Raw genomic sequence first — 57,671 nt, 5'->3', positions numbered from 1 at the left:
TGTTGCCAGAAATCTTATCTACAAATTTACTATTTATTATGAAGGATTTATGCACTTGAATAAATTGATTTTCAGGGAGCTTAGTAACCCAATTTTTAAGTGAATCAATATATGCCAGCCTCTGTGAGTTTGTAATAACCGTGACATAATTTCTATCCGATTCTAGAATTAAAATATCATTTAAAACTATTTTATGAAGTGTTTTATCTACGTTTAAAAATATAGTTTCCTCATCTTCGTCGGCAGTATGTTCATGAGGCTTTAATCGGTCTTTAGTTTTGTTAATTGCTTTTAAAAATCTATCAAACGAAAAAGGTTTAACCAAGTAATCTACAATCGTATCAAGTTCAAAACTATTAACAGCGTATTCAGGATAAGCGGTTGTCATGATAATGGCTGGTGGATTTTTAATCGTTCTTATAAAATCCAACCCCGACATATCGGGTAAATTAATATCTAGAAACACTAAATCGATCTTACTAGTATTCAAAAACGAATTCGCCTCAATAGCCGCTTTAAAGGTTCCAACTAAATTTAAAGCAGGAATTTTTTCAATAAAATTCTTTAAAATTTTTTGAGCTGGAATTTCGTCTTCAATTATGATGCAATTCATTGTTATTTAGTTTAGTTACTTCGTGTGATTTTCATCAGAAAATAGTATCGAGAATTTACATGTTCTCGATACAAAATTCTTTTCAAGAATTTCACTCGAACTGACTTTTCATTATAAATCTAAATTTAACGTTACTCTAAACTTATCATTTTTTTCAACGCTAAATGTGTAAGCGTCTTTATAAATAAGCTCTAATCGCTTTTCTAAGTTTTGTAAACCAATTTTAAAATCGTTTGTTGTCACTTTTTGTATATCAAAATCGTTCTCACAAACGAGCTTCAATCTATTATTTTCAACCTCAATATTCACTAAAATATCGCTATGTAATGTACTATGTTTAAATGCATTTTCAATAACCGTAATTAACAACAATGGTGCTATTTGGTGTTGCGATGAATCTATTTTTTTATTATAAATAATCTGCTTAACCCCTTCGGTTCTTATGGTTTGAAATTTTATATAGTTGTCAATAAACTGAATTTCCTTTTCCAACGAAATGGTCTTTTCATTACTTTCATAAAGCACATGCTTTAAGTTATCTGAAAGCATTAAAATTAATTCTGGCGTTTCGTTTGGTTTTTCTAACGAATACGAATAAATGGTGTTCAAATTATTAAACAACACATGCGGATTTATTTGAGACTTTAAAAACTTAAGCTCCATTTCAGCATGTTCTTTTTTCACCTTTACGACTTCCTCTTGCTCGTCAATAAACCGATATAAAATCCATATAAAGGAGAAAAAAATAAGTGGCACCAATGTTTGCCATAAATAATCACTTAAACATTTTTGAAGGCTACATCCACATTGGGCGAATGCATAACAATATAATTGAGTAGCAAAAAAAGAAATGGTAGCAAACACGAAAATGTAAAGTGCGTAAAACTTCTTTTTAACAAAAAAAGGTAATAGAAAAAAGTGATTGATATACACAATAACCACCAAAAGTGAAACATATTGCAAAAACGGATTCTCGCGCCAATAATAATCAGAAAACAAAAACAGTGATACAAATACAAACAACATCCAAAACAAGATATGTACTAATATTTGCGAAATATGTTTATTAATCAATGTCATGTTTTAAATGTAGTTATAAAAGCGAAAAGCATCAAAAAATGTGTATAAAAGTGCATTTTGGAATTGCAAACAACCAAAATTGCTGTTTGTTAATTTAAGTATGCTGTTTGCAAATTTAATTGGGTTTACTCACAAAACTGGAATATGTTTGATATTATCATCAATCAAAAATCATGCAACGAACAGTTTTCTTTTCTATTCTATTACTTGGCCTACAGTTATGTTTTTCCCAATCTTTAAATCATATTGAAACCGATGTCAAAGGCAACGAAGTGCTACTCGGAAAAATCAATAAAACGGCATTAACCAACAACTCTTTTAACGAGTGGTTTTCTAAAAACTATGGCGATTATTTAGTAAATAAAAGTGTCATAAAGCAACTAAAAGACTCATTAAAACAATACGAAATTAAAGTGTTTTTAGGTACCTGGTGCGGTGATAGTAAACGAGAAATCCCTAGGTTTTACAAAGTAATTGAAACTGCAAAATTTCCAGAAAGCCAATTGCAAGTTATTGCGGTAAATAGAACAGAAGATGCATACAAACAAAGTCCAAATCACGAAGAAAAAGGCTTGAATATACACCGTGTACCCACATTCATTTTTTATAAAAACGGAAATGAGGTTAATAGAATTGTAGAATATCCAAAAGAAACTTTAGAGCGCGATATGCTATCTATTGTAACCGATAATAAGTACACGCCAAATTATATGGCGGCAAATTATTTCGATTATTTACTCAATTCTAAAACATTAGACGCATTAAAAAATGAGGAGCCCGAGTTAGTTTCAAGACTTGCTGAGTTTGTAAAAGGCAGCAGAGAGCTAAATACTTATGGGTATTCGCTTTTGCGCTCTAATCAAACCGAAAAAGCACTCTATGTGTTTGATTTGAATACCAAAATATTTCCCTACAAATACAATGTTTATGATAGCTTAGGGGAAGCCTATTATGTAACTAAAATATATTCTGAAGCTTTAAAAAATTATTATAAAGTTTTAAGTTTAAACCCCGATGATAAAAATGCTTTGGAAATGGTTGAGAAGGTTAAGTTAAAAACAGGTAACTAGACTTCTCGATACAAATTTGTTTCACAAATTCACTCGATGTGACGGTTGGAATGTGTTTGTCAGTTCGAGTGAATTTGATTTTATCAAAATCGTATCGAGAACTAAACAATACCCATCTTCTTTAATAAAAAAGAAGCATTCATATTCTGGCAAACACCTTGTTTGAGTTTATAATCAAAGTAGAGTTCGTCATTGACTATCTCAGCATCAAAATAATAGTTCTTTACATCCTCTAACTCTTGTTCAATTTCGCATAAACTTAAATCGTGCGTCGCAATAATCCCAGTTGCGTTTGAAGCTACTAATTTCTCAACAAACTTTCTGGATCCAATAGCCTTATCGGTACTATTTGTGCCTTTTAGTATTTCATCCAACACGATAAAATAAGGCTCTTTTTGAATAGCATCCACAATGTATTTTAAGCGTGTTAATTCTGAAAAGAAATATGAACTTTCATCAGTCAAAGAGTCTGAAGTTCGCATACTTGTAATCAGTTTTACCGGTGAATATTCACTTGATTTTGCACAAACGGGCAAACCAACATTTGCCATAACAATGTGAAGCGAAACGGTTCTTAAAAAGGTGCTTTTTCCTGCCATATTTGCACCAGTTAGAATAAAAAACTGTTCGTTTGTTATGATAACATCACTGTCTACGCGCTTTTCTTTATGGATTAAGGGATGTCCTAACTGTTCTGCTTTTATAACTGCTTCGTTATTTTTTATTTCGGGAAACACAAAATCTGGATGGTTAAACGTGTAATTTCCTAATGAATTATAGGCATCAAAAAAAGTAACTACATCAAACCAATCAGCCACTTTATTAGCATGTTGTTTAATCCATTGCTCAATTCTATAGCTGTTTTTTAAATCGGTTAAAAAGTAACCATTTCCAAAAATGGCTCCAATCATATTGTTTCGATTATCTAAAGCATCCAAAGACTTTGAAAATTCTTTGAAAATAAGTGACGCTTTCTTATCGTTTGATTGAATTTGTTGTTGCTTCTGTTTTAATAATTCAGATGAGAATGTTTCATTTTCAATTAAATCTAATAGTAAAGCGTACTGCCTAAAGGTGTCTCTTACTTTGTCGGTGTTTGAAGCTAAAACATTGATTTTTTTAAGATATCGTCCAGTAATTGCGAGCCCGAGCAACAACCAATAGCCTATAAATTCAGGGGTTGGAATAAGTTTTAAAACGGTACCTCCAATAATTACCAAGGTTAGTATTGAAAACACTAAAGGCATCCATGTCATTGCTTTTGGCAAAAATGGTTTATGGTTTTGTAACCAATGAATAATTTGCTTTTCGGGTGTTTCAACATGCACCAAACTGGACGTTGCAGCATACTGTTGACGCCACTCTATTTTATCTCCTAATTCTTTTATGGCCTCTTGCCTTAAAGTAATATCTTTAATATCATTTGATTTTAAAGCATCCGCAAGTTTTTGTGAGCCTTCTTTTAAAGTGGTTCTGTTTATAAACTGAAAAAAAGACCCGCGTCCAAATAAATCAATATCGAAGCTGTAAAAATGATTGGGGTCTTGGAATTCCAGTCCCTTATCTCTATTATGAAAATCGCCCGATGCTACTTTTATTTCATCCTCATTAATAGTAACAAGTGCTTTATGCAAGGCTTTCTTTGTCTTAAAATCGGTATATTTTGATAGCAATAAGGTAAAAACTACAATCCCAATAACAGCGATGGAAAGTACTACTTGCCATTGCGAAAAAGCCATATAAACACCAAAAACAGTTAGCAAAAAAACTGCTAATCTATACATACTAAAAAGTGTCATGGTATTTGTCAATTTACGGACTTCTTCTCCATAAATTTTTGAATGCTTTTTATAGTATTTTAAGGGTGATTTCATTTTAATTATTTGATTGCTGGGTAAAAAAACAAAAAAGCTCTGAAAATTTCAGAGCTTTTTAGTATTCTTTTTTTATTGTTAATCTCTTCCTCCAAACACTTGAATTGCCCAGTACAACAGTGATGCTAAGGCGCCAATGGCAGCAACTAAATACGTTCTAGCAGCCCATTTTAGCGCATCTTCAGAACCAGCGTACTCTTCTTGAGAAACCATGTTTTTATTCTTCAACCAAGCTAAGGCTCTGTTACTTGCATCGTATTCTACCGGCAAGGTAATAAAGCTAAATAAGGTTGCAAACCCCATAAATGCTACACCAGCAGCAGCAACCCACCAACCTAATCCAAGGCCTGCAGCACCACCAAGCACTAAACCACCTATGATTAACCATTGAGACATCCCAGAGGTTACACTAACCACAGGTACTAAACTTGATCGCATCTGCAACCAGCTATACGCTTGTGCATGTTGTACGGCGTGTCCGCACTCATGTGCCGCAACTGCTGCCGCAGCTGCATTACGTTGATTGTACACGGCTTCACTTAAGTTAACAGTTTTATTTTTTGGGTTATAGTGGTCTGTTAAACGACCTGGTGTAGAAATAACTTCTACGTCATAAATACCATGGTCCGCTAGCATTTTTTCGGCTATTTCAGCGCCACTCATCCCATTACGCAATTGTGTTTTGGAGTATTTATCAAACTTACGCTTAAGTGTGTTGCTTACTAACCAACTCACTAAGGCAATGGCCCCAATTAATATATAATATCCTAACATTTTTTAATTTTTTTTAAATTATGATTTGTAGAATAAAGATAGCAAAAATAACGCCAAATTTTCATTATGAAAGTTTGTCAGTATAAAAAATTACAAATCGAAAGTTTCTGCTATTTCCTTATAAACAACTTCCCCTTTCACAATATTTAATCCTTTTGATAATGGAGCACTGTTTTTGCATGCTACCTCCCAACCTTCATTTGCCAATTTTAAAACGTAAGGCAACGTCACATTTGTTAATGCTACAGTTGAAGTATAAGGAACTGCTCCTGGCATATTGGCAACACAATAATGCACTACATCATCTATAATATAAGTAGGGTCTTCGTGTGTGGTTGCTCTAGTGGTTTCAAAACAACCTCCTTGATCTACTGCCACATCAACTATTACAGTACCAGGGCGCATATCTTTAGTTATCAATTTAGGTGCTTTAGCTCCTTTAATTAATACACCACCAACAATTAAGTCAGATTCTTTAATGCGGTTTCTAATATTATATTCGCTAGAAAACTCAGTTACCACATGGTTTGGCATCACATCGTTTACATAACGCAACTGCTTCATGTTTATGTCCATTATCGTAACATGTGCACCTAATCCAGCGGCCATTTTAGCCGCTTGAATACCTACAACTCCTGCGCCTAAAACTAAAACTTTTCCGGGTGGAACTCCCGGTACACCGCCTAGTAAAACACCACGACCTTTAATAGGCTTTTCTAAATATTTTGCGCCCTGTTGTATGGACATTCTTCCAGCGACTTCGGACATTGGAACCAATAATGGCAAAGTCCCATCTGCATCTTCCACTGTTTCATAAGCAATGCAAATTGAGCCACTTTTTATCATGGCATTAGTTAGAGTTTCACTAGATGCAAAATGAAAATAGGTGAATATTACTTGACCATGTTGAATTAACTCATATTCCATTTCAATAGGTTCTTTAACTTTTACAATCATATCACTTGATGTGTAAACCTCTTGAATAGAATTTAAAATAGTAGCCCCTACTTCTTCATAATCCTCATCAAAAAAACCACTTCCAAATCCAGCATTTGCTTGTACATAAACCTTATGTTTTCTTTTTATAAGCTCATAAACCCCGGCAGGAGTCATTCCCACTCTGTTTTCATTATTTTTAATTTCCTTTGGAACACCAATTTTCATAATATTATTTTAGGTTAATTTCTAAGGACAAATTACAACCAATTAATAATATTTTATAATATTGAATGCTGGTTTGCTCATTTTTATGAATTTAAAGAAAATGAAATAACTATTTTATGAAATAGAAAATTTTATAGGACTATTGAACCCTCAAATTATGAAGTTAACTTATTTTTTACCGTATTTATTCTTGAAATAGATTAACAAAAAAGAAGAAACAACCGTTATGGCATTTGCAAAAATCATAGAAGGGCTATGTATAAGGATTCCGTAAATTAACCAACCCGTAATCCCAATAAAAAACATAATGAGCATTGGCATTGATAAACCAGATACATCTTTCGATTTCCAAGTTTTGTAAACCTGTGGAAGAAATGCCGCTGTTGTTAAAATAGCCGCAGTAAAGCCTATTATTTCGGTGAAATTATCCAAGTATTAATCTAAAAGATTTACAGAACTTACTTTAAAGCGGTTCTCAATTAATTCACCTTCAACCTCAGCTTTTCTTATAACTTCGCAAAAGCCCGTTTCTAAATCGTGTGCATCCCCAAAATCGTCGATGTTGGCACCATCAACAAAGTAAGCTTTATCATCTATTCGAACGGCTAAATCACAACCGTCTTGCGTTGTTAGCCCAAATTGACATTGTCCGCACGAGAGTTCAACAATCTTTGTTTCTGCTTTTTTGTTACATGCTAAGCTTAAAAGCACGATTAAAATGATGGCTACTTTTTTCATGATTTTTAAATTTTAAAAAGCGTTGCGACTATCTGTTATATGGATTCCACATCAAGTGTGGAATGACAAAAATAGCTGACTTCGTTATCACTTCGAGTGAAATTCTTGAAAAGAATTTAGTATCGAGAACTTAATCGACTTCTCGATACAATTTTTCTTCGAAAAATCACTCGAAGTGACGTTAGCCTACAATATTTACAATTTTACCAGGAACCACAATCACTTTTTTAGGTGTTCTTCCAGCTAACTGTTCTTGTGTTTTTTCATGTTCCAGCACGGTTTTTTCAATCTCATCTTTACTCATATCTAAAGGCAATTCCATAGTAAAACGCATTTTACCATTGAATGAAATTGGGTAGTTTTTACTGCTTTCTACCAAATGGCTTGCATCAAATTTTGGAAACGGCGCGGTTGAAATACTTTTGTTATGCCCTAATTGACTCCAAAGTTCCTCAGCTATATGCGGTGCATAAGGTGAAATTAAAACCAACAACGGTTCAAGAACAGCTTTACTTGTACATTTTTGAGCAGTAAGCTCGTTAACCGCAATCATAAAGGTAGATACCGAGGTATTAAAAGAGAAATTCTCAATATCTTCTTGTACTTTTTTAATGGTTTTATGAAGCGTCTTTAAGTTGTCTTTTGAAGGTTCAGCATCATTTACAAGCAATCCGTTTTCACCAACATACAATCTCCACATTTTTTTAAGGAACGAATGCACGCCTGTAATTCCAGAAGTATTCCAAGGTTTGTATTGCTCTAAGGGCCCTAAAAACATTTCGTACATACGTAAACTGTCAGCACCATAATCCAAACAGATTTGGTCTGGATTCACAACGTTGTATTTGGATTTGGACATTTTTTCGACGTCACGACCAACTATATACTTTTCATTATTATTTTTAAGTATTAATCTTGAATTATCACTTATAAAAATTGCATTTTCAAAATCTTCACCAAATTCCGCATCCTTCTTTAAACCATCAATATCAAGTTCATCTGAAGTATTTATATATTTTACTTTAACATGAAGTGGTTGAATTTCATTAGTTTTAATATCTACTCTCACCAACTTCCCGTGAAAAACTCCATTAAGTATTGATTTCAAATCTTCATTAAATCCTTTTACACTTTCAGGGGATTTATTTAATTCATCGAATAGGATTCTTGAAATAAAAATTGGATGTCTTTTAATAAGTTCAATTATTTCTTCTCCCTTTGAATCAAATCCAAAAGAATTAGGTGAAACTCTATATACAAAAGCACTCGTCCCCAAAATCATCCCTTGATTAATCAGTTTTTTAGCATATTCGTCATGAGGTACCAGACCTTTATCGAACATAAATTTTTGCCAAAAACGTGAGTACAATAAATGGCCTGTGGCATGCTCGCTTCCACCAATGTATAAATCTACTTGTTGCCAATAATTAATGGCCTCTTTAGAGAAAATTTCTTGGTCGTTATGCGGGTCCATATAACGATTAAAATACTGCGAACTGCCTGCCCACCCTGGCATGGTATTTAACTCTAATGGGAAAACGGTTTTGTTATCAATCTTTTCGTTTTCCACCACATCATTCTTAACAGTATCCCACGCCCATTTTGTAGCATTACCCAATGGTGGTTCGCCGGTTTCGGTTGGCAAATATTTTTCAACCTCTGGCAACTCAATAGGCAAATGCTTAGCATCTATCATTTGTGGCATCCCATCAACATAATACACTGGGAAAGGTTCGCCCCAATAACGCTGACGACTAAATACAGCATCGCGCAAACGGTAATTGGTTTTTCCTTGTCCCTGACCAATTTTTTCTAATTCGAAAATAGCCCGTTTGGTTGCCTTTTTATAGTTTAAACCATTCAAGAAATCGCTGTTCGCAATGATAGTTTTTTCTTTATCAGCAAAGGCTTCTTCACTAATATCCACCCCTTCAAAAATGTTAGGAATTGGGATATTAAAATGTTTGGCGAAATCATAATCACGTTGATCGCCACATGGTACACTCATTACGGCTCCAGTACCATAGCCTGCCAAAACGTAATCGCCAATCCAAATCGGAATTAATTTCTCCGTAAAAGGATGTATAGCATAAGCACCCGTAAAAGCGCCCGTAATGGTTTTTACATCTGCCATTCTATCGCGTTCGCTACGTTTTGCCGTGGCTTCAATATAAGCTTCAACCTCGTCTTTTTGTTCTGGGGTTGTAATTTGAGACACCAATTCGTGCTCTGGTGCTAAAGTCATAAAACTAACGCCGAAAATGGTATCAGGACGCGTCGTAAAAACATCGATGACTTTATCGTGGTCTATAACATTAAACGTTACTGTAGCACCAACCGATTTTCCAATCCAGTTACGTTGGCTTTCTTTTAAAGAATCAGTCCAATCAATAGTATCCAACCCTTGACGCAAGCGTTCAGCATATGCCGAAATTCGCATACTCCATTGGGTCATTTTTTTACGAATAACCGGATGGCCACCACGCTCGGATACACCATTTACTATTTCATCATTCGCCAACACCGTTCCTAGTGCAGGACACCAGTTTACTTCGGTTTCAGCTAAGTAGGTTAATCTATATTGCAGTAATATTTCTTGTTGTTTAACGCTATCATAATTATTCCAATCTGCAGCCGTAAAAAACTCTACGTCAGCATCACAAACCGCATTTACCTTAGCATTTCCTTCAACTTCAAAAATCTTTATTAAATCTGATATATCTTCCGCTCTATTACTGTCGTTATTATACCAAGAATTAAAGAGTTGAATAAAAATCCACTGCGTCCATTTGTAATAACTTGGGTCACTGGTACGAACTTCGCGCGACCAATCGAACGAAAAGCCTATTTGGTCTAGCTGACGACGATAGGTTTTAATATTTTCAGCAGTTGTTATAGCAGGATGTTGCCCCGTTTGAATAGCATATTGTTCTGCCGGCAATCCAAAGCTATCATAACCTTGTGGATGCAGTACATTAAACCCTTGATGGCGCTTGTAACGCGCATAAATATCTGAAGCGATATACCCTAATGGATGCCCTACATGCAAACCCGCGCCACTAGGGTAAGGGAACATATCCAATACATAATACTTTGGTTTATCTGAATTGTTTTCGGCTTTAAACGTTTGGCTTTCTGCCCAATATTTTTGCCATTTGGCTTCAATTTCGTTGAAATTGTACTTCATTACATCTCTTTATAAGGCTGCAAATTTACGTTTTAAATAGAAAACGATAAAGCGTTTACTTTATTAAAACATTTGTTTATGACGCTAATTTTACATTTATCTTATAAATAAAATTACATTTGAACTCTAATTTGTTTAAAAAAGCAAAAATTGCCTGTTAATAACACGTATAAAGCACATTTAGCCTTATTGGGCGCCAACCTTATTTATGGTGTAAATTACATTATTGCCAAAGGCATTATGCCTGATAAAATTGGACCATCGGCTTTTGTTTTTATACGATTACTTTGTGCAACACCTTTGTTTTGGTTTTTAAAATCCATTCTTATAAAAGAAAAAATAAGTAAATCGGACATACTACGATTGATGCTCTGTGGCTTGTTAGGTGCCGCTGCGAACCAAATGTTGTTTTTTCACGGAATTAACTTAACCTCTCCAATTGATGCCTCCATCATTATGACGGTTGTTCCCGTTATCGTTTTGGTTTTTAGTGCTATTATTTTGAAAGAAGCCATCACTAAAAATATGGTGATAGGAATTATAATAGGCGGGCTAGGAGCCATTACCTTAATTCTATATGGTAATAAAGTATCGGGAACTAGCTCCTTACTAGGAAACCTGTTTATATTTTTGAATGCTTGTAGTTATGGATTGTATTTGGTATTTGTAAAACCCTTAATGAAGAAATACAATGCTATAACTGTAGTAAGTTGGGTGTTTTTATTTGGTTTTATTTTTACATTTCCTTTTGGGATAGGCGATTTTATTCAAACGGATTACGCTTCATTTACATTAAACACCTATTTAGTCATTGGATTTGTTGTATTATTCACCACCTTTTTTGCTTACTTATTTAATATTTACTCATTAAATTATGTGTCGCCATCGGTCACCAGTAGCTATATTTATCTACAACCGCTTATAAGTTTTATCATGGTTACTATTTATGCTGAATTTTTATCACAGAAACAGTATGTACAGGACATAAATATGATAAAAATAGTAAGTTGCCTTTTAGTAGTTATTGGCGTTTATTTGGTTAGTAAAAAACAAAAAACTTAACTTCTTGCTTTCAGTTCTTGTGGTAACAAGCAATGGTATATAAAGGCATTCGTTGGGGTTTCTATATTCAATAATTTTCCTTGTTGTACAACGTATCCATTAAAGTTTTCAAGCTCGCTTGGTTTTCCTTCCATCATATCACGTTGCATAGATGCCGTAGTATTATAATCTAAACTATCAATAACTTTTACGATCATGTCAATATCTTTCGATGTTAACCCAACACCTTTGGCATTGGCAATACGCACCATTTCATGCGCTGTATCATAAATAATTTTTCTAATACCCTCTTGTGTTCTCATGTCGCCAAAAACAGCTCTTGTAATAGCACCAATACCACTTATGGTACCAATAAATAAAAACTTCCTCCAAATATCTAAATGAATATCATCAGACCAAGTGTTATTAAATCCTGCTTTATCAAAAACAATTTTTAAATGTTTGCATCGATTGGATTTCGTGTTGTCATATTCTCCAAAAACAATTTCAGGCTCAAAAGTAAAATGATTTATAACTCCTGGAGACTCAACTTTACTCACTATTTTACATAAACCAGCTAATACATTTTGTTTTGGTAATACAGACAATAATTTATCGGCATTGTCTGCACCATTTTGAAGTGGTAATACCATCGTGGTTTCGTTAATGACTGGTTTTAATTGTTTTGCAATGTCTAAAACTTGCCACGATTTTACTCCAAGAATAACTAAATCTGGATTTTTTATGTTATTAATATCTTCGATTGCTTCAGGATATACTGTAAAATCTCCTAATATACTTTTTACTTGTAATCCCTTATTTTTAATAGCTTCAAGATGTTTCCCACGTGCAATAAAAGTAACGTTAAACCCAGCCTTTGCTAATTTTCCACCAAAATATCCACCAACACCACCAGCACCTATTACAACAATGTTCATATGTTTTAGTTTATATAAATACAGATTAAATATACTTTATTATTTTTACACCGTTAATCCATATTTTATGAGTTCATCTTTTGAAAAAGACCAAAAACGAAGACTTATCTCTTCCTATTTTTCGGTAGTGTTAAGTATTGCTTTGGTATTGTTTTTATTAGGATTGTTAGGAATGCTAGTATTGAACGCAAAAAAAGTATCCGACCATTTTAAAGAGCAAGTCGTGGTTACTATTTATTTGAAAGATACTGCCAAAGAAGTTGAAACAAAACAACTTGAAAAAAGTTTGGCCATGGCTGATTATGTGAAATCTACCGAATATGTTTCAAAAGAACAGGCTGCCGAATTTATGAAAGCTGAAAATGGCGAGGATTTTATGGACTTTGTGGGGTATAACCCGCTTCAAAACTCGATTGATGTGCATTTAAAAGCTGATTTTGTCACTTCTGAACATCTAGAAAAAATTTCAGCCGAAGCCCTAAATAAAGACTTTGTTGACGAAGTAACTTATGATAATGATTTAGTGAATTTAATGAACGATAACGTTAAAAAAATAAGTTTTTGGGTATTGGTAATCAGCGGTATTTTTACTTTAATTGCGGTGTTATTGATTAATAGTTCTATACGATTAGCCGTATATTCAAAACGATTTACCATTAAAACGATGCAAATGGTTGGTGCCACCAAACAGTTTATTCGTCGTCCGTTTGTTTGGAAAAGTGTGCGTTTAGGAATGATTGGAGCAGTTTTAGCACTTATAGGAATGGCAATTGTTTTGTATTACTTAAACAAAACATTCTCAGACTTACAATTGTTAAGTAACCCGGTATTAATAGGTTTATTATTTGTTGTTATTTTTGCCTTAGGTGTTGTTATTACTTGGATTAGCACACATTTTGCAACACAGCGTTTTTTAAATTTAAAAACCGACGACTTATATTATTAAATAATTTAAGTTAGCCTTAACGCAATAGTTTTTAATAAATGCTTTAATTTGTAGCACTTTATAGTAATTATGGGAGAAAAAAAACGAAAAGAAGATTCAAAACCTGTTTTTGTATTTGGAAAGAAAAACTATAAATTTATGTTTATAGGTTTAGCAATCATCGCCTTAGGTTTTATTTTAATGTCAGGAGGCGGTAGTGACGACCCTAACGTTTTTAATCCTGAAATTTTTAGTTGGAGACGTATTCGGTTAGCTCCTATGCTTATTTTAATCGGGTTTGGAATTCAGGTGTATGCTATTTTATTAAATCCTGATAAAAAATAATTACTCTTTTATTCTTTCTGCAAACTTAATTGCCATTTTTGAAAGATACTTGCTAGAATTTTCCATAGCATCGTCTAGATTTTTTGCTTTATCTATTACGGCATCGGTATAAGAAATTCCTAATTTTTCAGCTTCTTCTTGTGAAAGTGATACGCTACCACACATAGCTGCCACAGGAATATTATATTTTTTAGCCGACTTTAAAACACCTTGAATCGTCTTTCCTGAAAGCGTTTGATTATCTAATTGACCTTCGCCCGATATTATCCAATCGGCATCTTTAATTTTTTTATCAAAACCAATTAAATCCTTTACCAAGTCAATTCCAGATGTAAGTTTCCCATTTAAAAAAATAGCTGTCCCAGCTCCCATTCCACCAGCAGCACCTGCTCCTTTTATATCCTGAACATCTTTATAAAATTCCTTTTTAAAAATCCGTGCAATGTTTTTTAAACCCTCATCTAGTTGTCTAACTTCTTCTTTTGAAGCTCCTTTTTGTGGACCATAAATATACGCTGCTCCATTTTCTCCGTGTAAGGGATTGGTAACATCACAAGCTATTTTAAAATCAACTTTACTTAGATTCTCTAAAACTCCGTTTGTATGTATTCGATAAATTTTGGATAAGTTTTTACCTATAGGAGTTAATTCTATGCCATTTTCGTCTTCGAATTTATAACCCAAAGCGGTTGCCATTCCTATTCCGCAATCGTTTGTAGCGCTCCCTCCAATTCCTAAAATTATGGTTTTAGCCCCTTTTTTAATAGCATCTGCAATCAGTTCGCCAGTACCTAAAGTAGTCGTGTGAAAACAATTTTGCTCTTCCTTTTTTAACAGATACATCCCAGAAGCTACAGCCATTTCAATAAAGGCGGTTTCGATGTCATCCATATACAAATACGAAGCGTCAATGAGCCTAAATAAAGGATCGTTCACTTTTACTTTTATGAGTTTTCCGTTTAAGTGATGTTCCAATATTTCGATGGTTCCATCACCACCATCCGAAAGGGGTAAGCTGATTATTTCAGCATTAGGTAGTACTTTTTTTAAGCTCTCTTCAACTACCATACAGAATTGTATACCCGTTAAAGAGCCCTTAAATTTGTCTGGTGCTAGCGCAATCTTCATCTGATAAAATTTATTAGTACTTTTATTTCTTTCAAATGTAAGCATTATGGAGATTTTAATCGCATTAGTTATTGTTGTTGTATTAATGGTTATAGCAGCCTCAAAATACAAATTTCACCCATTTTTATCTTTATTAATGGCTGGCATTGTTATGGGGTTTGTGGGTGGACTAAGTGAGAACGAAATTACTACAGCGCTTACCGCAGGCTTTGGAAAAACACTGGGAAGCATTGGAATAATTATTGCTTTTGGAACCATTATTGGTGCTTATTTAGAGAAAAGTGGTGGTGCCAAAACTATGGCTAATTGGGCGTTAAAAACTATTGGAAAAAGTCGCTCGGTATTAGCTATGAACATTACTGGTTTTATTGTTTCCATTCCCGTGTATTGCGATTCTGGGTTTATCATCCTTTCTTCATTAAACAAAGCTATTAGCAAGCAAACCAAAATTTCTATGACGGTTTTGGCGGTTTCGTTGGCTGCGGGTTTGTATACGGCTCATGTTTTTGTGCCCCCAACTCCTGGTCCATTGGCAGCAACTGCTGCATTAAATGCTGATTTAGGATTGGTTATTCTATTAGGACTTGCGGTTGCTTTTCCTGTTTCATTAATCGGTTATTTTTGGGCGAAATATATACAACATCGGTATAAAAGTCTTCCAAACAATAACAATATGGATACCCCTGAAACAGTATCTAAAATTGAAGCCATACCAAAAACTTCAATCGCTTTTATGCCTATTATCATTCCTATCATTTTAATTGCACTAAAATCCATTTCAGATTATCCAACCCAACCATTTGGAGAGGGTGTTTTATCTAAAACCATTAATTTTATAGGAAACCCTGTAATAGCCTTATTAGTCGGTGTTTTTTTAGCTTTTAAATTGAAGAAAAATGTAAATGATGCTACACATTTTAATTGGGTAACTAGCGGTCTTAAAGAAGCTGGAATTATTATTTTAATTACCGGTGCTGGTGGTGCTTTTGGTTCGGTTTTACAAGCCACAGGTATTGGCGATATTATTGGAAGTAAGTTTTCTCATTTAAACCTCGGTTTGTTTTTGCCTTTTACTATTGCAGCTATTTTAAAAACTGCTCAAGGTTCTTCAACAGTATCAATAATTACTACAGCCGCTATTATGGCGCCTATTTTAGAATCTTTTGGGTTAGACTCTTCATTAGGGCGCGCTTTAACGGTTCTAGCAATTGGGGCAGGGTCAATGACAGTATCCCATTTAAATGATAGTTTCTTTTGGGTAGTCGCTCAGTTTTCTGGAATGGATACAACAACTGCCCTTAAAACCCAAACTGTTTCCACATTAATTCAAGGAACATTTGGTATTATTATAATTATGATAATTGGTTGGATTTTTATTTAAAATGATTTTTATAACAACACGTTATGTTTACTTTATCATATTAGCTATTTTTACCCCATGAATATAATAGACGCAATTATTCTTGGAATAATTCAAGGACTTACCGAGTTTTTACCTGTTTCATCCAGTGGTCATTTAGAACTTGGAAAAGCTATATTGGGTGATCATCCTGTTCCTGAAGAAAGCCTTTTGTTTACGGTAGTATTGCATTTTGCAACCGCTTTAAGTACTATGGTTGTTTTTAGAAAAGATATTTTTAGTCTTGTTAAAGGTGCATTAAAATTTAAATGGAACGACGATTTAAAATTTATTGCTAAAATTGCGGTTTCAATGTTACCCGCAGCCATTATAGGTTATTCTTTTGAATCGCAGTTTGCTGAACTTTTTGGTGGTAATGTTAAGCTAGTTGGCTTTATGCTTATAATCACCGCCTTATTACTTTACCTTGCTGATAAATCAAAAAACACCAATAAAGAAGTAACGTTTATTGACGCATTAGTTATTGGTATATCGCAAGCCATAGCTATGTTACCAGGAATTTCGCGTTCTGGAGCTACTATTTCCACTTCGGTTTTATTAGGTAACGACAAAACAAAAGCTGCACGATTTTCTTTTTTAATGGTAGTCCCTTTAATTTTTGGAAAAATTGCTAAAGACCTTTTAACGGGCGATTTAAATTATAACACTCAAAATATTACAGCGCTCTCAGTTGGATTTATTGCTGCTTTTGTTGCAGGTTTATTTGCCTGTACATGGATGATTGCTTTAGTTAAAAAAAGTAAACTGTCCTACTTTGCGATTTACTGTGCTGTTGTGGGTGTAATTGCTATAATTATTTCATTAAACTCATAATATGGTTTCGAAAGACGATTATCTTTCTGGGCAAGTGCTATTGATAGATAAACCTTTAAACTGGACGTCTTTTCAAGTCGTTAACAAACTACGTTGGGAGCTTAGGCAAGCCTTCAAATTAAAAAAAATAAAAGTAGGACATGCAGGTACCTTAGACCCATTGGCAACAGGTCTGTTAGTGATTTGTACGGGCAAAATGACTAAACAAATTGATACCTTTCAAGGGCAAGAAAAGGAATATACCGGTACAATCGTTTTAGGAAGCACGACGCCTTCTTTTGACTTAGAAACCGAAATAAACGAAACCTTTCCAACCGAACATATTTCTAAAGACCTAATAAAGGAAACGACCCATCAATTTATTGGAGAGATTCAGCAATTTCCGCCAGTTTTTTCAGCTTTAAAAAAAGATGGTAAGCGTTTGTATGAATTTGCTAGAGCAGGTGAAGCTGTAGATATTAAACCAAGAACCGTTAATATTTCGGAGTTTGAAATCACTAAAATAGAAGGTTTAAACATAGAATTTAGAGTAGTTTGTAGTAAGGGCACTTATATCCGTTCGTTAGCCAACGATTTTGGTAAAGCTTTAGGGTCTGGAGCACATTTATCTGTCTTAAGACGCACAAAAATTGGCGACTTTTACGTTGGTAATGCAAGCTCTATTGATGACTTTATTAGAGGCCTAAACAACTAAATTCCTTTATTTTACGTATATTTCACAAACCTATTTATCTAATTATTAAGATTTGAACCTAACAAATCAACATAAAGCCCTACTTATTACCTTATTCCTTTCAGGAACTATAGTGCTATCTGTTTTTAATTTAAGCCTTAAAAAACAGAGTGAATTTATATCTGAAAGTTACTATGAAATTGAACCTGAAAAAGAACTTACAGAAGAAGAAATAAAAATCATAGAAGCTTTAGAGAAGCTTGCAAATGCCAAGGCTGAAACCAATCAAGCCTTTGACCAATCACAAGAAAGCAAGCAATTTGCACAAGCATACAAAACTATTGCACCGCCTGAAGACTATGTACCACAAACTAATCCAACTCCAGATGGTCCTAATACGGCACATCGTAAGTATGAGGATATTGAAGATTCAAAGCTTAACGAGGAAGAATTATCTAAATTTAGTAAAGTAAACGAGTTGCTTAAAAAACAACAATCAGAAGGTAATAACTCAAAAAGCACCATTAGTTTTTCTTTAAAAAACAGAAAAAAAGTTTTCATTCCTATCCCGGTTTACCTTTGTGAAGAAGATGGAAAAATAGTAGTAAATATTACCGTTAATGCACAAGGTAATGTTATTGATACTTATGTAAACAATTCTTCAACGTCTGATAATGAGTGTTTGATTGGGCATGCTCTAGATTATGCGCAACAATCTCAGTTTAGCGCCGATGCTTCCAAAAAAACACAAATTGGTTCTATTACTTTTTACTTTATTGGCAAACAATAGGCTCTAATTCGCATAATATTTTTGTAATATCTTCAATTACATTTTCCCCTTTGTTATTATTGTACCAATACTGTAAATCTTCTTTAAACTCTGGTGTTAATTTTCCTTGTTTTTCCTTAAATCTATTAACATAACTTGTTGCTTCGCTTGGTCGTGGCCCGTAAGTGTTTATAACTTCTTTTGTTTCGTTATCAATCATAATAACTTTGGGTATCGCCTGATTACCATCGGTTAAAAACGCATTCATAAGTTCCAAATTTTCATCACGAAGCACTAGTTTTAAATCTATATGAGAGTTTAATTCTGCTATTTTATTAAGCACGGGTATAACATGAGCTGCATCACCACACCAACTTTCAGTAATCACTAACCACGTTATATTTTGATTAAATTCTGATATTTTATGTTTAACGTCTTCAGGTATTTTTATGGTTTTATCCCAACGTTTCATCCGTCTATCATTAAGCTTCGTATAATTTACCAAAGCTTCCGTTTTTTCTTTTCCAGTAGTTGAGCCCGCTTGAGCTAGCTGCTGAACTAAACTACGGTAAGTATCATAAGTTATACTTTTTTCTAAACTAGATTGTATTATAGAGTTCATTCTAAATTCTTTTATTTGATGATACAAAATTAGTATCTTGTTTTATCATATATAATGACTTTTGTCATGTATTAATTAAACACCTTACAAATAATTATGAGTACTAAACACAGATGCGGTTGGTGTGTTGGCGATGATTTATTTGAAGCTTACCACGATACAGAATGGGGTGTGCCTGTTTATGATGACGACACTCTTTTTGAGTTTTTAATTTTAGAAACCTTTCAGGCTGGTTTAAGTTGGATTACCATATTGCGAAAACGTGAAAACTTCAGAAAAGCGTTTGATAATTTTAATTACAAAAAAATAGCAAATTATAAACAAAGTAAGATAAATGCTTTATTACAAGATGCTGGTATTATTAGAAACAAACTAAAAATAAACGCAACGGTTACCAATGCGCAAGCTTTTATAAAAACGCAACAAGAATTTGGCAGTTTTAGTAAATACATTTGGGGGTTTATTGATGGCAAACCCATTAAAAATAAATTGAAAAACTATAAAGATGCTCCGGCGAACACGTCATTAAGTGATGCTATTAGTAAAGATTTAAAAAAGCGAGGTTTTAAATTTGTTGGCTCAACAGTAATTTATGCACATATGCAAGCCACAGGCATGGTAAATGACCATGAAGTTGAATGTTTTAGGTATAATGACGTTTAGGTGGTTCGTTTAACGGTTTTGTATATGAAAAGTAGCGGATTTTACTCACGGACTTTTCGGTTTGGTACTGACCTTAAATTTATAAAATTCATTTTCGATTAGGCGCTTAAACCGCTATTTTTTATATACGTTGTTGTACGCTGGCTTTTTTCCATTTTCCATTATTCTACATTGTTCAAAGTCCATTTCGGGATAAGCTTCATTTGCCCAATCACTTAACAACTTTAAAACGGGTAAAAGTCCAACTGCTTTTTCGGTTAATGAATATTCAACTCTTGGTGGAATTTCAGCAAAGGACTGTCTTAAAAGTAATCCATCATTTTCCAATTCTTTCAATTGATTAGTCATCACCTTTTTTGAGATTGTTGGTATTAGAGTATTCAGCATTCCAAATCGCATAGAACCATTTGATAATAAATATAAAATAATCGGTTTCCATTTATTGCCAATTATGTTCATTGTATGAACAAGAGAACAAGCATTCGGGTTGTCTATATATTTTCTAGCCATTAGTTACTTTTTGGTTACCACTATTTGTTCAAATGAAAGCATAATAGTTTCTATTTTAAACTAATATTAGTTTCTTTGTGAAACAAATATAATTAAAATTTTAAAATGAAAAATATTTTTATTATCAACGGTCATCAGAAATATCCATTTTCTGAAGGAAAATTAAACGCAAGTTTAACTGAAAAAGCTGAAGGTTACTTTAAAAGTAATGGCTATAACATCAAGAAAACTACTATGGAAGATAATTATGATGTCAATGAAGAAATTGAAAAATTTAAATGGGCAGATGTTGTCTTTTTTCAAACACCTTTAAATTGGATGGGTGTAAGCTGGTCATTTAAAAAATACATTGATGAAGTATTTTCGATGGGTATGATGGGCGAAATGTCTGATGGTGATGGTAGAAGTAAGGAAGCCCCAAAGAAGAATTATGGTTTAGGCGGAAAATTAAACGGAAAGTATATGATGTCAGTAACGGCTAATGCACCAAAAGAAGCTTTTAATAATCCAGAGGAAACTTTTTTTAATGGTATGAGTGAAGATGACTTACTAAAACCTATGCATCTTAATTTTAAATGGTTTGGTTTTGAACCATTACCAACTTTTGTGGCATATGATGTAATGAAAAACCCTGAAATAGAGAATGATTTTAATCGTTTTGAAAATCATTTAAAAGCAAACTTTTAAAGTATTAATTATGAATAGACCAACACCAAAACATACAGCACCAGATTTACAATTCCCATTATTAGTTGGAAATCAATGGAATTTAGCAGACCAAAAACCAGGCAACTTTACTTTGGTTGTTTTTTACCGAGGATTACATTGTCCATTATGTAAAAAGTACTTACAACAATTACAAGAATTGTTACCCGAATTTGAGCAAAGAGGCGTTAATGTTGTAGCTGTAAGTATGGATACCGAAAAGAGAGCTAGACTTTCTCGTCAAAAGTGGGAATTGTCTAATCTTACTTTGGGCTATGGTTTATCTGAAAAATCAGCCAGAGATTGGGCTTTGTATTTAAGTGCAGGTGTAAAAGAGGGTGAACCAAGTGAGTTTAGTGAACCAGGATTATTTTTAATTGACAATAATAACCAAGTTTATTATTCAGCTATAAACAGTAATCCTTGGGGAAGACCATATTTACCATCTTTTGTAAAAGCGGTTGATTATATTATTACGGCACATTATCCAGCTCGTGGAGAAATGTTATAATTTTGTATATGTTAAAATATAGTTTCTGTTGAAGAAAACATTCAAATATTTAGTTCAAAATAGGCATGCCACATGGTTGGAGCTTTTTTTTGATTTGGTTTTTGTGTCCAGTATAGGTATTGTTACGCATCAACTTGCACATACTCATCATAATCATATAGATCCTAAACAAATTTGGATGTTTCCTCTTCAATTCCTATCTATTTGGTGGATTTGGACGCTGCACACCTTATTTGCTAATCGTTTTGACACAGATAGTAGGTACCATAGAATTTCAAGTTTGGCTATCATGTTTTTAATGATAACAATGACTGCCTTTTTAGGTAGTGATTTATTTGAAAACTATGGGTTGTTTATTGGCTTTTATGCAGTTATTCAAATCATTATAGCAGGCCTGTATATTAATTCTACTAAAGCACTTAATGAGTCAAAAGAGTATGCTAGTAAATGCGGTATAATTATAATTATTGGAACAATTATTATTGGTACTTCATTTCTCTTCCCTGATCCTTACAGAGAAATTACTTTAGTTTTAGGAATCGTCTTTGAAATGATAGCTTTTATTCTTGTAAGCAAAAACAAGAATGTACCTCCAGTACATAAAGAGCATTTAGTTGAAAGAATTGGTCTTCTTTCCATTATACTTTTAGGTGAATCTATTATTAGTTTAACAACAGCCTTAAGAGATATTAATTGGGATGCATTGAGTGTCATTGCTGCCGTAACTGGATTTATAATGATAGGATTAATCTGGTGGATTTATTATGATAGCTTTCATGTAATGGAAAGATTAAAAGCAATGAAGAATGGTTTTACTCTTATTTATTCTCACTTCTTTCTTGCTATGGGATTTGTAATATTAGCTAATGTCATCAGACATGCTATTTTGAATGATTTAAACCAAAACGATTTTAGGGTACTGGCAATAGTAGGAATGTGTTTCTTTTATGTAGGAAAACAAACCATATATTTTAAATTTTTACCACCTTTTAGAAAACCTATAGTTATCAATACACTTATTTGTGTTTTTATAACAGTGGGTTCAACGTTTCTTCCAAAAATTGAATATGCACTTATAGGTATAACAATTGGAATGTTATACTACACAATAGGGAATTTTAAGTTTACATTGACAAAGGACGTGTCGAGGTTTTTGGATTAATAAAGATTTGAAACAGTCTTTCAGCTTGCGTACAATGCCATGATATGGACTTTTTTAATTGTTTATATCAGCAGTTAAACGAAGATAGCCGAAATTTTTTACAAAATCAAGTTTAAAAATACTCTAAAAATGCATCTCTAGAAACCTCCTCAGCACCTAAACTTGCTAAATGATTGGTATAAACTTGACAGTCTATAAGTTTATAATGAGTGTTTTGTATAAACGTTATAAAACCCACTTTACTAGCGTTGCTTTGTTTGGCAAACATACTTTCGCCACAAAATACGCCGTTGCCAACATCTACACCATATAGTCCGCCAATTAAAACATCATTGTTCCAAACTTCAACAGATTTTGCATACCCGAGTTCATGAAGCTTTATATAAGCATCCATCATACTTTTTGTAATCCAAGTGCCAGCTTGTCTATCTCGCTTCACTTTAGAGCATTCGTTAATTACCGCTTCAAAATCTTTATTCACTGTAACTATATAATCCTTACTTTTTAAAACTTGTTTCATGCTTTTTGAAACTTTTAGCTTTTCAGGAAATAATACAAATCGCGGATTTGGCGACCACCACAGTATAGGCTCATCATTTGCAAACCAAGGAAAAATACCCGATTTATAAGCTAGTAATAAACGCTCAACCGATAAATCACCTCCAATAGCCAGTAAACCATCTTCGGTTGCTTCGTTTACATTAGGAAACCATATTTTATTAGTTAAATACTGCATCGTAAAAAGTAAAAAACCTCAATGCTAAGTTAAACATTGAGGTTTATTTTATGAGATCCTGAAACAAAATCAGGAATGACAAAATTCTTAAAATGGCAAATCGTCGTGATCATCTGCATTTAAATCGCCAGCAGGTTCAAACGCATCCATAGGTGGTACTGGTGGTAAGTTCTCGCCAGAAGTATCATTTTGTAAGGCTTCAATTCTCCATCCTTGAATCGAATTGAAATACTTGGTTTCTCCCTGCGGATTTACCCATTCTCTACCTCGTAAATTAATGTTGATTTTTACTTGCTGTCCAACTTGGTAGTTGTTTAACAAATCTGTTTTATCCTGTACAAACTCCACCATAATATGTTGTGGATATTGCTCTTCAGTCGTTACAACTATTTCTCTTTTTCTAAACCCATTATTTCCAAAAGTTTGAGTTTCTCCTAACATTTTAATTCTTCCTTGAACTTCCATTTAATCTATTATTTATTCTTATTATTTATTAGTTTTATTATGATAACAATATTTTCCAAGCACTTTCAATATCGCCAAAACTTAAGTAATTACGCGCCAGTTTATGCTTTTGTCTGTGTGTTAATTTTTTTATGTTGGGATGACGCTCTGAAATATCAGTTACAAAATCTTCTACCATTTTTTGTGTTGGTAATGCTTCAATATTCGCAAGCATTCCTAAATCGTTTCCTGTTAAAACCATACTATTTTTAACAAAATCTGGAAAATTATCAACCCCTATACCTAAGGTAGAAATTGGCTTTGGAATCTCAAAAAACCCTTTCTTTGCTCGACTATAAAAACTGCCTCCAGCTCTAGCTACTAAATCTAATTTTTTCTGATCAATCGTCCCGTTTTCATCTAAAACATCATCATCTATATGAAGTTTTACTACTTCGCATATAATTAAGTTTCCCGCACCACCTTCAGTTCCTAATTTTATAATGTCGTTTACCCTACATTCAAATTGTACGGGTGATTCAGCAACCCGAAACGGCTTTACAATATCCGACTTTAACATGGTTAAGCCCGATTTTTCAAACTCGTTAACCTTTTCAGGGTACTCAGTACTGCTTAACGACATTTGATGCACCATATCATAGTTCACTACATTAATCACTACTTCTTTTGTCGCCTCAACATTTTGCAATGTATGTTTTGTAGTGTTATCTCGCACCCTTCTGGAAGGTGAAAAAATCATGATTGGTGGGTTAGAACTAAATACATTAAAAAAGCTAAATGGCGACAAATTTGGGTTCCCATCAGCATCCATAGTACTTGCAAAAGCTATAGGCCTAGGCGCTACCGCACTTAACAAATAACTATGTAAATTATTGGTTGCTAATGTTTTTGGATCAAATGACGGCATTAAACTTTTTTAGGTGATACAAATGTAACTAAACTATAACGCATCAAAAAATAGATTTACTAACAACTTGCGCAATAATATTAACAGATTTGCATTATATTACAAATTAAAATTATAATTGTTAATGATTTTTGAAAAACATAGCAATGCATTCCGTTGGGTTATTATTGTAGCATCGTTCGCCATTGTATCACTTATTTTATGGAAAACTTATGAGTTTTTTCAGCATTTTAAGGATGAAGAACGCACAAAAATGGAAGTTTGGTCGTTTGCACAAACCGATTTAATTAATTCTGATAACAACACCAATTTAGATCTTACTCTTAAAATATTAAATAGCAATACCAGTACACCCGTATTAGAAATTAATAAAGATGGTAGCGTTGGAAGCCATATAAATATTGACGAAAATCAATTAAATGATTCTGTTTATATAAATAAATTAGTTGAAAAATTTAAAAACGAAAATAACCCTATTGAAGTAAAATTTGACGGCAAACTTAATAGCATTATTTACTACGGAAATTCTCCTTTATTAAATAAATTAAAGTACTACCCGCTTGCCTTATTGCTAATTGTTTTTCTTTTTGGAGCCGTTATTTTCTTCTTCTATAGCAGTAATAAAAACGCAACTCAAAACAAGTTGTGGTCTGGTATGGCAAAAGAAACCGCTCACCAAATTGGCACGCCTTTATCTTCTTTAATTGGTTGGACCGAAATACTTAAAAGCGAAAACGTAAACCCCGAATATATAACTGAGATTGAAAAAGATGTTGACCGATTAAAAACGATAACCGAACGTTTTAGTAAAATTGGTTCGCTTCCAACTTTAGAGATTGCTGATATTGTTGAGGAGACCACAAACTCATATGATTACTTAAAAGCACGCTCTTCGAACCTCATTGATTTTGAAATAAAAATCCCAAATGATAAAATTCTCGTAAATCTAAATAAACAACTTTATAGTTGGACTATTGAAAATCTTGTAAAAAATGCTATCGACGCTATGAAAGGCAGAGGTAAACTAACCATTGAGATTTCTCAATTGGAAAACCAAGTGAAAGTGCGTGTTACAGATACCGGAAAGGGTATTCCTAAAAAGGATTATAATAGAATATTTGAACCTGGGTTCACAACAAAAAAGCGAGGTTGGGGACTTGGTTTATCACTCACAAGACGCATTATTGAAGATTTTAATAATGGTAAAATAAAAGTTTTGCACTCTGAAATAGGAAAAGGAAGTACTATACAAATAAGTTTAAAACGCGCCCAATAATTATGCCTGAAAAACAAATTTTTGTAAAAGAAGTAGCTTTAAAAAACAACTGTCCTGTATGTTACACTACGGAAGGTTTGTACTTAACTTTTAGTCAAAAAATTGTTGAGACAAAACTTTATAAATCAATTACTTCTGAAATTATCCACGAATTAGCTTGTAAAAAATGTAACTCTCCTATTTACCCAGTGCAATGGACGGATGAAATTGACTTAGTAGTAGAGTATCAAAAAAAAGCTTTTACACCTAAAAAGCCTTCAACGTATATTAAAAAGTTAGCTTGGTTTGTTATTATCCTTGTAGCTATTGCAGTGGCAGCAATAGTATTTTTAGGGCTTTATAATCAGCTATAAGTTTGACTTAATAGCACTAGCAATTTCTTCAAATTCTTCTTTAGACAATTTTACCTTTTGAATAAACCGAGCATCTTCCATAGAGTTTAATGGAATTAAATGCACATGCGTGTGTGGTACTTCTAAACCAATCACACTTACACCAACTCGTAAACAAGGAACAGCTTTTTTTATAGCGATGGCCACTTTTTTAGAAAAGCTCATTAAACCTGAATAGGTAGCGTCATCTAAATCAAAAATTCTATCGACCTCTTTCTTTGTAATACATAAAGTATGCCCTTTCGCATTGGGGTTTACATCTAAAAAAGCTAAAAAATCATCGGTTTCGGCAATTTTATAACAAGGTATTTCGCCATTAACTATTTTAGTGAAAATTGAAGCCATAATTCTTTTGAGAGTTTTGAATATATGTAAATATAAAAAGATTCCTAATTAGTTTAATTAGAAATCTTTTTAATCGTTCGTTTTAGACTATTTCTAACGAGAAATCTCTATAATATCAAATTTCATAACGCCGTTTGGTACTTGAATTTCAGCAACTTCTCCAACTGATTTTCCTAACAACCCTTTTCCTATAGGAGAGTTAACAGAAATTTTTCCAGAAGCTAAATCTGCTTCTCCATCTGCCACTAAAGTATAAACCATTTCCATACCATTGGTTTGGTTTTTTATTTTCACCTTCGACAAAACTAATGCCTTGGAAGTATCTAACTGAGATTCATCAATAATACGTGCCCCCGCCAAAGCTTCTTCTAATTTAGAAATTCTCATTTCCAACATTCCTTGTGCTTCTTTAGCTGCATCGTATTCTGCATTCTCACTTAAATCTCCTTTATCTCTAGCTTCAGCTATAGCTTTTGAAGCCTTTACACGCTCAACGTCTTTTAGTTGTTTAAGTTCTTCTCTTAATTTTTTTAATCCTTCAGGTGTATAGTATGATACTTTACTCATAACTTCATCGTTTTACTTAATAAAAGATGCTGAACAGGGTTCAGCAACAAAAAAATCTCGCATACACGAGATTGTACCACAAATATACAAAATATTTAAATCAATTTACTTTTTGTTGTAAATTGCCCATTAATTAGAGACGTGCTATGAGGTCTATTTTATGTTGTTTATCCTTTGTTATTTTTACCGCTTGTAGTAGTAATTCTGAAGATAATAATAACTGTAACTTTTTGTTAAATATTGGCGTAAATCTTACTATAGATCTGAGTTTACCCCAATATAGTCAGTTAACTTTTGCTGGAAATTCTGTGTACATTGCTAATGCAGGAAATGCAGGTATTATTGTTGCCAGTACTGGTGCCGATTTTTATGCATGGGATGCTGCAGACCCTAATCATACTCCAAATGCATGTTCCGCACTAACTCCTAATGGATTGTTTGGAACTTGTGGTTGTGATGATGATAACACATATAATTTTGTAACTGGAACGCCTGAAGGTAATAGCGGATTAAGATGTGCTTTAAAAAATTATCGCGTTGAGAAAAACGGTAATATACTTTTGATTTTTAACTAAAAAACCTCAGCGAATTACTGAGGTCTTTTAAGATTTTTTATTTCTTTTCTTAGAATTTTAAAGTAGCACCTACTAAAAAGTTTGTAGTGGCTTGTGGATAATACCCTGAATAATACCCAGTAGTAGTCCCCGTTGGACTTGATGTATCGTCATAATCAAACGACCCAAAATACCCGTTTGAAACATATTCTTTGTTAAATATGTTATTAACCAATCCTGACAACACAATCGACTTAAATATTCCGTTAGGTTTTATTTCATAGTTAATATTTAAATCGTTTAAAAAATAACGCTCCAATTTTGAAGCTTCATTATCTATATTTCCCATATATTGCTCGCCAACATATTTACTTAAGAACGACACTTGTAAATTTTCCAAAGGATTAAAATTAAGGGAATTACCAATAACTAAATTTGGCGAAAAAGAAATGTTAGTATTTCCTAAATCAACCACTTCTCCATTAATTGTAGCATTGAAGTCTTGATTTTTATTACTACTTAAAGCTACATTTGTGGAGGTATTAAAGACTTTACTAAACTGAATATTTGCATCAATCTCTAAACCTAATCTATAACTTTTACCGCTAGTAGCTCTAATTGGGCTTCCAACATCATCTAACTCACCTGTTAACACTAATTGGTTTTGATAAAACATATAATACAAATTCGTATTTACACTAACCTTGTTTTTGTAAAAGCGCCAACCTAATTCAATATCATTTAAAGTTTCGTTTTCGGTTACACCAGCTTTAAAATCATCACGGTTTGGCTCTCTGTTTGCTCTTGCATAAGACAAATAATAATTGTTACTACTTGAAGGTTTATATGTAAATCCAACTTTAGGGTTGAAAAAATTGAAATTAGCATCTGTTACAAAATCAACTAAATCTGAATTTACACCATTAGTTTTATACTCAACAAAACGTCCTTGTATATCAACAAAACCAGTTACTTTTTCTAGCAATTTAAAGGTTGCTTTTGAAAAGACACTAAAATCATTTTTAGTAGCATCTCCTTCATAATACCTATCTCTTATATTGGTGTTAGGAGCTAAATCGCTTCCCCAAATAACTTCTCCAAAATGATCTCCGGAGTAGGTATTATAAGATATTCCTGAAATAACTTCTAATGTATTTTTCTTGTATACGACGTTGGCATTGATTACATAAAAATTATTATCTAACCACCTGCGAACTATAACATCGGAATCTTCTTCAATTAAATTAGCAAAATCTGCCGCTGATTCTTCTGGCTTATACTGCTCAAAATAGCCTTTCCCTTTGGTATAATTTAGTCCTAAATTAGTTGACCAATTGCTATTTAAACGTTCATTCCAATGCAATTGATAATGGTCTTGCCAATAATTATCGGTTTCATTTTCATATGTATATGGGTTTTGACGACGGTTTTCCTGTAATTCTTCCGCTGTCAAGCCAAACCAAGCTTGATAAGTACGTTCATAGTTCCCAAATGTTAAGGCTTTTATTAAAGTATTTTCATCTTTATAAATTCCTTGAAGGAAGTAAGATTTCAAATCGGTGAACGCTCTATCAATATAACCATCAGAATCTATTTTTGAGAATCGTCCAGAAATTTCAAAATGATTATTTAATAATCCTGTACTTAATTTTATAGTATGCTTTCTCGTGTTGTAACTCCCAAAACTATTAGAAATTTCAGCAGAGGCATTCTCTGAAAATGCATCTGTTAAAAGGTTTAAACTAGCCCCAAAAGCTCCTGAACCGTTGGTAGAAGTTCCTACACCACGTTGTAATTGTAAACTCTCTGTTGAAGATGCAAAATCTCCTAAATTTACCCAAAACGTTCCTTGACTTTCAGGGTCGTTGTAAGGAATCCCGTTAATAGTTACATTCACTCGGGTAGCATCGGTTCCACGTACACGAATACCCGTGTAACCTATCCCTGCACCCGCATCACTTGTTGTGACTACAGATGGCAAATAGTTTAATAAAATAGGAATGTCTTGCCCTAAATTTCGCTTTGCAAGTTGTTCTTTTGAAACGTTTGAATGCGTAATTGGAGAATCGGCATCAACGCGTACAGCTTTTACTAAAACTTCATCTAGTTTTTCGGTTTTAGTTGAATCTTGTTGTACTTGATTTTGTTGTGCATTTACACTAACTGATAACACTAAAAGCGTTAAAAAAAGAAATAAATTTTTAGTTTTGATGACTTTATTTTGAAAGTCAAAACTGAATCTCCTAAAATAGTAATTGTACCTTTTTGAAGAAAGAATAAGAAATGTAGATTTCATTACGATTATGTTTATAATCGAATAAAAAGAGGTAATTATTCTTTATTGTTAATAATTGGTTTTATGAAAAGCAATTGGCTTTTCTTTTTTCAAATCCCTAAACAGCATTACCTGTTCTAGGTTCATTGGGTATGATCTCAGCCGATAATAGGCACCCCTTTTTTGAGAACGCTGCAAAAATAGTTATCAATTGTCAATTATCAATTATCAATTGTCAATTATTTTTAATCAATATCTGGTTTTTTTCTGCTAGCTTTTTTTTCGGAAAGTGTTCGTTTCGCTTTTAATCGTTTTTTGATAGCTGCTTTTGTTGTTTTGGTAGGAATTCGCTTTTTTGGAACTACCAACGACGCTTTTATTAATTCTAAAAAGCGTTTAATAACCAATGCTTTGTTTTTATGCTGGCTTCTGCTTTCATCGCATTGCAAAATCAAAACCCCATCATTGGTAAGTTTGGTTTTTAATTTATTTTGAAGGCGTTGTTTTTGAATATTGGTAAAAGCCAATGAGTCAACTAAATTAAAGGATAATTCAACTTTTGAAGATACTTTATTTACATGTTGCCCGCCACTACCCGAGCTTCTAATAGCTTTAAATGTTAGTTCTTGTATGGCAAGGTCTTCGTTAAATTTCACTATACTTGGTGTACAGGTTTAAGCAAATCGTTTACTGTTTTTACTGGATTAAAGGTCTCAATTGGTAATTCAACAAATATAGAGTTCCAATATGCCATACTACCATTCCATAAACCAGGAAGCTCTAGTGCTTGTATATCAATTCCGTTTTGGGTTTTCATGGTTATAAAAGCAGCTTCGGGGTCGACATAGTTCATTAAATCGAATTTTTCTCCCTTATAATTTTTCACACCACAAACTAAATCGGTTGGATTAAAATGCGTTGCATTTTGTACAATATCGTTTTGAGCTTTATTAGTTATATCTATTTGCGCAAACTCTACAATTTGTAATGAGATATTTCCCTTTTCATCTTTTACCCAAAACGGACCTCCTCCTGGTTCACCTTCATTTTTAACCATTCCACAAACACGAATTGGTCGGTTTAACTTATCCTTTAAATAATTTCCTTTTTCTTCAAGTTTGTAATCATCAAAATCATCATCGATAACCACATTTAATTTACTTGATAAAAATGCCGCAATTTCCAACAATTTTGCTTCTCCAACAGAGTTAGCGTCTAATTCGTTTAAATATGTAAATGTTTTTTCTTGAGCTTCTCGAAGCACACCAGCAATCAATTTTTTATAATTTGATAGCTTTTTATTGAGATTGAAAACAACCATGTTGTCAACATTTTTTATGAAAATGATATCCGCATTTAAATCGTTTAAATTTTCTAACAGCGCTCCATGTCCTGCAGGTCTAAATAAAATAGAACCATCTTCGTTTCTGTAAATTTTATTATCTGTTGTTAACGCTAAGGTTTCTGTGGCTTCTTTTTGATAGGAATAAGAAACATTAAACTTAATATTAGTTTCTTTTTCCAAATCATTTTTAAACGTGTTTAATTCTGATTCAAAATAATTATGATGTTTTTCGGAAACAGTAAAATGTAGATTTGCTTGACCGTTTGATGATGCGTATAAAGTAGACTCAATTAAATGTTCTTGAAAAGGTGTATTCGTCCCAGATGGATATTTGTGAAAAGGCAACAAGCCTTTTGGTAAAAAACTATAATTTAATCCATCTTCTTGAAGCATGGTTTTTATAATTTCATAGAATGCTTCATTTTTACTTAGATTTTCAAAATTTGGGTTTAAGGTTTTTGCTTTTAAAAGAACATCTTCATAAAACGGAAAATTCTCTAATTGAGACGTAAACGTTTTTATTAAGCTATCGTTATGCTTTTCAGCATAATCTTCAATAGTGTCTTTATTTGGATTGAAGTTATTTAAAAATTGAAATAAAAATTTAAACATTCTGGTTGCAGCTCCAGATGCAGGAACAAACTTAACAATGCTTAAACTTTCTTGCTTATTTTCATACACTTTAATTAAACGGTTTGTTTCAGTTTCATTAAAACTGATTATTCCATTACCAACAGTTGCAGCAGATATTAAATTTGAATAAGACATCCCATTTTTTATACGGGATACTTGTGCCTCTACTTGCTTTAAAGTAATCCCTTTAATTTCAAATTGTTTTATATCCTTTTCAGTAAACATTATCACTTTACTTTTAATAATTTATCAATATACTTAACAGCCGTTTTTAAACGAGCTTTTTTATCTCCTTTTAGCAAAACGTAAGGGCGTTTATTATCGATTAAAGCTTTTTCAAACGCTTTGAACATGTCTTCTCTATCATCGGGCTTGTCCCTCAAGTCATCTGCTTCCCATGGTGTATCAATATAAGTTAAAAAATACAGGTCGTATGAATTTTCTAGCGCATACTTTTCAAGAATTGGGTCGCAGGTCCCTAAATAGTAAGCTTCTGAATACACCTTAGTTTCTAACAAATCGGTATCACAAATTAAAATAGTATCCGTTTTTTTTGCTAGTTTGTTTTCAAGTTTCATTTGCCCTCTTGCAATAGGTAACAAATCCTCTGGCTCACAGGTTTTACGTTCGTTATTCCATTTGTTTTGAAGATATTCCCGTGCATATTCAGGTACCCAAACCGAATTATAATATCGAGCTAGTTGCCGCGATAAAGTAGTTTTACCGGTTGATTCAGGACCAAACAAAACTACTTTTACGCAGTTTGAAGGTTGCTGTTTAAGTTTTTCTTCCATGCTAAATAACCAAAAATGGCTATAAATGTAAATCCTAAATATTGAAAGCTTGTGAATGTAAATCCTTTATAAAAATATAATGGCACAGAAATAATGTCTCCAATAATCCAAAAAATCCAATTTTCTAATTTTCGTCTTGCCATAAGCCACATACCTACAAAAAATATGGCTGTTGTTAAAGTGTCAATATATGCCACCCAACTTGTCCATTTATCAAACGCTGTGTAAACTACATAAACAAATAATAGAGTTGCTAAAAATATAGCTATACTTATTTTTTTTTCGTTAAACGTTGTTCTTGTAATGGGTGTAACGTGTGTTTCATCCACTTTTCGAGTCCAAATATACCAACCGTAAACGCTCATAACAAAATAGTATCCATTAATCATCATATCGCCCAACAAACCCCATTTTAAAAGCAAATACACAAAAATAATTGTGCTAATCATACCTGTAGGGAATACTAAAACCTCGTTTTGTTTTGAAAACCAAACCGATAAAAAACCAAATACAACTGCAACAATTTCAAGAATAATATCAATGGGTTCGTATTCTGAATATTGACCGAAAAAAAATTCAAAAATGGGGCTCATAATCGTGTCTGTCAGATTTTACAATTTTCATATATAATAACCCACGTTCAATAAGTTCAAAAGCCTCTTTTATTTCGAATGTAAGCAATTTCATGACTTCATCATAATCACCATAAACTTGTGTGCTTAAAGGATTTTCAAGAACTTTTAAATGTGATGCTCTTAGCTTTTTAATAAAATGAATAATGGCTGTTTCATAATCATCATGCAAAGGTGTTAAGGTTAATTCTACTGATATTTTCATGTTATTCTTTTTTTAATTCATCAAAAAACGATTCATCATTCTCAAAAGCAGTACCAATAACTACCATATCTGCACCTGAATTATAGGCGCTCTTCAATCCATCTATGCTCCTAATGCCTCCACCAACAATAAGAGGTATTTTTATTTCTTTTTTTACAGATGAAATTATATCATGACCAATAGGTTCTTTTGCGCCACTTCCTGCTTCTAAATAAATAAGTTGCATCCGTAATAATTCGCCCGCTTTTGCAGAATCACGTATTAACTGAATATTATTTCTTAACAATGGTTTTGTTTTGGTTACGGTTTCAACTGCTGTTTTAGTAATGCTTTCAATTAATATGTAGCCAGTTGGAATAACTTCAAGGTTCGAATTTCTTAATTTTGGAGCAGCTTCAACATGTTTGCCTATAAGATACTCGGGATTTCGACCTGAAATCAATGATAAAAATAGTAGAGCGTCTGCTTTTTCTGAAATCTGACTCACATCACCAGGAAACAAAACAACTGGTAAGTTAGTGTACTCTTTTATTTGTCCAACCAACTTATTAGTGGCATGTTCTTCTACTGTACTTCCACCAACAAAAATATGCGTCGCTATAGATGCATTAACCTTATCTATAAAGCTACTTGTATTTCCAATGGAAAACTTATCTGGATCAATTAAAACAGCTAATAATTTTTTACCATTTGAAATATCCTTTAAAATAGTGTTGTAAATTGTTTTCATTTAAGCAATAGCATATGCGCAAGTAAATCCTTCAAACTCTAAAAAGTGAATATTATATCGATAGTTTTTATTTTTATAATCAATCCAAGCAACTGTGTTTTCATCCTTAATTTCAAAAGGAATTACCAAAAAATACTTTTTAAAACTCAAACCAGGTTTTGCGAAAAGCTTGTACAAGGATTCTTTTACACACCATATAGTGGTTAGTTTTTTAATATAATCGGAATCAATTTCATTTAAATAATCAAACTCATAATCAATAAATTTATGAGCTATAATAGTTATTTTATCTCGTTGCTTTTCAATATCAATTCCAACCACATCATCACTAATAATAACTGCCGAAAAATTAAACGAATGTGTTATGGATATATGTTTCCCATCTTTTAAATGAGGTTTCCCATTTTCATCATAATATAAATCTGCGTCTTGATAACCAAACTCCCTTAATAAATGACGAACGCTTAAAAATCCACGTTGGTGCATTTCGCTTTTCATTCCTAAAACACGTTCTAAACTTTCTGATGATAAATTTAATGACTGCATTAAAACATTATATGATTCCGAAATCTTCCAGATTTTAACAACAGTTTGTGAGTTTGGAGTAATGGTTTTATATAGTGGCATTTAATATTCTGGAACTTATTGATTATCTTTGCACAGTCTAAAATAAATTAGACATTTTGATAAGCGAATTTAAGTATTTTAACCACTAATAACAACGATGATTTGTTATTAAAATAAAAAGAAAAACTGATATGAGTATAAAAACCATTCCTTATGTGGCAAACAAAGTAAAAGATATGTCACTTGCTGCTTGGGGGCGAAAAGAAATAGAGTTAGCCGAAGCAGAAATGCCGGGATTAATGAGTCTTCGTGAAGAGTACAAAGATTCTCAACCATTAAAAGGGGCTCGTATTGCAGGTTGCTTGCACATGACAATCCAAACAGCTGTTTTAATTGAAACCTTACAAGCTTTAGGTGCTGAAGTGACTTGGAGTTCTTGTAATATTTTCTCAACTCAAGATCAAGCTGCTGCTGCCATTGCTGCTGCTGGAACTGCTGTATATGCTTGGAAAGACATGACAGAAGAAGAGTTTGATTGGTGTATTGAGCAAACCCTTTTCTTTGGTGAAGATCGTAAACCTTTAAACATGATTTTAGATGATGGTGGCGATTTAACTAATATGGTTTTAGATAAATATCCTGAATTGGTTAGTGGTATTAATGGTTTAAGTGAAGAAACTACAACAGGTGTTCATAGACTTTATGAGCGTATGGAAAACGGAACTTTACCAATGCCTGCGATTAATGTAAATGATAGTGTTACTAAATCTAAATTCGATAATAAATACGGTTGTCGTGAAAGCGCTGTAGACGCTATTCGACGTGCTACAGATGTAATGCTTGCAGGAAAACGTGTAGTAGTTTGTGGTTATGGTGATGTTGGTAAGGGTACTGCTGCTTCGTTTAAAGGTGCTGGAAGTATTGTAACAGTTACTGAAATTGACCCAATTTGTGCTCTACAAGCCGCCATGGATGGTTTTGAAGTGAAAAAACTAGAAACTGTGGTTGCTAATGCAGATATAGTAATTACAACTACAGGAAATAAAGATATCGTTCGTGGCGAACACTTTGAAGCTATGAAAGACAAAACCATTGTGTGTAACATTGGGCATTTTGATAATGAAATTGACATGGCTTGGTTAAACAAAAACCACGGTCACACTAAAGATGTTATTAAGCCTCAGGTTGATAAATACAACGTAAACGGAAAAGATGTTATTATTTTAGCACAAGGTCGTTTAGTTAATTTAGGTTGTGCTACGGGTCATCCTAGTTTTGTAATGAGTAACTCATTTACTAACCAAACCTTAGCGCAAATTGAGCTATGGAACAATAAAGATGCTTACGAAAACAAAGTATATATGCTACCTAAACACCTTGATGAAAAAGTGGCTAAACTTCATTTAGAAAAAATTGGTGTAGAGCTTACAGAACTTAAACAAGACCAAGCTAAGTATATTGGTGTAAAAGTAGAAGGTCCTTACAAACCTGAGTATTATAGATATTAAATTTTGTTATACTGAACTTGATTCAGCATCTCATAATAATTAAAACCCTTGCAGAAATGTGAGGGTTTTTTTATGATTTGTTATAAGTCACGTCAAGTGCTTCGGAAGTATGATAAATTGTATCGAAAAGTTAGGCAGTTGCTAAATCACCGTACTATTCATCCACTAAATCTTCCTCAAAATACCACCATAAACTGGAATCAATTGAGGATTTCATTTTTCTAATATCTACATCGTCTTTCAAAAAAATCGTTAAGTTTTCAGTAGATTCTGTTTGCTCCACACTTTCTCTAATTTCAATATCTTCTATTTCCTCAAAATGTTCTAAATGTTTTTTAATGCGTTCATCCAAAGATTCATCGCTCAAAAAAATCTTGATAGTGGGTTGACTTGGAGAGTTTCTAATTTCTGATCTAAACGGAAGCATGACTATCTCATTTTAAGTTAGACAACTATTAATTACTAATGTAACACCTAAAGTTACGGATTTAATTAATATCTTTTCTAAATATATAAAACCTATGAGTAAAAAACGTTTTTCAATTTTAAATAATGTATTGTCTCAAATTGAAGAAAACATACCATTTAAAGATACAGAAAACCCAGCAATTTCGAAAGCCACCGTTGGTTGGCATTTAGATCATGCTTTAAAAGTATTTAATGCTGTTTGTGAATGGACAATAAACTCTAATCCTAAAGATTATAAGTGGACATTTAATTATTGGCGAGCTATTTTATTCCCTTTAGGATACTTTCCAAGAGGTAAAGTAAAGGCCCCTAAATATGTTTTACCTCCAGAAATTATTAAAGTTGAAGATTTAAACACACAATTACATACTGCAAAAAATCATGTTGAAATTTTAAAAACACTTCCAAAAACAGCCTATTTTAAACACTTTATTTTTGGTATGTTACCCAAAAAACAAACTTTACGGTTTTTACAAATGCACACTAATCATCACTTAAAAATTGCGAAAGATATTTTAGAAAAATAAAAACCCTTTCTGAGACAGAAAGGGTTTAATATTTTAAAAGAAAATTATTCCTTAAGCTTCAAAAGGCTCAACAGAAACATAAGATTTGTTATCTTTTTTCTTTGTGAATTTTACAACACCATCAACGTAGGCGTGTAATGTATGATCTTTTGAAGAGTATACGTTCTCACCTGGATGATGCGTATTTCCTCTTTGTCTTACGATAATATTACCAGCTTTTGCAGCTTGACCACCAAAAATCTTAACACCTAAGCGTTTCGATTCTGACTCTCTACCGTTTTTCGAACTTCCGACTCCTTTTTTATGTGCCATTGTCTTAAGTTTTTATAGTGTTAATAATTAGCTTAATGCAGCAATTAAATCAGCTTTCTTCATTGAAGAAATACCTTCAATCCCTTTTGCCTTAGCCATCTCTTTTAATTCAGCAACTGTTAATTTGCTTAAATCTTGTTTGGTTTCAGCCTTAGGCGCAGCCGCTTTTGCTTCTACTTTAGGTTCTGACTTTTTAGTTTCTGCTTTCTTTTCTGTTTTTGCTGGAGCAGCTTTTTTTGCTCCTGAAGCAGCAATACTTTCAATAATAATTTCAGTTAAAGATTGACGGTGACCATTTTTTACACGGTAACCTTTACGTCTTTTCTTTTTGAAAACTATTACTTTATCACCTTTAAGGTGCTTTAAGACTTTTGCACTTACTTGTGCTCCGTCTATAGCTGGGGCGCCTACAGTTACTTTGTCACCATCACCTAAAAGAAGTACATTATCGAAAGAAACTTTCTTACCTTCTTCAGTTTGTAAACGGTTAACAAAAACTTTTTGGTCTTTTTCAACTTTAAATTGATGCCCTGCTATCTCTACAATTGCGTACATAGCGTATCGTTTTTATTAATTAATTTTGTTCAAAAATGAGTGCAAATATACTGCTAATTAATTAAACTGCAAACGATTTATGAATTTTGAGACATATTTCCAGATTTTTTAAAAAGTTGCATTACTGTTAGGGCAGAAACAACCGTTGTAGAAAAGCCCATAATAGCAACAACAAAGGTTACCATACCTATATCTACATCAAAACTTCCTTTAAAAGTATGTAGTAATTCAGGTAAAAAATCTATATTAATTTCAGTAGCATAAAATAGAAAAAAGATGGTGAATACAATGGTAGCAACAAATCCTGTTATAACTCCTGTTTTAAAACCTTCTCCATAAGAAAAATCATTAGTGTTTTCAAGTTTTTTTAACCGGACTGCTTCAAAAATTCCGAACGCCGTGATAAAAGCATTGAAAAAACTAAATGCTGGATTTGTATGTTTATGGAACAATGCTAAAACTAAAAAATAAGCTATTAAAACAGCACTTGTAACCAAACCAAAACGAATAGGGAGTGATATTTTTTTCATATTTAAGGTTGAATTAATTCACTTAAATTTCGTGAAAAATCTTGAATAAAAATAATTTTTCTGCGTTTTATACTTTTTTAAGTATTTCTAAAAAGCATAAAATTTTAATTTTAAATCAAAAAAAACATTCCTATTTAGTAATTTTGTACTGTAATTTTAAAATTAAACCCCATGAAAAAGATAAAACATATTCTAGCAGTTATACTAGTTTCTATATTGGCTTTTAGCTGTAAAAACGATGTTAAACCAGAAGTAAAAACTGTTGCTGTTGAAACTAAAGCTGTTAAAGAGCTAGACCCAAATGCTACATATGCAAAAGCAGAATTTACTATTGATGGAATGACCTGCCAAATTGGTTGTGCTGCAACTATTGAAAAAAAGATTGCTAAAATGGAAGGTGTAAAATCTTCAGTTGTAGATTTTGATAAAAAGTTAGCCATGGTAGAATATGATGAAGCCAAGGTTACACCTAGTTTACTTGAAAAAACCGTTACTGGAGTTGCCGATATTTATAAAGTTAGTAACATGAAAACGGTTACTGACTTTTCAACTAAAAAATCTTGTGACGAAAATTGCACCAAATCTTGTTGCACGAACAAAACAGAAGCCGAAAAAATGGCTTGTGCTGCAGATTGCAAAAAAGTATGTTGTGTTAAAAAAGCGTAACAAATTTGTTTGAAATAAAAAAAAAGCATTTTGGTTTTAGTCAAAATGCTTTTTTTATTTCCATCGAATAGTTTCCATTATATGTCTAATATCTTTTTGCAGATAATTAGCAGCTGGTAAAATAGAATCGTAATTGGGTTTTGCGTAGAAATATAACGACCCAGTTAAAAAGTGATTAACGCTATCAGTAACATAAAACTGTGCCTGTGAAGCCACATCGCCTTTAACCTCCGCAAAAGCGCCATACACTTTTCTTTGGCTATTTTCATACGGTGTTACCGGAATTTCATCTGCCTTAATGGTATGCTTTTGGGTAAAGTTTTGAGCATCGCGCAGAAAACTTAACAGATTGTTTTTATTACCTTCTACCGCTTTGTATGTTAAAAAAATAGTGCCTTTTAAAGCTGGGTATTCAAGGTTAACACCATAGCTTTCTGTTCCTGATTGTACTTGCTTTACATCTACTTCTGTTGCCAGCATATTAACTTCAAAAGCAAAGGGTAATTCTAAATTCGCATCAATGTATTTTGCTTGAGGGTATTCTAGCCTCAAAAAGGCTTTTGGTTTAGGTACATAATCTTCACCACATGAAAAACAACATAATATTATTACAGCACAAAGTTTCTTTATCATTATATTATGGTAAATTTTACAAGTTTAATGCGCTTTTTGTCCATCGCCTCTATTTTAAAAACGTAGTTTTCAAAATTTATTTTACTATTCAGTTTCGGAAAACTCTTAGATATTTCTAGAACAAATCCAGCAATCGTTTCTGCTTCACCTTTATTCGTTTCAAAAATAGTTTCATCTTCAATTTTTATAATTTTATAAAAATCTTTTAAAGCTGTTTTCCCTTCAAAAACATAATTGTTTTCATCTAGTTTTGAATATGTTAAATCTTCATCATCAAACTCATCACTTATATCACCAACTATTTCCTCAATAATATCCTCTAATGAAATTAAGCCAGAAGTGCCTCCGTATTCATCAACTACTACTGCAAGATGTACTTTCTTATCTTGAAATTCACTCATTAAATCATCCAACTTTTTGTTTTCTGGCACGAAAAATGGCTCACGAATTAAGGTAGTCCAATCAAACTGCTTTCTATCTATATAAGGCAACAAATCCTTAACATATAATATACCTTTTATTGTATCAATATTATCTTTATATACCGGTATTCTAGAATAGCCATTGGATATAATATCTGGCATAATTTCAGTATATTTTTGATCGATGTTTAAAGCAAAAATATCAATTCGAGGCCTCATCACCTGTTTAGTATCGGTATTTCCAAAAGATACAATGCCTTGTAAAATTTTATGCTCTTCTTTGGTGGTATCTGCGTCACTTGTAAGCTCGAGTGCTTGCGACAATTGATCGACACTTAAGTTTGATTTTTGCCTCCCTAATTTGTTATGAATTGCCAACGTAACACTACGCATTGGCAAACTTATTGGCGATAAAAAAAAGTCTAAAATTCGAAGTGGATATGCCATAAAAGTGGCAAATTTTAAGTTGTTTCTACTCGCATAAATCTTAGGAAGTATTTCACCAAAAAGTAAAATTAAGAAGGTAACAACTACCACCTCAACCGTGAACTTTAACCACGCTGTAGTAATCCCTTCGAACACAAAACTACCTATATATGCGAATAAAATAACAATGGCGATATTTATAAAATTATTAGCAACTAAAATGGTAGCAAGCAACTTTTTAGGACGTTCTAAAAGACCTGATATAATTTGAATACGTTTAGATTTAGCTTCTAAACCTTCTTCAATATCGCTTTTGTTAAGCGAAAAAAGGGCTACTTCGGCACCTGAAATAAGTGCAGAACATATTAACAGTAAAATTAATAAGGCAAAACCAAAAACAACCGAAAAATCGATTGTCATAATTAAGGGTCTAAAAATCAGGGGGTCAGGATCCAAATACTATTGCTTTAGTTAAACATAGAACTCTAAGTGAGTTATTAAAACGGAAGATCATCATTGTCTTCTGATAAAGGTTCACTTTCTAATTGCTGATTCGAAATTGGGTTTTTCTCAACGGTATTATTACTTTCACTTTCTTTTTTTGTTGTAAGAAAGGTAAAATCGTTACACTGTATTTCTGTAGAATATCGATCATTCCCTTTTTCGTCTTGCCATTTTCTCGTTTTCAGTCGTCCTTCAATATAAACCTTATCTCCTTTACTCAAATACTTTTCACAAATTTCAGCGGCTTTATTTCGTACCACTATATTATGCCATTCCGTATTTGTAATACGCTCGTTGGTTTGCTTACTGGTGTAAGTTTCATTTGTTGCCAAAGGAAATCTACCAATGCATCCACCACCTTCAAAATAATGCATTTTGACCTCATCACCCAAATGCCCAATAAGCATTACTTTATTTAATGTTCCTGACATAATTTATAGTTTTTTAAGGCTACAAAATTACTGAATTACTAACCAATGTGTCGCCTTAAGTTTCTGTTTTTTTAAAATTAATAAAAAAATATGATTTGTTCTTAATCAATTAAAAGTTAAATGCTTCAATAAAGTTTCCTATTAAAACTGGAACTGCGTATTCGTTTATTTTTTGCGTTGAAATTCCTTTTTTAGGTAACTTCTTCGTATTAACAATCCAAAAATTTGTGAACAAATGTTGATGCGATAATTTGTGAACAATAGGCTCCTTATTATATAAAGACAGCTCAAAAGATTCTTCCTTTAGTAAATCATGACTTTTCAAGTGTTGCCTAAAACTTTTAGCTTCTATTATGCTATTGGTTTCAATTAGCGGAAATTGATATAAATTTTGCCAAATACCTTTGGTTTTTCGTTTTTCTAAAATAGTTTTACCGTCTTCAGAAATAAATACTAAAAAATTGAAATATTTTTTTTTGGCTTGAGCCGATTTAATTTTAACTGGCAAATCTTTTATCCTATTCTCATTATGGGCTACACAGCTAGTATTAAAAGGGCAAACTGAACAGTCGGGGCTTTGAGGTTTACATTGTCTTGCACCAAACTCCATAATGGCTTGATTAAATTCGGCAGGATTGTCTTTATCAAGTAGCTCTTGGGCTAAATCCTTAAATACTTTATTCCCTTTTGAAGAATTTATAGGTGTTTCAATACCAAAATAGCGCGATAATACCCTATAAACATTGCCATCTACTACTGCAGTAGCTTCGTTAAAACAAATAGAAGCCATAGCACTTGCTGTATAATCACCGATGCCTTTAAGTTTTAATAAGTCTTTGTAATTATCAGGAAATTCTCCATTAAGTTCATTAGCTACATATTTTGCAGTAGCGTGTAAATTTCTTGCGCGGGAGTAATAACCTAACCCTTGCCATAATTTTAAGACATCACTTTCATCTGCACTAGCTAGCTGAAATACATTAAGGTATTTTTGCGTAAATGCATTATAGTATGGCAGCCCTTGTTTTACTTGAGTTTGTTGTAAAATAATTTCTGAAAGCCAAATATGGTAAGGATCTTTAGTTTCTCGCCAAGGCAAACTTCTCTTATTGTTTGAATACCAATATGTTAGTGTTTTTGAAAATATCATCAATTAATTAAATATCGCAAACAAAAATAAACGTTTATAAACTTAAATTTTAATGAATTAGGTTTGAAATATTGAATTTTAAATTCCTATATTTGCATCCCTTTAAGAATTTATAGTAACTAAAAACATAATATTAAAAATGACTAAAGCTGATATAGTAGCAAAAATTTCTGAAAAATTAGGAATTGAAAAAGGAGATGTTCAAGCAACTGTTGAAACATTTATGGAAGAAGTAAAAACTTCATTAGAAAGTGGTGATAATGTTTACCTAAGAGGTTTTGGGAGCTTTATAATTAAAACTAGAGCTGAAAAAACAGGTAGAAATATCTCAAAAAATACAACAATAAAAATTCCAGCACATAACATTCCTGCGTTTAAACCTGCTAAAGTTTTTGTAGAAGGTGTTAAAACTAATGTAGATGTTAAGTAAAACATTAAAAATAAATTATTAATTAAAAAAAAGACACTATTTATGCCAAGTGGTAAAAAACGTAAAAGACATAAGGTAGCGACGCATAAACGTAAAAAACGTAGACGCGCTAACCGTCATAAAAAGAAAAAATAAATCAAGGAAGTAGTTAGATTAGCTACTTTTTTTGATTTTACAAAAAACAAGTTCTTTGAAATGAGTTCATTAATTTTTTAGCACCTTAAAGTGTATTTTGAACTCCACGGATAATAAAAATCCTGTGACAAAAAATAATGTATAATCCATCTGTCACTATTAAACGTGATGGATTAAAATTAACAAAATGGATAAAGAATTGATAATTCGATCTAGTTCCGATGCTGTTGATTTTGCCTTATTAAAAGATGGAAAACTTATTGAATTACAGAAAGATGAAGGTGGTAATAACTTTTCAGTTGGTGATGTGTTTATAGCCAAGATACGAAAAGCTGTTCCTGGACTAAATGCTGCATTTGTTAATGTAGGTTATGAAAAAGATGCATTTTTGCATTATCATGATTTAGGACCCAAGCTCCCTTCACTTTTAAAATTCACAAAACGTGTAAGCACAGGTAAACTAAAAGATTTTTCTTTAAAAAACTTCCCATTTGAAAAAGATATTGAGAAAGACGGCAAAATTGCCGATGTCTTAAAATCTAATCAATCGCTATTAGTACAAATAGTAAAAGAACCTATATCAACCAAAGGCCCTAGAATAAGCTCTGAGCTTTCTATTGCAGGTAGGTATATTGTTTTAGTTCCTTTTTCTAGTCGTATTTCTATTTCTCAAAAAATAGAAGACAAAGAAGAAAAAGATCGACTTAAACGCTTGGTAAAGAGTATCACTCCACCAGGTTTTGGTATTATTGTTCGTACAGTAGCACAAGGCAAAAAAGTAGCTGAGCTAGATAAAGATTTACAAAATTTGCTTAGTCGTTGGACGGCAATGTGTAAAAAGCTACACAAAGCACATCATCCTAGTAAAGTATTAGGTGAAATGAATAAAGCCTCTTCTATTTTAAGAGATATATTCAATGACACCTTTACAGGAATCACTGTTGATGATGAAGAGCTTTACATTCAAATTAAAGATTATGTGCAAGAAATTGCGCCAAACAAAGAATCAATCGTAAAATTGTATCAGTCTAATGTCCCAATTTTTGAAAAATTCGGGATTGAAAGACAAATAAAAACCTCTTTTGGAAAAACCGTTTCTATGGCAAAAGGTGCTTATTTGGTTATTGAACATACTGAAGCACTTCATGTTATAGATGTAAACAGTGGAAACAGATCAAACAAAGCTAACAACCAAGAGGATACAGCATTAGAAGTTAATTTAATTGCAGCTACGGAAATGGCTCGCCAATTGCGTTTGCGCGATATGGGTGGCATTATAGTAGTAGATTTTATTGATATGACCAATGCGGAAAACAGGCAAAAATTGTTTAATCACCTTCGTGATGAAATGAAAGATGATAGAGCCAAACATAAAATATTGCCTCCAAGTAAATTTGGATTGATACAAATTACAAGACAGCGTGTTCGTCCAGAAATGAACATTAAAACTCGTGAGGAAAACCCTGATGAGATTATTAATGGTTCAGAGGTTGAAGCACCTATAGGGATTGTGGAAAAAATAAACCACGATCTTGAAATACTATTAAAAAAAGACTATAAAAAGTTGACTTTAAACACACATCCTTTTATAGCAGCCTTTTTAACAAAAGGCTTTCCATCTGTTCGTTCAAAATGGTTTTTTGAACACAAAAAATGGGTTAAAGTTTTACCAAGAGATGCTTACACATACCTTGAATATCATTTTTTTGATAAAAATGGTAAACAAATTAAATAATTAAAAAAGCCTTACTATTTGTTTAGTAAGGCTTTTTTGTTTTAGATATTATAATTTTACTGAAGTTTACAACAGAGAATCAACTAACTATTTATTAATAAGCTTTATTATTAATCTTTTATTCTTGATTTCTTTAACTATTTTATTTAATGTTTTTAATTGTTCATATTCTTCTTTGGGTATCATTTCTTTTATAATTTTATAATTAGATTGAATAACTAGTTGGGTATTATTACCTTCTGTTTTTACTTCAAAAAGATACTCTCCAGAGTCATTCTTAAAACTTGTTTGATTATTCTCAATATCCAACACTTCAATTTCACACGGAAAATTTAGTATAATCATGAAATAATCTGCATATGCATAATCAAGATAATAATTTAAATCAACCGAATCAAGATCAGTTTCTACTTGCTTATGTTCTATTAAATTTTCTAAAGAAATACTTAAAATATCATTGTTTAAATATGTTACCCCATCTTTGAGCGTTACCTCAGCAACAACTGAAAAATTAAAAGGTGAGGTTTCTTTCAATTTGACAGTGGTTACGGTATCTATTTGTATAGCAGAATCATTACCTTCAAATTCGGTCAAAGCATCGTAAAAATCACTTGCTTCCTTGTTTTGATTAAGATAGCTAAAAAAACTTCTTAAGTCAGTAGACAAACCCCCTGCAACAGAAAATCTGTATTTAAAAAAAATATTCTTTTCACTTAAATTAATATCGCTGTAATAAATATGTCTCAAATAATTATTATTAACATTCATTTTAGGTAATTTTATAATATCTGCTGTTACAGAATCTACCTCTGCTAATTTAAAGTCATACGTTATAAATTTGTCATTCTTTTTTAATTTATCAGTCAAATATGGTTTAGCGATAATAGCATTGGTATTATAAATAGAAGTAGGGATTTCATTTATTTGATATTTGTGATATTCATCGTTGGGATAAAGAAGATTTAATATACCTTTATCATTATTATAAGCGTAAAAGATGTGATCATATTCTCCTTTCCTGATATAGTGAGGATCAATGGGTCCATTACGTTTACTTCGAGCAAATACTGCCGAATACTCAATTTCCAGATCTTCTAATAACTGTCTATACAATCTTCGAATGCTTGAAGGGTTAAAACGTTTTTCTTTGAGAAAATATCCACTGGATTTTATTAACTCATCTAATCTGAGAGGTTCCATTTGAAAATTATCCTGAATGTCTTTATGTAATAGTCTTAACTGGTAAAACTTAGTGCTGTCTTTAGCTTCACCTATAACTCTTTTTTTCCATCTTCTATAGTAAGAAGATTTCTCATAATCAAGTGAAATAGGTTGCGTTACTACATTAAATTCTTCATTATATATATCTTTCCATGTTACGAGCTCACTTTTATTATCTTCTATAGAGTAATATAAATATGGTAGTTCACACGGGGTACAAGTATTTTGGTTTTCTGAAACCCCTTTAACCTTATCCATTTTAAATACACAGTATATCAAAGTATCATTGGATATTACTTGTGGATCGGGAAAGTTATTGTAAGTTTTATATCTTACTTTAAGCTCAGAATTAGTTCTCACAGTATACTCAGAATTTAAACTTGGTAAATTAGAGTATAAATTAACAAAGTCCTTTAATTCATATTTCTTTATATATTCTGAGTAAGCATATGAGGTTTCAATAGTATCTCTTGGTTCGACACCTGGTATAGGATAGCTAATCGGTCCAAATTTATTACTTTTTGATTCTCGTTTAAAAACAAGGCTTGAGTCAAGTTCTATAATACTCCCATCAGATTTAATAGTTTTAACCTTAATCCCTTTTAAATTATTGCTAATAGATTCAGTTAAATTTAAAAATGCAAATTTATCAACGCCCGCAGCATTATTCACAACTAATTTTGCACTGATTGAAGTATGCCTTTTATAACCAGACCAAAATTTAGAATAAGTAACATCAGTATAATAATATACTAAATAAGCATCAGATTTTTTACAATTCTCAAGAAATTTATTATCTGGAATACTATCGTTAGCAAGTAAACTATTACTCAATAACAAAACGACCAACAAAGCAAAATACTTATTAGCTTTTCTTCTGAAAAATGATAGGTTCATTTATTATTTCTTTAAATGAAGTTAAAATTTTATTTGTAATATCTACATTTTCTTTATCAATTATAATATAATCGAAATCAAATTCATAATTACACTCGATTATGGATTCAGTAGGGCTTGATATTTTTAATAGTAGTGAAACACCTTCATTGGAATAGGTATGTTCGATTGAATTGAACATTTGAAAAGGTTCATCCAATTTAATTTTTACATTTACTTTTTTACTGAAAGGGCTACCTAAATGAGTTCCTTCTAATAAAGATTCGCGATCTACCGTTTCAATGATTCTAGGTAAAAAATCTATAAATAAAAGTCTATTATTACCGTCCCTGAATAGTTTTCCATTAATGGAAATTATTCCTTCTGCTTCAATTTTTTTCTTATCATTCTGTATTTTAAAACTAGAAATTGATTCGTTTCCAAACACAAATTCATAATGTTTCTTTCCAATATTATTAATTCTATCCTTACTTAAATATAAGAACTCACGCTTCAAAAAATTTCCTGAAATTCCTTCATAAGATATTCTAAAGTCACCATTCATTAACATTTGATTAGAATCAACTTCTAAATCTATATTATAGCTTATTAAATTTTGATGCGAAGAAAAACTAGGTACGTTATAATATTCTCCTTCTTTTGAGTTAATAATTAAAATTGAGCGTTTTTGAATACTTTGAACTGGAGTTTCTGGAAGATGTATTGGGTCTGTAGGGTCTAATATAATTGGCTTACCATCTATATAAGCCAAACATACAACATGATTAGCAGAACTTAGCGACGGAAAATCACAGTCGCTAATATGATTATAAGTAGCAGCTAATGCAACCTCACTTCTTATACCTTTATAATTTAAAGCTTCTGAAAGAAAATTTGATAAATCTTTGCAATCACCCTCCTTATTTGTAAATACTTCGTTAACATGGGTTGGTACAAATGCTCCCATCCCAATTTCAATAGCTACATACTTAAAATTGTTTTTTACATAACTGTAAAGTGTATCAATTATTTTCAGAGGGTCTAAAACCCCCTTTGTTAATTCATCGATTTTTTGACTTGAAACAAAGTTCAGCCCTCTTCTTGTTTTTAATTTATTAAAATACCAATCATTCATGTATTTTCTTTCGTTATTTTCATAATTGGCTGGTATAATTAGAACTCTCATTAAAGGCTCCTTAATATTTTTATATATCCCAAAGAGCATTAAAAGATCTTCTTCTACTTTTTTTGGTGTCGCTTCAATATTCCATTTTGTTAAACCATCCAACTTAATTGAATCAATTGCTAAATAATCTAAAGAATCTTCATAAATTGTATCATATGCAAAGCGAAAAGTGTTAGGAATTGTTATTTGATATTTTAATGTATCTATTTCATCGTTTGAAAAAAAATGTAGGTTTGAAAAATACATTAATTCACGACATTTAATCGTATATGTAATTTTAGCTTCCGTTTCAGAGGGAATTCTGATTGTTTTAATTTTTTTGCTCGTTATATAATCAAGTTTAACATCTTCTTCGCCTATAAGATTATTCCTCAAAAGCTTAAAATGTTTCCCCTTTCTTATATATAATTGAATATCTGATAGTTCCTCCAGTTCAGTATCATAAAAAATCGGATATATAATTAGCTTATCACTCTTTTTTAACAATACACTTACATGCTTCACAAAAGACGTGTCTTTATTTATTAAAACATCTTCTGATATAGTTTTTATTGCTAAATTTTGTGCAAATCCATTTACATAGAAAACAATATAAAAAATAGATAAAATAAGTTTTTTTAAAGACCAAATCATGCGTACATTATGGATAACTTAATATTTATTACTAATATAGAAATATACTTGGATATTTTTTAAGACGTAAAACGAAGTTATTTGAAAAAATAAATCAAGGTGCTGGATTAGGAATTGAATTATGTATCTCATTAATTTGTGAGAGTACGTCTTTACTTAACTCTATATTAATACTATCAATATTTTCTTTAAGCTGCTCTAAATTAGTTGCCCCAATAATATTACCTGTTATAAAAGGTTGTTGATTTATAAAGGCTAAACTCATTTGTGCCAAACTCAATCCATTACCTTCAGCAATTTTTAAATAGCGCGTTGCAGCCTTGGTGGCTTCTTCACTACTGTATCTGGTGTAATTCCGAAACAGATTTAAACGGGCATTTTGGGTGGCATTTCCTTTAATGTATTTACCAGAAAGCACTCCAAATGCCATAGGTGAATATGCTAATAAGCCAACATGTTCTCTGAGAGCAACTTCAGCTAAATCAACTTCAAAGCTTCTGTTTAATAATGAATACGAATTTTGAATGGTAATTATTCGAGGTAAATTGTGGTGTTTATGCTCTTCTAAATAGCGCATCGTTCCCCAAGAGTTTTCATTGGAAACTCCTATATGCCGAATTCTACCTGCTTTGATTTCAGCATTAAGACTGTGCAGTACTTCATTGAAATTATCTTCCCATCTTGTATCCAATTTATAATCTCGAATACCAAATCTATTGGTATCGCGCTCAGGCCAATGCAGTTGATATAAGTCAATATAATCCGTTTGTAATCGTTTTAATTCGGCGGTTATAGCTTCATCAATAGATTGTTTACTAAATCCTGTGGTGCGAATATGGGCTGTATAATCTCCCGTTCCCGCAATTTTTGAAGCAATAACTACTTTATCTCTATGACCCGTTTTTTTTAACCATGTGCCAATAATTTTGCTTGTCCTTCCTTGGGTCTCAGCGTTCGCTGGAACTGGATATAACTCTGCTGTATCAATAAAATTAACACCTTGATTGAAAGCATAATCTAACTGCGCATGACCTTCATCCTCGGTATTTTGATTTCCCCAAGTCATGGAGCCTAAACATATTTTACTAACTTTTATATTGGTGTTGGGTAAGTTTGTGTATTTCATTTATAGATTATTCGACTATTTATTAGATTCATTAGATTTTTTGGACGACGTGTAAATATAAAAAACCTTTCAGTTTTTTAAGGACTGAAAGGTTTTATAATATTTATCATTCGATAGTTGATTCCTATATAAGCTAGAATAACATCATTAATTCTCGTTTAACAACCTTGAAAGCTCATCAAGTTTAGGAGTTAAAATAACTTCAATACGCCTGTTTTTTGCTCTTCCTTCTGGTGTACTATTTGAAGCTACAGGAGCATATTCGCCACGACCAGCAGCAGTTAAATTTTCAGGGTTTATAGATGGATTTTCTCTTAAAATATTAACGATTGCTGTAGCTCGTTTGGTTGATAAATCCCAGTTGCCACTTAATTGCGAGTTCCCTTGATACGGTACATTATCGGTATGTCCTTCGATTAAAACTGCAATATCTGGATTGTCTCCAAGTACGTTTCCTAATTGCTTAACGGCTCTTGTACCCTCACTACCAACAGCCCAACTTCCTGAACTAAATAATAATTTATTTTCCATGGATACATAAACCTTTCCATCACGTTGTTCTACGGTTAAACCTTTTCCTTCAAAATCGGTTAACGCTCTAGAAATGGCGTTTTTAAGTGCAGTCATTGCAGCATCTTTTGTTGCAATTACATTTTCTAATTCTGCAACACGATTTGAGCGGTCTTCTAACTCCTTTTTAAGTTTTTCAAGTCTCGCATTTTCTGCAGCTAAGGCTTGTTCTTTAGCTTCCAATTGTGCCAAAAGTTCTCTGTTTTTTTGAGAATTTGCAGCTATGGCTGCTGAACTATTTTTTTCCAATGCATCATAGGATGCTTTTAAATTATCATAATTTGCTTTTGTGGCGTTATAATCGGCTTGCAATTTATCGCGCTGTGCTATAGCTTCATCATAAGCCGATTGAAGTTGCTTTAACTCATTTTTGGCTGCTGTTTTAGCGCTTAAAAGTGCTTCGTTATCATCAGAAAGCTTTCTGTTTTCCTTTTTTAATTCGGCATATTTTGCTTCTAAATCTTTGTATACTTTTGGTGATACACAAGAGGCTAAAACCACTAGAGCTAATACTAAGAATGTGCTTTTTTTTATCATTTTGTTTGGGTTAAGTTGTGATTGTATTTTTTTTATTTCTCTATTTCGAGCAAAATCGGACAATGGTCGCTATGTTCTGCCTCAGAGAGTATAACGGCTCTTTTAATATTTTCTTGTAATGGTTGTGAAACCATAGCATAATCTAATCGCCAACCTTTATTATTGGCTCGTGCATTTGCTCTATAACTCCACCAAGAATACTGTTGTTTATCTGGGTTTATATGTCTGAAAGAATCTATAAAACCACTATCTATAAAGCTTCCAATCCATTCTCGTTCAACGGGCAAAAATCCTGAAACTTTACTCAGTCCCTTTGGGTTATGGATATCTATTTCTTCATGACAAATATTATAATCGCCGCAAATTATAAGGTTAGGAATGTTCTTTTTTAATTCATTTATATATTCTTGAAACATATCCATGTATTCTAATTTATGACTTAAGCGGTCATCATTGGTGCCAGAAGGCAAATATAAACTCATAACAGAAAATCCATCGAAATCTGCTCGAAGGTTACGTCCTTCAAAATCCATTGAGGCAATTCCTGTACCATACTCAACATGTTTCGGTTCAGTTTTACTTAAAATAGCAACACCACTATATCCTTTTTTTTGAGCACTAAACCAATAATTATACTTGTATCCTGCTTCCTCAAAAAGCTCCAGATCTAACTGCTCTTTCATTGCTTTTATTTCTTGCAAACAAATAACATCTGGATTTGCCGCTTTTAACCAATCTATAAATCCTTTATTCACTGCGGCTCTTATACCGTTTACGTTGTATGATATGATTTTCATAATCCTATTGAATCTTTTTTACTTTTTGAATTCCAACATAACCTATGTTTTCAATTTCAACTTGAAAGGTATATCCATCTCTTTCAGTAGAAATTATTTTCACAAAAATTAACTTATCTTTTAAAACGTTTAATACTTCTTCGCTACCACTAGTAATTTGTAAACTATATTCACAATCACCGCTCCATTTAATCAAGTACTTAGACTCTTCTCCAGTTTCTAGATTTCTTTCAATTTGTATCGAATCATTCCTTTCAATTATTGATTCATGATTCAATTTTTTATCTACAATCTTGAATTTGCCATTTTTGAATGAGCTACAATCGGTTTGGGAATCACAACTTAAAAAACATATAAAAGTAATGAAATACAAAATTCTCATTAAAATCTATTTTTAGCTAAAATAAATAATACGTTACTTTTACACTATTAAATACAGCAGGAGTTTTAACGAAGCTATCAACAAAATATTTTAAACGATTTATAGTTTAAGTATCTAATGAAGATTTTTATATCTATTCTTATATTCTTAATTGGTTTTTGTGGATTTTCACAAAATCAGACTTCAAACTATCAAACCAAAAAAGTTGCTGTAAAAGACTCTATTCAAATTGATAGTGTAAGTATCAATTCCAACGTATTCTCCATCAAAACAAGGGATAATAAAATGATTGATTCGTCATTTTATTCTGTTGATTTTGCTAAAGCTATTTTGGTGTTTAAAAAACCCATTGAAACCGATTCGGTTATTATAAATTACCTAAAGTTCCCAGAGTTTTTAACCAAAACTTATAAACAATTAGACGACAAAATAATTATTGAAAATAATAGTAATAGTCAAACTTTATATAAGTTGTCTCAACCCAACACATCAAACACATTTATTCCTTTTGATGGTTTAACAACATCAGGAAGTATTTCAAGAGGGGTTACTATTGGCAATAATCAAAACTCGGTTTTAAATAGCGAATTAGACCTTCAAATTACCGGGAAATTAAATGATAAAGTGTCACTAAGAGCGTCCATTCAAGATGCTAACATTCCTTTACAAGAAAGTGGTTATAGTCAACGTTTAGATGAGTTTGACCAAGTTTTTATTGAGTTATTTAGCGACCGCTGGAATATTAGAGCTGGCGATATAGATTTAATTAACACCCGTTCTTATTTCGCTAATTTCTCTAAACGTGTACAAGGGTTAAACTTTAATGTAAAATTAGGAGAAGACGATAAGCAAACCAATCTATTTGCAGCCGGCGCTATAGTTAGAGGGCAATTTACCACCAGTCAATTTATTGCTCAAGAAGGTAATCAAGGGCCATATAAACTACAAGGGCAAAACGGCGAATTATTTGTCCTCATCGTATCGGGCAGTGAAACCGTTTATGTTAATGGTGTTGCCGTAAAACGTGGTGAAGATCAAGATTATATTATTGATTATAATGCTGGTGAAATTATCTTTAACTCCACATTCCCCATAACATCAGAGATGCGAATTACCGTTGATTATCAATTTAGCGATAGAAATTACTCGCGTTTTGTAGCCTATGGCGGTGGGAGCTTTGAAAGCGAAAAATTAAACATTGGGGTATCCGTGTATTCCGAAAATGACGCTAAAAATCAACCTTTACAACAAAACTTGTCTGAAGAGCAGGTTCAAATTTTAGCAAATGCTGGCGATGATAGGTCGCAAATGGTGGCTCCTTCTGAAGTAAGAGAAGATTTAAATGAAAACAGAATTTTATATAGAAAAGAACTTATAGGGGGTGTTGAAGTCTTTGTGTTTTCAAACGACCCCAATGATGAATTGTACAGAGTTACTTTTACATTAGTTGGCAACAATCAAGGTGATTATGCCTTAAGTAGTATTAACGCCATTAATAATATTTATGAATATGTTGGGATAAATCAAGGTAATTATGCACCCATTGTACAATTAATTGCACCAACCAAATTGCAAATTGCTGTTATAAACGGTCGTTATAAACCTTCAGAAAAAACCAATATAAACTTTGAAGCTTCAGCAAGTAAAAATGACTTAAACTTATTTTCAAACATTGACGATGGCAATAATGATGGGTTTGCAGGGAAAATTACTTTTGAGCAAGCACTTATAAAAAATGATAGTTTATGGAATCTTGATGCTTTTATTGATAGTGATTATATAAGCTCTGATTATCGAAATATTGAAGGCCTTTACAACCCTGAGTTTAATCGAGATTGGAATTTAGACCAATCCAATATAAATGGTATAGGATTAAATTTAGGAAATCAAATACTTATGAATTCTGGTTTTAGATTGGTACACTCTAAAAAAGGTTTTGCTAATTATCAATTTGAACACTTGAATTTTTCCGACGGTTTTAACGGTAATAGGCATGTTATAAATGCTAATTTACTTTTAAATAAGTTTAGTATTAGTTCATATTCAAGCTTTTTAAATGCAGATTCGAACACTAATACTTCAACATTTTTAAGGTCATACAACCGTGTTACCTATAGTATGAAAAAGAGCTGGGTAGGCACAAAACTTGCCGTTGAAGATAATGAACAAAGAGCGGTTTCTACGGATACACTCACACCATTAAGCCAGAAATTTAAATCTTACGAGTTGTTTTTTGGGGTTGGCGACAGCACTCAAGTTTTTGCAGAAATAGGTTATAAGCATCGTATTAATGACAGTATTAGAAATAACGAATTACAAAAAGTAAATACTTCAAATACGTTTTATCTAGATTCTAGAATCATTCAAAATAAAAACACCAATCTGTCTTTATATGCAAACTATAGAGCTTTAAAAAGTGTGGAAGCTGGTATGAGTGATGAACGTTCTGTAAACTCTCGTTTGCAGTATAATCAAAAATTATTTAATCAATTGATACAGTGGAATACTATTTTTGAAACAAATTCTGGTACTATACCTCAACAAGATTTTACTTATGTTGAAGTGGAACCAGGACAAGGCACTTACACTTGGATTGATTATAATGGCAACGGTATTCAAGAACTTGAGGAGTTTGAAATCGCACAGTTTCAAGATCAAGGCAAATATATTCGGGTACTTTTACCAAATAGAATTTTTATTAAAACGCATCAAAATAGGTTAAGTCAAACCCTAACTATAAATCCATCTCAATGGTCGGTTTCTGAAAGCAAAAGCAAGAAATTTTGGTCGCATTTTTATAACCAAACTAGTTATTTAATCGATAGAAAAATGAAACGAGATGGGAATAGTTTTAATTTAAATCCTTTTGAAAATAATGAAGATGATCAACTAGGTTTACAATTAAACTTTAGAAATGTTTTCTTTTTTAATCGAGGCAAACAACATTACACAACATCTTACACCTTCTTAAATAACACTACAAGAAATATTTTGTCTATTGGTTTTATTGAAAATAGTTTGAGAAGCCATCAAATACAATTTAATCATAAAATAGCTGAAAGTTGGTTAATTAATATGATTTCAGCTTTTGATAACAATGAAAGTGTAAGTGAAAATTTTGCTAGCAAAAATTATAATTTTGACGAAGCTAGGTTTAACCCTAAATTGTCTTACTTATTTAATGACAACTCTAGTTTTGACATTTTCTATCAATTTGCAAATAAAGAAAATACTATAGGAAACCTAGAATCTTTAAAACAACATAAATACGGCATATCATTTACGTTAGCTAATAGCCAAAAAAGTGCCATAAACGGGGAATTTAATTATTTCTCAAACGTCTATAATGGTAGCGCTAATACACCTGTAGCTTATCAAATATTAGAAGGTTTACAACCAGGAAAAAACTTTACATGGAGCTTGTTAGCGCAAAAAAAATTAACTGATTTTTTAGACCTTAACCTAAGCTATTTTGGAAGAAAAACAGAAACAAGCAAAACTATTCATTCAGGCTCTATTCAGTTAAAAGCTTATTTCTAATATTTAGCGCAATCTACTTTTTTAAAAACCGAAATAATAGTTTTTACAGCTTCAATATAAAAATCTGGTTGAATATTTTCGTAATCATCTGTAGGTTCATGATAGTCTTTATGGTCATCAACTCCAAAATATAAAAACGGAATGCCTTTTTTATGAAAATTAGCGTGGTCTGAAGAATATGTCCAATTATCTAGTCCATCATATCCATCATGCCCTTTTATAAGTTTTATATTTTCTGATTCATCAATACTAGAAACAATATTTTTTAACTGTTCATTAAATGCGGTTCCAACAACAAACAATTCTTTTTCACTGCTTCTGCTAATCATGTCCATATTTATATTAAGCACAATTGCTTTGTCTGAAACAATCGTGTTTTTTACAAAATATTTAGAGCCTTGTAAACCTAATTCTTCTGCATCAAAAGCCGCTAAAATAATAGAATGTTTAGGTGGGTTACTTCTAAAGTATTCAGCAAAACTGAATAAAGCACTTAACCCCGAAGCGTTATCATCCGCACCATTATATATTTCACCAAATTTGATGCCTTCATGGTCATAATGAGCACTTATTACGATATACTTATGAGGGAGTTCTTTACCTTCAATAAGCCCTAGAATATTTGTCCCGTTATAGGTTTTTCCTCTTCTAGAAAAAACAAACGATTGATGGTACTTCTTACCTAAAGGTTTAACTTTTAGTGAGTAAAATTGGTTAATTATATATTTTTCAGCTTTTAAAGCTCCTTTTGTTCCTGTACGTCTTCCTTCAAAAGCGTCAGATGACAAAGATTTTACATGCTTTAATAAATTAGCTTCATTAAATAAAGTACAGGTAGTTAAATCTCCTTGAGCAAAGTTTTGTGCATTAAAAAAAAGAGAGCATATAGCAATATAAAAAAGCCGTTTTGTCATTAATAAAAAAGTTATTGTTTCATTCTTTCCTATATATACGGAAAAAAACAGAAATAAAGATACGAATTCATTTTATAAACAAAGTCAAAAGGGGTTCAATCTTCAGTAATGCCTTTTAATACGTCAAAACTTTCTTAGTTTTATTTATCTTTGAATTTACTAACTATTGCCTTTTTAAAAATGCAAAAAATCCCAAAAGGGTTATCCCTCCTTGTGTTGTTTCTTTTTTTTCTTAGTTGTGATAAAAAAAATAAAAGTTCAGACACTCAGTATCTTTTAAACGAATTATCACATAATAAAACTGGAATT

Annotated in this window: 62 protein-coding genes (2 of these 62 only partly in view); 22 read left to right on the top strand and 40 right to left on the bottom strand. The window is 32.2% G+C overall.

The window, feature by feature from the left end; translation table 11 throughout:
• Positions 1-613 carry the 5' portion of a LytR/AlgR family response regulator transcription factor gene (locus L3X39_RS04420; RefSeq protein ID WP_237230538.1) on the bottom strand. 80 nt of this gene lie to the left of the window's left edge, so the window shows 613 of its 693 coding nt (coding positions 1-613); its start codon is at positions 611-613; the stop codon falls past the left edge of the window.
• A 111-nt stretch (positions 614-724) separates the two neighbouring features.
• The gene (locus tag L3X39_RS04415; protein WP_237230537.1) at positions 725-1,693 is read right to left on the bottom strand and encodes a sensor histidine kinase; all 969 of its coding nucleotides are present in this window, start codon (positions 1,691-1,693) and stop codon (positions 725-727) included.
• A 173-nt stretch (positions 1,694-1,866) separates the two neighbouring features.
• Here L3X39_RS04415 and L3X39_RS04410 point away from each other — a divergent pair, with 173 nt between their 5' ends.
• Entirely contained in the window at positions 1,867-2,763 is an 897-nt protein-coding gene (locus L3X39_RS04410; RefSeq protein WP_237230536.1) for a thioredoxin family protein, read from the top strand.
• A 101-nt stretch (positions 2,764-2,864) separates the two neighbouring features.
• Here the strand turns inward: L3X39_RS04410 and L3X39_RS04405 are convergent, their stop codons facing one another.
• The 6 genes from L3X39_RS04405 to L3X39_RS04380 all read right to left on the bottom strand — a co-directional run bounded on the left by L3X39_RS04405 (position 2,865) and on the right by L3X39_RS04380 (position 10,500).
• Complete coding sequence (locus L3X39_RS04405; RefSeq protein WP_237230535.1) at positions 2,865-4,637, bottom strand: MutS-related protein; 1,773 nt, start codon at positions 4,635-4,637, stop codon at positions 2,865-2,867.
• A gap of 78 nt (positions 4,638-4,715) precedes the next feature.
• Entirely contained in the window at positions 4,716-5,411 is a 696-nt protein-coding gene (locus L3X39_RS04400) for a zinc metallopeptidase (protein WP_237230534.1), read from the bottom strand.
• 90 nt (positions 5,412-5,501) lie between these two features.
• Positions 5,502-6,575 carry an alanine dehydrogenase gene (ald, locus tag L3X39_RS04395; RefSeq protein ID WP_237230533.1) on the bottom strand — a complete coding sequence of 358 codons (1,074 nt, stop codon included), beginning with the start codon at positions 6,573-6,575 and terminating at the stop codon, positions 5,502-5,504.
• 168 nt (positions 6,576-6,743) lie between these two features.
• Positions 6,744-7,007, bottom strand: coding sequence for a SemiSWEET family sugar transporter (locus L3X39_RS04390; protein WP_237230532.1), 264 nt, complete (start codon positions 7,005-7,007; stop codon positions 6,744-6,746).
• 3 nt (positions 7,008-7,010) lie between these two features.
• On the bottom strand, positions 7,011-7,313 hold the full coding sequence (locus tag L3X39_RS04385) for a DUF6370 family protein (RefSeq protein ID WP_237230531.1): 303 nt from the start codon (positions 7,311-7,313) through the stop codon (positions 7,011-7,013).
• 181 nt (positions 7,314-7,494) lie between these two features.
• Positions 7,495-10,500, bottom strand: coding sequence for a leucine--tRNA ligase (locus L3X39_RS04380; RefSeq protein WP_237230530.1), 3,006 nt, complete (start codon positions 10,498-10,500; stop codon positions 7,495-7,497).
• A gap of 150 nt (positions 10,501-10,650) precedes the next feature.
• Between L3X39_RS04380 and L3X39_RS04375 the strand changes: the two genes are divergently transcribed.
• Positions 10,651-11,562 carry a DMT family transporter gene (locus tag L3X39_RS04375; protein WP_237230529.1) on the top strand — a complete coding sequence of 304 codons (912 nt, stop codon included), beginning with the start codon at positions 10,651-10,653 and terminating at the stop codon, positions 11,560-11,562.
• Here the strand turns inward: L3X39_RS04375 and L3X39_RS04370 are convergent.
• Positions 11,559-12,479, bottom strand: coding sequence for a ketopantoate reductase family protein (locus tag L3X39_RS04370; protein WP_237230528.1), 921 nt, complete (start codon positions 12,477-12,479; stop codon positions 11,559-11,561). The genes L3X39_RS04375 and L3X39_RS04370 overlap by 4 nt on opposite strands.
• 67 nt (positions 12,480-12,546) lie before the next feature.
• On the opposite strand from L3X39_RS04370, the gene L3X39_RS04365 reads away from it, so the two are divergent.
• Together L3X39_RS04365 and L3X39_RS04360 are read left to right on the top strand one after the other, a co-directional pair.
• Positions 12,547-13,425, top strand: a complete 879-nt coding sequence (locus L3X39_RS04365) for a cell division protein FtsX (RefSeq protein WP_237230527.1) — start codon at positions 12,547-12,549, stop codon at positions 13,423-13,425.
• A 69-nt stretch (positions 13,426-13,494) separates the two neighbouring features.
• Complete coding sequence (locus tag L3X39_RS04360) at positions 13,495-13,749, top strand: DUF3098 domain-containing protein (RefSeq protein ID WP_237230526.1); 255 nt, start codon at positions 13,495-13,497, stop codon at positions 13,747-13,749.
• Here the strand turns inward: L3X39_RS04360 and L3X39_RS04355 are convergent, their stop codons facing one another.
• Positions 13,750-14,877: a glycerate kinase gene (locus tag L3X39_RS04355; protein ID WP_237230525.1), complete on the bottom strand. Its 1,128-nt coding sequence runs from the start codon at positions 14,875-14,877 to the stop codon at positions 13,750-13,752.
• A 46-nt stretch (positions 14,878-14,923) separates the two neighbouring features.
• On the opposite strand from L3X39_RS04355, the gene L3X39_RS04350 reads away from it, so the two are divergent.
• From L3X39_RS04350 to L3X39_RS04335, 4 genes are read left to right on the top strand one after another with little or no spacing between them, the layout of a single operon-like run.
• Entirely contained in the window at positions 14,924-16,258 is a 1,335-nt protein-coding gene (locus tag L3X39_RS04350) for a GntP family permease (protein WP_237230524.1), read from the top strand.
• A gap of 57 nt (positions 16,259-16,315) precedes the next feature.
• Entirely contained in the window at positions 16,316-17,110 is a 795-nt protein-coding gene (locus tag L3X39_RS04345) for an undecaprenyl-diphosphate phosphatase (protein WP_237230523.1), read from the top strand.
• A 1-nt stretch (position 17,111) separates the two neighbouring features.
• On the top strand, positions 17,112-17,804 hold the full coding sequence (gene truB / locus L3X39_RS04340; RefSeq protein WP_237230522.1) for a tRNA pseudouridine(55) synthase TruB: 693 nt from the start codon (positions 17,112-17,114) through the stop codon (positions 17,802-17,804).
• Between the two features lie 52 nt (positions 17,805-17,856).
• On the top strand, positions 17,857-18,573 hold the full coding sequence (locus tag L3X39_RS04335; RefSeq protein ID WP_237230521.1) for a hypothetical protein: 717 nt from the start codon (positions 17,857-17,859) through the stop codon (positions 18,571-18,573).
• Here L3X39_RS04335 and L3X39_RS04330 read toward each other — a convergent pair.
• On the bottom strand, positions 18,557-19,174 hold the full coding sequence (locus tag L3X39_RS04330; RefSeq protein ID WP_237230520.1) for a thioredoxin family protein: 618 nt from the start codon (positions 19,172-19,174) through the stop codon (positions 18,557-18,559). The genes L3X39_RS04335 and L3X39_RS04330 overlap by 17 nt on opposite strands.
• A 96-nt stretch (positions 19,175-19,270) precedes the next feature.
• Between L3X39_RS04330 and L3X39_RS04325 the strand changes: the two genes are divergently transcribed.
• Positions 19,271-19,837: a DNA-3-methyladenine glycosylase I gene (locus L3X39_RS04325; RefSeq protein ID WP_237230519.1), complete on the top strand. Its 567-nt coding sequence runs from the start codon at positions 19,271-19,273 to the stop codon at positions 19,835-19,837.
• A gap of 114 nt (positions 19,838-19,951) precedes the next feature.
• Here L3X39_RS04325 and L3X39_RS04320 read toward each other — a convergent pair whose 3' ends face one another.
• Positions 19,952-20,347, bottom strand: a complete 396-nt coding sequence (locus L3X39_RS04320; RefSeq protein WP_237230518.1) for a winged helix-turn-helix transcriptional regulator — start codon at positions 20,345-20,347, stop codon at positions 19,952-19,954.
• A 105-nt stretch (positions 20,348-20,452) separates the two neighbouring features.
• Between L3X39_RS04320 and L3X39_RS04315 the strand changes: the two genes are divergently transcribed.
• Genes L3X39_RS04315 through L3X39_RS04305 form a run of 3 tightly spaced genes read left to right on the top strand, consistent with a single transcriptional unit; the run spans position 20,453 to position 22,725 of the window.
• Positions 20,453-21,034 carry an NAD(P)H-dependent oxidoreductase gene (locus L3X39_RS04315; protein WP_237230517.1) on the top strand — a complete coding sequence of 194 codons (582 nt, stop codon included), beginning with the start codon at positions 20,453-20,455 and terminating at the stop codon, positions 21,032-21,034.
• Positions 21,035-21,044: 10 nt separating this feature from the next.
• Complete coding sequence (locus L3X39_RS04310; protein WP_237230516.1) at positions 21,045-21,563, top strand: peroxiredoxin-like family protein; 519 nt, start codon at positions 21,045-21,047, stop codon at positions 21,561-21,563.
• 28 nt (positions 21,564-21,591) lie between these two features.
• Positions 21,592-22,725: a low temperature requirement protein A gene (locus L3X39_RS04305; protein ID WP_237230515.1), complete on the top strand. Its 1,134-nt coding sequence runs from the start codon at positions 21,592-21,594 to the stop codon at positions 22,723-22,725.
• Between the two features lie 112 nt (positions 22,726-22,837).
• Here the strand turns inward: L3X39_RS04305 and aat are convergent, their stop codons facing one another.
• The 3 genes from aat to L3X39_RS04290 form a co-directional block, all read right to left on the bottom strand.
• Positions 22,838-23,461 (bottom strand): leucyl/phenylalanyl-tRNA--protein transferase, encoded by a 624-nt coding sequence (gene aat / locus L3X39_RS04300; RefSeq protein WP_237230514.1) that lies wholly within the window; start codon positions 23,459-23,461, stop codon positions 22,838-22,840.
• An 87-nt stretch (positions 23,462-23,548) separates the two neighbouring features.
• Entirely contained in the window at positions 23,549-23,926 is a 378-nt protein-coding gene (locus L3X39_RS04295) for a DUF3127 domain-containing protein (protein WP_237230513.1), read from the bottom strand.
• A gap of 37 nt (positions 23,927-23,963) precedes the next feature.
• Positions 23,964-24,833 (bottom strand): flavin reductase family protein, encoded by an 870-nt coding sequence (locus L3X39_RS04290; protein ID WP_237230512.1) that lies wholly within the window; start codon positions 24,831-24,833, stop codon positions 23,964-23,966.
• A 124-nt stretch (positions 24,834-24,957) separates the two neighbouring features.
• Between L3X39_RS04290 and L3X39_RS04285 the strand changes: the two genes are divergently transcribed.
• Together L3X39_RS04285 and L3X39_RS04280 are read left to right on the top strand one after the other, a co-directional pair.
• Positions 24,958-26,109 (top strand): sensor histidine kinase, encoded by a 1,152-nt coding sequence (locus L3X39_RS04285; protein ID WP_237230511.1) that lies wholly within the window; start codon positions 24,958-24,960, stop codon positions 26,107-26,109.
• A 2-nt stretch (positions 26,110-26,111) separates the two neighbouring features.
• Positions 26,112-26,462 (top strand): hypothetical protein, encoded by a 351-nt coding sequence (locus tag L3X39_RS04280; protein ID WP_237230510.1) that lies wholly within the window; start codon positions 26,112-26,114, stop codon positions 26,460-26,462.
• Here L3X39_RS04280 and L3X39_RS04275 read toward each other — a convergent pair.
• Both L3X39_RS04275 and greA read right to left on the bottom strand, forming a co-directional pair.
• On the bottom strand, positions 26,457-26,846 hold the full coding sequence (locus L3X39_RS04275) for an HIT family protein (protein WP_237230509.1): 390 nt from the start codon (positions 26,844-26,846) through the stop codon (positions 26,457-26,459). The two genes, L3X39_RS04280 and L3X39_RS04275, sit on opposite strands and share 6 nt — an antisense overlap.
• 93 nt (positions 26,847-26,939) lie before the next feature.
• Positions 26,940-27,413, bottom strand: a complete 474-nt coding sequence (gene greA, locus L3X39_RS04270) for a transcription elongation factor GreA (protein ID WP_237230508.1) — start codon at positions 27,411-27,413, stop codon at positions 26,940-26,942.
• Between the two features lie 146 nt (positions 27,414-27,559).
• Between greA and L3X39_RS04265 the strand changes: the two genes are divergently transcribed.
• Complete coding sequence (locus tag L3X39_RS04265) at positions 27,560-27,988, top strand: hypothetical protein (protein ID WP_237230507.1); 429 nt, start codon at positions 27,560-27,562, stop codon at positions 27,986-27,988.
• A gap of 49 nt (positions 27,989-28,037) precedes the next feature.
• Here the strand turns inward: L3X39_RS04265 and L3X39_RS04260 are convergent, their stop codons facing one another.
• The 8 genes from L3X39_RS04260 to L3X39_RS04225 form a co-directional block, all read right to left on the bottom strand.
• Positions 28,038-30,263, bottom strand: coding sequence for a TonB-dependent receptor (locus L3X39_RS04260; protein ID WP_237230506.1), 2,226 nt, complete (start codon positions 30,261-30,263; stop codon positions 28,038-28,040).
• A gap of 224 nt (positions 30,264-30,487) precedes the next feature.
• Positions 30,488-30,898 carry an alternative ribosome rescue aminoacyl-tRNA hydrolase ArfB gene (arfB, locus tag L3X39_RS04255; protein ID WP_237230505.1) on the bottom strand — a complete coding sequence of 137 codons (411 nt, stop codon included), beginning with the start codon at positions 30,896-30,898 and terminating at the stop codon, positions 30,488-30,490.
• Positions 30,898-32,445 (bottom strand): DUF4301 family protein, encoded by a 1,548-nt coding sequence (locus L3X39_RS04250; RefSeq protein WP_237230504.1) that lies wholly within the window; start codon positions 32,443-32,445, stop codon positions 30,898-30,900. Before L3X39_RS04250 ends, arfB begins: the two co-directional genes overlap by 1 nt.
• 2 nt (positions 32,446-32,447) lie before the next feature.
• Complete coding sequence (locus tag L3X39_RS04245; RefSeq protein ID WP_237230503.1) at positions 32,448-33,014, bottom strand: AAA family ATPase; 567 nt, start codon at positions 33,012-33,014, stop codon at positions 32,448-32,450.
• Positions 32,975-33,607 (bottom strand): nicotinamide riboside transporter PnuC, encoded by a 633-nt coding sequence (gene pnuC / locus L3X39_RS04240; RefSeq protein WP_237230502.1) that lies wholly within the window; start codon positions 33,605-33,607, stop codon positions 32,975-32,977. The genes L3X39_RS04245 and pnuC overlap by 40 nt, the downstream gene beginning before the upstream one ends.
• Complete coding sequence (locus L3X39_RS04235; RefSeq protein WP_237230501.1) at positions 33,591-33,851, bottom strand: thiamine-binding protein; 261 nt, start codon at positions 33,849-33,851, stop codon at positions 33,591-33,593. Before L3X39_RS04235 ends, pnuC begins: the two co-directional genes overlap by 17 nt.
• Before the next feature lies 1 nt (position 33,852).
• Entirely contained in the window at positions 33,853-34,581 is a 729-nt protein-coding gene (locus L3X39_RS04230) for a phosphoglycerol geranylgeranyltransferase (protein ID WP_237230500.1), read from the bottom strand.
• Positions 34,582-35,208 (bottom strand): 4'-phosphopantetheinyl transferase family protein, encoded by a 627-nt coding sequence (locus L3X39_RS04225; RefSeq protein WP_237230499.1) that lies wholly within the window; start codon positions 35,206-35,208, stop codon positions 34,582-34,584.
• A gap of 131 nt (positions 35,209-35,339) precedes the next feature.
• On the opposite strand from L3X39_RS04225, the gene ahcY reads away from it, so the two are divergent.
• Entirely contained in the window at positions 35,340-36,656 is a 1,317-nt protein-coding gene (ahcY, locus tag L3X39_RS04220; protein ID WP_237230498.1) for an adenosylhomocysteinase, read from the top strand.
• Between the two features lie 154 nt (positions 36,657-36,810).
• Here the strand turns inward: ahcY and L3X39_RS04215 are convergent, their stop codons facing one another.
• Positions 36,811-37,083 (bottom strand): hypothetical protein, encoded by a 273-nt coding sequence (locus L3X39_RS04215; RefSeq protein ID WP_237230497.1) that lies wholly within the window; start codon positions 37,081-37,083, stop codon positions 36,811-36,813.
• 94 nt (positions 37,084-37,177) lie between these two features.
• Here L3X39_RS04215 and L3X39_RS04210 point away from each other — a divergent pair, with 94 nt between their 5' ends.
• The gene (locus L3X39_RS04210) at positions 37,178-37,651 is read left to right on the top strand and encodes a DUF1569 domain-containing protein (protein WP_237230496.1); all 474 of its coding nucleotides are present in this window, start codon (positions 37,178-37,180) and stop codon (positions 37,649-37,651) included.
• Positions 37,652-37,702: 51 nt separating this feature from the next.
• On the opposite strand, the gene rpmA is transcribed toward L3X39_RS04210, so the two are convergent.
• From rpmA to L3X39_RS04195, 3 genes are all read right to left on the bottom strand, one after another.
• On the bottom strand, positions 37,703-37,963 hold the full coding sequence (gene rpmA / locus L3X39_RS04205) for a 50S ribosomal protein L27 (RefSeq protein WP_042242106.1): 261 nt from the start codon (positions 37,961-37,963) through the stop codon (positions 37,703-37,705).
• A 27-nt stretch (positions 37,964-37,990) separates the two neighbouring features.
• Positions 37,991-38,518 carry a 50S ribosomal protein L21 gene (gene rplU, locus L3X39_RS04200; RefSeq protein ID WP_237230495.1) on the bottom strand — a complete coding sequence of 176 codons (528 nt, stop codon included), beginning with the start codon at positions 38,516-38,518 and terminating at the stop codon, positions 37,991-37,993.
• A gap of 77 nt (positions 38,519-38,595) precedes the next feature.
• The gene (locus tag L3X39_RS04195) at positions 38,596-39,048 is read right to left on the bottom strand and encodes a DUF4199 domain-containing protein (RefSeq protein WP_237230494.1); all 453 of its coding nucleotides are present in this window, start codon (positions 39,046-39,048) and stop codon (positions 38,596-38,598) included.
• A 171-nt stretch (positions 39,049-39,219) separates the two neighbouring features.
• Here L3X39_RS04195 and L3X39_RS04190 point away from each other — a divergent pair, with 171 nt between their 5' ends.
• Complete coding sequence (locus L3X39_RS04190) at positions 39,220-39,714, top strand: cation transporter (protein ID WP_237230493.1); 495 nt, start codon at positions 39,220-39,222, stop codon at positions 39,712-39,714.
• A 54-nt stretch (positions 39,715-39,768) separates the two neighbouring features.
• Here the strand turns inward: L3X39_RS04190 and gldD are convergent, their stop codons facing one another.
• From gldD to mutY, 4 genes are all read right to left on the bottom strand, one after another.
• A complete protein-coding gene (gldD, locus tag L3X39_RS04185) occupies positions 39,769-40,347 on the bottom strand; it encodes a gliding motility lipoprotein GldD (protein ID WP_237230492.1) in 579 nt (192 codons plus the stop codon).
• Positions 40,347-41,651 carry a gliding motility-associated protein GldE gene (locus L3X39_RS04180; protein WP_379840417.1) on the bottom strand — a complete coding sequence of 435 codons (1,305 nt, stop codon included), beginning with the start codon at positions 41,649-41,651 and terminating at the stop codon, positions 40,347-40,349. Before L3X39_RS04180 ends, gldD begins: the two co-directional genes overlap by 1 nt.
• 41 nt (positions 41,652-41,692) lie before the next feature.
• Complete coding sequence (locus tag L3X39_RS04175; RefSeq protein WP_237230490.1) at positions 41,693-42,130, bottom strand: single-stranded DNA-binding protein; 438 nt, start codon at positions 42,128-42,130, stop codon at positions 41,693-41,695.
• Between the two features lie 109 nt (positions 42,131-42,239).
• A complete protein-coding gene (gene mutY, locus L3X39_RS04170; protein WP_237230489.1) occupies positions 42,240-43,280 on the bottom strand; it encodes an A/G-specific adenine glycosylase in 1,041 nt (346 codons plus the stop codon).
• A 139-nt stretch (positions 43,281-43,419) separates the two neighbouring features.
• On the opposite strand from mutY, the gene L3X39_RS04165 reads away from it, so the two are divergent.
• Entirely contained in the window at positions 43,420-43,710 is a 291-nt protein-coding gene (locus tag L3X39_RS04165; protein WP_237230488.1) for an HU family DNA-binding protein, read from the top strand.
• Between the two features lie 322 nt (positions 43,711-44,032).
• On the top strand, positions 44,033-45,580 hold the full coding sequence (locus L3X39_RS04160) for an Rne/Rng family ribonuclease (protein WP_237230487.1): 1,548 nt from the start codon (positions 44,033-44,035) through the stop codon (positions 45,578-45,580).
• 87 nt (positions 45,581-45,667) lie between these two features.
• Here L3X39_RS04160 and L3X39_RS04155 read toward each other — a convergent pair whose 3' ends face one another.
• From L3X39_RS04155 to L3X39_RS04130, 6 genes are all read right to left on the bottom strand, one after another.
• The gene (locus tag L3X39_RS04155; protein WP_237230486.1) at positions 45,668-47,698 is read right to left on the bottom strand and encodes a DUF3858 domain-containing protein; all 2,031 of its coding nucleotides are present in this window, start codon (positions 47,696-47,698) and stop codon (positions 45,668-45,670) included.
• Entirely contained in the window at positions 47,667-49,496 is a 1,830-nt protein-coding gene (locus L3X39_RS04150) for a transglutaminase-like domain-containing protein (RefSeq protein WP_237230485.1), read from the bottom strand. Before L3X39_RS04150 ends, L3X39_RS04155 begins: the two co-directional genes overlap by 32 nt.
• A 94-nt stretch (positions 49,497-49,590) precedes the next feature.
• A complete protein-coding gene (locus tag L3X39_RS04145) occupies positions 49,591-50,622 on the bottom strand; it encodes an NADP(H)-dependent aldo-keto reductase (protein ID WP_237230484.1) in 1,032 nt (343 codons plus the stop codon).
• A gap of 147 nt (positions 50,623-50,769) precedes the next feature.
• The gene (locus tag L3X39_RS04140) at positions 50,770-51,729 is read right to left on the bottom strand and encodes an OmpA family protein (protein ID WP_237230483.1); all 960 of its coding nucleotides are present in this window, start codon (positions 51,727-51,729) and stop codon (positions 50,770-50,772) included.
• A gap of 32 nt (positions 51,730-51,761) precedes the next feature.
• The gene (locus L3X39_RS04135) at positions 51,762-52,526 is read right to left on the bottom strand and encodes an exodeoxyribonuclease III (protein ID WP_237230482.1); all 765 of its coding nucleotides are present in this window, start codon (positions 52,524-52,526) and stop codon (positions 51,762-51,764) included.
• Between the two features lie 4 nt (positions 52,527-52,530).
• Positions 52,531-52,908: a hypothetical protein gene (locus L3X39_RS04130; protein WP_237230481.1), complete on the bottom strand. Its 378-nt coding sequence runs from the start codon at positions 52,906-52,908 to the stop codon at positions 52,531-52,533.
• Between the two features lie 117 nt (positions 52,909-53,025).
• On the opposite strand from L3X39_RS04130, the gene L3X39_RS04125 reads away from it, so the two are divergent.
• Positions 53,026-56,448, top strand: a complete 3,423-nt coding sequence (locus L3X39_RS04125; RefSeq protein WP_237230480.1) for a DUF8818 domain-containing protein — start codon at positions 53,026-53,028, stop codon at positions 56,446-56,448.
• Here the strand turns inward: L3X39_RS04125 and L3X39_RS04120 are convergent.
• Complete coding sequence (locus tag L3X39_RS04120) at positions 56,445-57,362, bottom strand: M28 family peptidase (RefSeq protein ID WP_237230479.1); 918 nt, start codon at positions 57,360-57,362, stop codon at positions 56,445-56,447. The two genes, L3X39_RS04125 and L3X39_RS04120, sit on opposite strands and share 4 nt — an antisense overlap.
• Positions 57,363-57,542: 180 nt before the next feature.
• Here L3X39_RS04120 and L3X39_RS04115 point away from each other — a divergent pair, with 180 nt between their 5' ends.
• Positions 57,543-57,671, top strand: the 5' portion of a protein-coding gene (locus L3X39_RS04115; protein WP_237230478.1) for a VCBS repeat-containing protein. The gene runs 3,135 nt beyond the window's last position; the window shows 129 of its 3,264 coding nt (coding positions 1-129); its start codon is at positions 57,543-57,545; the stop codon falls past the right edge of the window.

It is taken from the genome of Flaviramulus multivorans, assembly GCF_021728415.1.
Taxonomy (GTDB): domain Bacteria; phylum Bacteroidota; class Bacteroidia; order Flavobacteriales; family Flavobacteriaceae; genus Sabulilitoribacter; species Sabulilitoribacter multivorans.
The sequence above is the reverse complement of the archived record's forward strand: the minus strand, read 5'-3'. Positions and strand labels throughout refer to the sequence as shown.

Bases quoted from the DNA above. Each gene is read 5' to 3' on its own strand.
- L3X39_RS04415 (WP_237230537.1), bottom strand. From the start codon at position 1,693: ATGACATTGATTAATAAACATATTTCGCAAATATTAGTACATATCTTG.
- L3X39_RS04410 (WP_237230536.1), top strand. From the start codon at position 1,867: ATGCAACGAACAGTTTTCTTTTCTATTCTATTACTTGGCCTACAGTTA.
- L3X39_RS04405 (WP_237230535.1), bottom strand. From the start codon at position 4,637: ATGAAATCACCCTTAAAATACTATAAAAAGCATTCAAAAATTTATGGA.
- L3X39_RS04400 (WP_237230534.1), bottom strand. From the start codon at position 5,411: ATGTTAGGATATTATATATTAATTGGGGCCATTGCCTTAGTGAGTTGG.
- ald (WP_237230533.1), bottom strand. From the start codon at position 6,575: ATGAAAATTGGTGTTCCAAAGGAAATTAAAAATAATGAAAACAGAGTG.
- L3X39_RS04385 (WP_237230531.1), bottom strand. From the start codon at position 7,313: ATGAAAAAAGTAGCCATCATTTTAATCGTGCTTTTAAGCTTAGCATGT.
- L3X39_RS04380 (WP_237230530.1), bottom strand. From the start codon at position 10,500: ATGAAGTACAATTTCAACGAAATTGAAGCCAAATGGCAAAAATATTGG.
- L3X39_RS04370 (WP_237230528.1), bottom strand. From the start codon at position 12,479: ATGAACATTGTTGTAATAGGTGCTGGTGGTGTTGGTGGATATTTTGGT.
- L3X39_RS04365 (WP_237230527.1), top strand. From the start codon at position 12,547: ATGAGTTCATCTTTTGAAAAAGACCAAAAACGAAGACTTATCTCTTCC.
- L3X39_RS04360 (WP_237230526.1), top strand. From the start codon at position 13,495: ATGGGAGAAAAAAAACGAAAAGAAGATTCAAAACCTGTTTTTGTATTT.
- L3X39_RS04355 (WP_237230525.1), bottom strand. From the start codon at position 14,877: ATGAAGATTGCGCTAGCACCAGACAAATTTAAGGGCTCTTTAACGGGT.
- L3X39_RS04350 (WP_237230524.1), top strand. From the start codon at position 14,924: ATGGAGATTTTAATCGCATTAGTTATTGTTGTTGTATTAATGGTTATA.
- L3X39_RS04345 (WP_237230523.1), top strand. From the start codon at position 16,316: ATGAATATAATAGACGCAATTATTCTTGGAATAATTCAAGGACTTACC.
- truB (WP_237230522.1), top strand. From the start codon at position 17,112: ATGGTTTCGAAAGACGATTATCTTTCTGGGCAAGTGCTATTGATAGAT.
- L3X39_RS04330 (WP_237230520.1), bottom strand. From the start codon at position 19,174: ATGAACTCTATAATACAATCTAGTTTAGAAAAAAGTATAACTTATGAT.
- L3X39_RS04325 (WP_237230519.1), top strand. From the start codon at position 19,271: ATGAGTACTAAACACAGATGCGGTTGGTGTGTTGGCGATGATTTATTT.
- L3X39_RS04320 (WP_237230518.1), bottom strand. From the start codon at position 20,347: ATGGCTAGAAAATATATAGACAACCCGAATGCTTGTTCTCTTGTTCAT.
- L3X39_RS04315 (WP_237230517.1), top strand. From the start codon at position 20,453: ATGAAAAATATTTTTATTATCAACGGTCATCAGAAATATCCATTTTCT.
- L3X39_RS04310 (WP_237230516.1), top strand. From the start codon at position 21,045: ATGAATAGACCAACACCAAAACATACAGCACCAGATTTACAATTCCCA.
- aat (WP_237230514.1), bottom strand. From the start codon at position 23,461: ATGCAGTATTTAACTAATAAAATATGGTTTCCTAATGTAAACGAAGCA.
- L3X39_RS04295 (WP_237230513.1), bottom strand. From the start codon at position 23,926: ATGGAAGTTCAAGGAAGAATTAAAATGTTAGGAGAAACTCAAACTTTT.
- L3X39_RS04290 (WP_237230512.1), bottom strand. From the start codon at position 24,833: ATGCCGTCATTTGATCCAAAAACATTAGCAACCAATAATTTACATAGT.
- L3X39_RS04285 (WP_237230511.1), top strand. From the start codon at position 24,958: ATGATTTTTGAAAAACATAGCAATGCATTCCGTTGGGTTATTATTGTA.
- L3X39_RS04280 (WP_237230510.1), top strand. From the start codon at position 26,112: ATGCCTGAAAAACAAATTTTTGTAAAAGAAGTAGCTTTAAAAAACAAC.
- L3X39_RS04275 (WP_237230509.1), bottom strand. From the start codon at position 26,846: ATGGCTTCAATTTTCACTAAAATAGTTAATGGCGAAATACCTTGTTAT.
- greA (WP_237230508.1), bottom strand. From the start codon at position 27,413: ATGAGTAAAGTATCATACTATACACCTGAAGGATTAAAAAAATTAAGA.
- L3X39_RS04265 (WP_237230507.1), top strand. From the start codon at position 27,560: ATGAGGTCTATTTTATGTTGTTTATCCTTTGTTATTTTTACCGCTTGT.
- L3X39_RS04260 (WP_237230506.1), bottom strand. From the start codon at position 30,263: ATGAAATCTACATTTCTTATTCTTTCTTCAAAAAGGTACAATTACTAT.
- L3X39_RS04250 (WP_237230504.1), bottom strand. From the start codon at position 32,445: ATGTTTACTGAAAAGGATATAAAACAATTTGAAATTAAAGGGATTACT.
- L3X39_RS04245 (WP_237230503.1), bottom strand. From the start codon at position 33,014: ATGGAAGAAAAACTTAAACAGCAACCTTCAAACTGCGTAAAAGTAGTT.
- pnuC (WP_237230502.1), bottom strand. From the start codon at position 33,607: ATGAGCCCCATTTTTGAATTTTTTTTCGGTCAATATTCAGAATACGAA.
- L3X39_RS04235 (WP_237230501.1), bottom strand. From the start codon at position 33,851: ATGAAAATATCAGTAGAATTAACCTTAACACCTTTGCATGATGATTAT.
- L3X39_RS04230 (WP_237230500.1), bottom strand. From the start codon at position 34,581: ATGAAAACAATTTACAACACTATTTTAAAGGATATTTCAAATGGTAAA.
- L3X39_RS04225 (WP_237230499.1), bottom strand. From the start codon at position 35,208: ATGCCACTATATAAAACCATTACTCCAAACTCACAAACTGTTGTTAAA.
- ahcY (WP_237230498.1), top strand. From the start codon at position 35,340: ATGAGTATAAAAACCATTCCTTATGTGGCAAACAAAGTAAAAGATATG.
- L3X39_RS04215 (WP_237230497.1), bottom strand. From the start codon at position 37,083: ATGCTTCCGTTTAGATCAGAAATTAGAAACTCTCCAAGTCAACCCACT.
- L3X39_RS04210 (WP_237230496.1), top strand. From the start codon at position 37,178: ATGAGTAAAAAACGTTTTTCAATTTTAAATAATGTATTGTCTCAAATT.
- rpmA (WP_042242106.1), bottom strand. From the start codon at position 37,963: ATGGCACATAAAAAAGGAGTCGGAAGTTCGAAAAACGGTAGAGAGTCA.
- rplU (WP_237230495.1), bottom strand. From the start codon at position 38,518: ATGTACGCAATTGTAGAGATAGCAGGGCATCAATTTAAAGTTGAAAAA.
- L3X39_RS04195 (WP_237230494.1), bottom strand. From the start codon at position 39,048: ATGAAAAAAATATCACTCCCTATTCGTTTTGGTTTGGTTACAAGTGCT.
- L3X39_RS04190 (WP_237230493.1), top strand. From the start codon at position 39,220: ATGAAAAAGATAAAACATATTCTAGCAGTTATACTAGTTTCTATATTG.
- gldD (WP_237230492.1), bottom strand. From the start codon at position 40,347: ATGATAAAGAAACTTTGTGCTGTAATAATATTATGTTGTTTTTCATGT.
- L3X39_RS04175 (WP_237230490.1), bottom strand. From the start codon at position 42,130: ATGTCAGGAACATTAAATAAAGTAATGCTTATTGGGCATTTGGGTGAT.
- mutY (WP_237230489.1), bottom strand. From the start codon at position 43,280: ATGATATTTTCAAAAACACTAACATATTGGTATTCAAACAATAAGAGA.
- L3X39_RS04165 (WP_237230488.1), top strand. From the start codon at position 43,420: ATGACTAAAGCTGATATAGTAGCAAAAATTTCTGAAAAATTAGGAATT.
- L3X39_RS04160 (WP_237230487.1), top strand. From the start codon at position 44,033: ATGGATAAAGAATTGATAATTCGATCTAGTTCCGATGCTGTTGATTTT.
- L3X39_RS04155 (WP_237230486.1), bottom strand. From the start codon at position 47,698: ATGAACCTATCATTTTTCAGAAGAAAAGCTAATAAGTATTTTGCTTTG.
- L3X39_RS04150 (WP_237230485.1), bottom strand. From the start codon at position 49,496: ATGATTTGGTCTTTAAAAAAACTTATTTTATCTATTTTTTATATTGTT.
- L3X39_RS04145 (WP_237230484.1), bottom strand. From the start codon at position 50,622: ATGAAATACACAAACTTACCCAACACCAATATAAAAGTTAGTAAAATA.
- L3X39_RS04140 (WP_237230483.1), bottom strand. From the start codon at position 51,729: ATGATAAAAAAAAGCACATTCTTAGTATTAGCTCTAGTGGTTTTAGCC.
- L3X39_RS04135 (WP_237230482.1), bottom strand. From the start codon at position 52,526: ATGAAAATCATATCATACAACGTAAACGGTATAAGAGCCGCAGTGAAT.
- L3X39_RS04130 (WP_237230481.1), bottom strand. From the start codon at position 52,908: ATGAGAATTTTGTATTTCATTACTTTTATATGTTTTTTAAGTTGTGAT.
- L3X39_RS04125 (WP_237230480.1), top strand. From the start codon at position 53,026: ATGAAGATTTTTATATCTATTCTTATATTCTTAATTGGTTTTTGTGGA.
- L3X39_RS04120 (WP_237230479.1), bottom strand. From the start codon at position 57,362: ATGACAAAACGGCTTTTTTATATTGCTATATGCTCTCTTTTTTTTAAT.